This window comes from Streptosporangium jomthongense, from assembly GCF_042650425.1.
Lineage (GTDB): Bacteria > Actinomycetota > Actinomycetes > Streptosporangiales > Streptosporangiaceae > Streptosporangium.
This window is the reverse complement of the sequence record NZ_JBHSBC010000011.1, coordinates 1-55,435: the sequence shown is the minus strand read 5'-3', so window position 1 is coordinate 55,435 and position 55,435 is coordinate 1. Positions and strand designations below refer to the sequence as shown.

Sequence of the window (55,435 nt, the reverse complement as noted above, 5' to 3'; positions counted from 1 at the left end):
CGCTTTTGCATCTCCACCGACGCGAAGTATTGGACGTCATAGCCCGCCACCCGGCGAAGGTTCTGCACGAAGCGGTCGATCAGCTTGGAGAAGTGCAGCGCGTCCCGTGCCGCCTTCGCGTAGTCGTAGGTGGCTGGGTCGACCGGGACGCCGTCGTTGATCCGTCCGTAGGTGTCGAGGGTGAGCGTGAGTCGCACCCCTTGCATAAGCCGCCTGACGGCGCAAAAATGTTGCTGGGCCGGAAGGCGGCCTGTCCTGACATCTCTGCCCCAACCAGATGTCGACTAAGGACGAAGAAGCTTTGCTCCACCTTCCCGGAGTCCTTTTTATGCGCCTTAGCAGGCGCCGCGATCAGTTGTCGGATATTCAGGGGCGGGAATATCCGGGAACGGATTGATTATGCCTGCTAAAGGTTGTGTGACTCAAAATGCTCGGACCCGGCGGTTGTTCACGGGTGAGCCTGCTCAGCATGCCAGGGAGCAACTACTCTCTTCCAAAGAGCTAATTCCAGCGGCCACACATGCCCAAGCATCACTTGAGTCTCAAGTAATGCTTCATCTCGGTGTTGGCCGAGAATATTGGGCGCACCCCCTCGGTATTGCGTACGTACTTCCATTCAGGCGTCGCATCGTAGTGATGCTAGACGGTGCTAGTTCGGCATTCGGGTACCCACTAGAGATGAATCTGCACGCCGCGCAGCTACTTCTTCCCTACGCCGAGCCGGGAGTTCAGGTCAATGGTGTTCTAGGCCTTCGTGTTACTGCAGCCAATGGCAGAGATCTAAGTCTTACCGATATCGAAAACGGCGGCGAGGTAGTCATTCGGGGTGTTAAAGGAACTCGCTGGCACGAAATTCTTCCGAAGCTGCGGGACGAATACCGAAGGTCCAAAGTCATTCCGCTCTGGAATCTGGACGGATGGTCTCAGCATGAACTAGATCACAAAAGCAGCCACAGAACGCTCGTTAACTATGGCGCAAGGATATCTTGGCTGGGGTCGGGGTTACTCCGAAGAGCTGCATTGTGGCACACCGTCAGCACTGCCTACACTACGAGCTCGTGGACCGGTGATGGAGATTGGATTTTTGAGCTCGATTCTTATTATGAGATCGGAAACGATCACAACCGCTTTCTGGACCTTCTCGCCGACCCGCAGTGGGGGATCAACTTAAAGATACAGAGACATTATTGCGAGTGCGTATCTCCGTGGTCCAATAGCATGTATCACATGAAAGCCTGCTATTACTACCTAGTCAATAGAGATGAGTCAATTCCTGGGCGGCTCCAATTACGGTTCCGAACACTGGGGCCAGCCTATGAGGTCCACGATAAGGACCTATTTATAAAGGCGGGGGCTGAACCTTCGTGGATCGATCGCGTTCACCCTGATTCGGGAGGGGGAGATGGAGGGCGTAACGCCTACGCACACCCCATTCGGCAGGAAGTCAAATGAGCTGGGATTCGGTGGCGCTGGCAATCCTCGGTGCCACTAGTCTCGCGACTCTTTTGCTATCACAAATTCGAGATATTCTTATCAAGGCGGGTGAAGCTATCCAAGCGTGGCGCCAATTGAAAGGCTTAGCGGCACGAGGAAATGAGTGCGTAACTGACAGTGATGCGGGACCAAGTGCGCCCCCTGTCATCAATCCCGGCGAGGAGAAGGGAGATTGACGAACATATTTCGAGTCCATGTATTTGATCATTTGCGTCTATCTTGACTTGGCCATCGACTGTCGCTTCCTCTAGTTCTATACCTCATCATCAGAAAGCTCTACCGTAACTTCTTCGGGCCAGCGCCAGCCAAGTCGAACTCTACGATTCCATGTTCTTCTTCTGCTGCTCCAAGGAATTGCAATCACGCCGATAAAAATCGCTAGAACTGCCAGATAGACCATCCAGGTGCCGTTAGCGCCCTGCGCTGCGATTTCTTTCAACGGCGCAGCAATTCTGCCTACCCTGTTGGATGTGTCGATGTTCGCAACAACTTTTAAGCCGTCATCAACATTCGGGAGCGCGATGATTGCCGCTGCGACTAATGCAGCCGCTGCGGTCACGTTAGCCCGCCGAGAGGCCCTTTTGGCTTGAATTGCCGCCAATACATCGCGTTTCATTTCCAGATTGGTCAGCGTTCGCTGATAGAGACTTGGAACACCCAGACTTGAGTCGACGTGCTCAGCGATCTCTCTGGCGGTCCCATACGTTAGAACTTCGACGCCATGTCGAAGTTCCGCGAATTCCTCGACCTGACTGTCTAGGTGACGCGAACTGCGCATGCTTCCACGGATAGCGCGGTCAAGGCGTTTAGCTTGTTGGTAGCCTGCCAAAGAATAGCTAATAGCGGTGAGGTCGTGAAGGTTAGCCACATGAGAATATTCGACCTCGTCGGCGCTACCGACGAAGCTCCAGTTTATTCTGACGGCACTAGCGAAAGATGCATAGAGAGACGACGATACTGTTTCGAATAGATCCTCGGGTAGGAACTTCTGCATCCCGCGCTCTGATATATTTTCGTGCCATCCAACTCGTGCGGCCAGGCCAGCCAGTTCTTTTTTGTGGTGAACCATCCAGTCGTCCCGGCTCCGGCAACGGCATTCAAGGCTCTCTATGCACATCAGGGTATAGCAGAACCATGTTGCATCGTTTCGAATCCTGCACGAATAGCGGATAGCTGCGTCATAAATATTGAATATATCGGAGAGCGTGGTGGTTTCTGTGCTAGAAAGCGTCCACCACTTTGATCCTCCTTCAATATCGGAGGCGACGGTTCCGGACAAGTCATTTAGAGACCCGCTGATGCTACGAACGTAGGGTTTAAGGATTTCCTCGCATAACCTGGACTGGGGGATGATTACTCCCTTTGCCGAGGTTGCATTGAACCGGCTTGCCATGGAAGACGATTCAAAGGCAATTGAGAAGCATAGTTGAGCAATGCCCGAATGGTAGAGAACTAGGTCTACATCGATCCACGACTTAGAGTTGCCGAATGGCGTCCCATCCGTTTGGCCAGATATATTTCCTTGAAATGGCTTGAGCTGAAGTCTAATGAAGGGATTATCTTGCATATAACCAGGTGCGAACATCTTCCGATCGATGGCATGGTCTAGTCCGCGATACATCAACTTCTTGCGCATGCTGTCGTCGATGATGTCCACAGCTTCGCGTAGATCCGCATTTAATTTTTCTGTGAAACTATCCTCTCTGATGCTCTCCTCAGGTTCTATTTTCGCTACCGGAATTTTGTGGCGCAGAAGTCTACTAGCGTAATAGCTAACTGCAAGTCTGGCTACAGATCGACCGAGTGATGGCGATCGTATTGACTCTTTTATTATTGCAGGCCAACTTCCTCTATGAATCGCTGCATTGAAATCCGACACCTTTAGTGCTTTGTGCTTATTGTGGAGTAATTGCTTAAATTTCGGTGTTACTATTACCTGTGGACTTGCCGCAGTGATGGCCGACTCCGCAATTCCAAGACGTAGCAGTTTTGCCGCAACTTGTTCGTACTTCCGGGAGGCGCCCAAGTCGAATGTGAAGACGTAGTAGACCCCAGTGGGGCCGATCATGGCCTGATGGGCAGGCTGCTTGAAGGTGAATCTCCCGAAACGCATAAAAGCAAGATAGCGGGAGCCGCAGCTAAGCACAGGTTCACCTTGAACTTCAGGTGTGGGAGCCCTGACCTCGGTGTCGAGTCTTATGAGGGTGTCGAGCGCTAGAGGGAGACTGCCGAATTGTTCTTGTAAGGATCAAGCGGCGGCGCGCCGCGCCGCCGTAACCGGCCCTCTGCCGCCCGCCGTCCGGGCGTGCGGCGTGGGCGCCGGTCCCGAACGGCAGCGCCCCGGGCCGTCCACCGACCGTCGCAACCTCAGTTGCCGAGCGATCTCGCCGACTCCAGCGACGCACCGCCGCCCACAAGGGTGAAGCCGCCGGCCTAACTGCTGGGTCCTTCCCATATGTAGAGCGAGACCGTTCGAATGCTGCCCTCACGATCGCCTGACTTCGGTTGGCCATCGCTAATGGCTGGGGGCGATCGGTGGGCTGTGGTTTCGTTCCTCAGCCACAGCCCACCGAAGATGCCGGACCGCATGTCACGTGGATGCTGTACTACCACGAGCACGCCTTGCTCTGTATGCGGCCTGCCTGCACCGATTGGAACAGAACCTTCTTGGCCGTCCACCAACTGGACTGGTGTTGTGAGAGGCAAAACGACGCTCACCGCAATGACTGCACCAGACGATTTCAATTGGCTCTGGATCCGCGACTTGCAGCTCTAGGACACTCCCTGGCAGGCGACGTGCATCAATGAAGTCGACCTCGGAGTCATCGTCCATCACGCGTAGTTGCGACCTGCGCGCAGGGTGCTCGAGCTTTCTGACTGCTCGATTAATCGTGCGCCACATTTCGGCGGGGTGCATGGCATACATGTCCGCGATCTGGCCGACTGTCAGCGGACTGCCGACGACGAGGCCGAAAGCCAGGCAAATCAGTTCCCGTTCTCTGTCGGTCAGCGTGTAGAGGACGGCTGCGAGAATGTCGCCCTCGTCTATAGCCAGCCGCGGAACTGGGTCGTTGAGCGGGCGTCGCCTTGTCACTCCCTGCCCCCTGTCGGGTCGACCGTGGGTGAGTCCTGCGTGGCCACCATGGGAGGGTCGGCCTGGCTTCCGTAAGTGCGTGTGAGGGGCCGTGTGAGGTTGGCGAGTACCTGCATGAGCCCTGGGGCGAGCCTAGGGATGTCACGCGCCTCGGTCTTGTTGATGGCTGCCTTCGCGATCGAGTAGAGCAGGACTGCGATCACGAGGACTGTGGCTAGCCATGCGCCAGCTATCAGCACTGGCCAGGGAATAGCTTGGACCGCTGACGAGCGTGGTGGCATTTTACCTCCAGAGACGACAAAGGCGGCCCCGCTATGCGAGGCCGCCTTCGTGGAACCGACTAAATGACAAAAGCCCTTGAATCCAGACTGGACTCAAGGGCTCACGTAAGTTGGGCACACTTTTCCCCAACAAGAGCCGAGTGTAACAGGGGGGCCACCTCCCGGCAATCTGACTATCCATGCAGGTCAGAGCATTCCGAATGAGAGAGCGCTTTTGCTGAGGAGGTTTCGTAACGAGGTGCGCGTAGTAAGCGAGGCGGATAGCTGGCTTGCGGTCGGCGTGCCCGTTGCGTGCCCGATGAGCCAGGGAACAACGGGTAACTGGGGCTACCCACGGGTAGCGCAATCATGTACTTGAGCTGGGTCTTTGCAGCTAGCTCAAGATCGGCAAGCCTATTTGCAAGCAGGATGTCAGGAGTTCGAATCTCCTAGGCTCCACTCGCTTTCATGTCTCTGACCGGCCTGAACGGCTCGTCTTTCTCCCGGGGAAATGATCTTTGCTCCCTGGGCGGTTGGGGAGATCGTTTCCCACGGCCCGAGACGGGATCCCGTACTCCTTGCCGGCTCGTCGAGTTCGCATGTCGTCGTCGGTAGAGCGACCTGGCTCGGACACCACGGTTGGAGTCGGTGTCACGGAGTGGACCATCGCCATCGTCCACGGCGAGATCCTTCATGTGGGCGCTCGATGGACGGGGGATGTGCCACCGGACGAGGCCGGCGTCTGAGGCCGTTCGACCCGCGACAGGCGGTCGCGGTCCGCGCCGCCGAGCGCTCATGATGGCCGGACAGGCTGCGTTGCGCGCGGACCAGGTGGAGGGCCGTGACGACGGACGAATTCGGTGCTCGCCGTACGGGGGTGGGACCCTTCGCTCCTGGAGGTCGCGTGGACAGGCGTGCCGGCGCCACCCCGGGAATCGCCGACCATGATCGAACCCTTACCCGTACGGTCTCCTACAGCCCCGGGTGGAAGCCCGGAGAGCCCAGCTGTTCGAACCAACTCGGTGGCTCGGGCGCGGTGAACGCTTTGGTCATCGCGTCCAGCCAGGCGGCGAACGTGGGGAAGTCCGGGGTGGAGTTGGCCGGGTCCTCCCAGTCCCCGCCCTCAACGTAGCGGGCACGCCCTTCCTGGTCGTCGTAGTGGTGGTGGTAGACCGGGTACTCGCCGTCCGCGTCCGGCTGGGTGACATCGAAGCACCAGACCGCCTCGTTGTCCGCGTCGGCGAGGGCGAAGCCGACCAGGTGGTTGGTGGACAGCCACCGGCCGTCGCCGCGGTCCACATGCTCGGGCATGTGCACGAGATCGGAGTTCAGCTCGACGACGGCATCGTCACCGACGACGACGAACTCGATGTACCGGTCGGATGAGGCGTCCCAGCGCTTACAGGAAAAGGTGTTGTGCTCGGCGAGGAAAGCCCGGTAGCTGGGCGGAGCCGTCCATTCGATGGTTCCGAAATGGGGCTTCAGCCCTGTCTCGCGGTCGCGGACGGCTTCGGTGGAGGCGGGCTCCGACGCCGTGATGACGACCGTTCCGGATTCGGCGGCGCGGTGAAGGATTGCCAGACTCTCGGCTATCGACATCGTGGTCCTTGGTCGGTTGTTCGTACGGCTACGCGGGTGTGGCCCGATAACAGCTTCTGGTCGCACCAATCCGTGTGGCCTCAAGGGATGCTCGTCCTCATGAGGTTGCTCCCGGTTATGTGAAAACGGCAAGGTCTCCGGCCGTGCGACTCTTCGACGGTGTGTCGGCGTTCAACTCGCAGAGTCGGGGCCACACCGCCGTACGCACCAGGACCACAAGACGCGCCTCGCGTGACGATATACCCTCACTCCGTACCTACGGCGCATATGACGCATATGGCGAGGAGCGACTTTGTCACCCGACGAAGCAGTCGAGGCCCCTTTGTCTGGAGTCTCCAGTGGAGAGATCTATCTCTGGGTCGGCTACGAGGCCGTCCGCACGGTGATCCTCCTGGGCGTCCTGCTGCTTTCCGCCCTCCTGGTCACTGCCGTGGTCGTTGCTGTTCTTTACCACCTGCCGCGCCGCCTTCCGGGCCTCCGCCGGAGGCCTCGGCTCCGGGATGATCGTCAATCGCAAGGGCTGACTTCCTGGTGGTTGGTGTAGAGGCCTGATCGTCCCGGCTTCTGCGGTTCAAGGCCGTCTGTGACCGTTGACATCCAACGGATCGAGGAACGCCTACCGGTTGACACACACGCGAAGGCGTCCTTGTTGCCCTCCGGGGGGATGAGGCAGAAGTACGAAGGCCCCGGCAGGGACCGCCAGGCGAGGACGTCGACCACCGCTCACGAGCCTGCCGTCGTCGGACGGCCGCGTGATCACACCATTCGGAGGGATGTGATCACATTTTCCTCGGTTGCCACTCTCGTCCGGAAATTCAGGTGTGACGCGTCACGGGAATCGGTAGCGTTGCATGCAGTTCATCGGGCCTGGAGACGGTGCGGGTCGAAGGACATCGGTTATCTCTTCAAATCAGATGCCGCCGGTGTCCGCCCTCATATCCGTGCCTCCTCTCGGCCCGATGAGCTGGTCAGGTCTGGTGCCGGCACGGGTCGAAGCTCGTCGGTTATCCACTGTTAATGGGGCGGTTGCGGGTTCGAGTCCCGTCGTGGGTTTCGGCTCACGTAGCTCAATCGGTAGAGCACCAAAAAGGCCGGTGGGCGTCCCCATATCCGTGACGGCTCCAGACCTGATCGTTCATCGGTCCGCCGGTGGCGTGGGTCGAATCTCGATCGGTTATCGCTCTGTAAAAGCGGAGACCCGGGTTCGAATCCCGGCGCCGCCTTCGGGTGGTGTGGTGCAGCGGCCCAGCACGTTCAACGGCCGGTCGGTCTCTCCACATCCGCGCCGCAGGAAGGGCTGATGAACGGGGGAGAGCGGGTCGAATCCAGTCGGTTATCACATGGTGAATTCAGGTTCGAGTCCTGTCGGGTCAGCTCGCCTGACCCATCGCCCAGCTTGGTAGGGCACAGCCGGTCGGAGATCCCACATCCGCTCTCCCCTTTTCGCATATCCGCCTCTGGGCGGGTCGAACGGAAGGAAACGCCCATGGCTCCCCGTGATCCCCTCGCCGCGGTGTCGACGGTCGCGACCCCGCAGTCTCAGCCGATCCCCGGCCGCAGCGACCAGGTGCCCAACGCCGCGGGCGGCTACGTGTTCGCCAAGGATCTGTGGACCCGCCTGGAGGACTTCCTCATCCTCGGCACGACGGGCGGCACCTACTACGTGGGTGAGGACAAGCTGACGGCGGAGAACGCCGGCGTGTTGTTCCAGGCGATCGCCGAGGACGGACCGCGCGTTGTGCGGCTGCTCACGGACATTTCAACGGCTCGCCCGCCGCGCGCTCCGAAGCCGCGCCCGGCGCTGTTCGCGCTCGCTGCCTGCTACGCCCGGGGGGACGCCGACACGCGCCGGGCGGCGAAGTCGGCACTTGCGAAGGTCGCCCGGACGACGGACCATCTGGCGCAGTTCTTCGGCTACTACAAGAACCTTGGCGGGAAGCCGACCTCACGCGGTACGGCGCCGCGGGTGGGCCGGTCGCTTCGGACGGCGCTCGGCTCCTGGTTCCTGCGGGATGACCCGGACCACGTGGCGTTCAAGGCGGTGAAGGCGCGGCAGCGTAAGACGCCACAGGGTGAGGCGTTCGACCTGCGGGACGTGCTGCGGATCGCCCACCCTGCCGCTGACTCCGAGCAGCGGAAGGCCTTGTTCGGGTGGATCGCCGGAAACGTCACCGATGACGAGGCGCGTGACGAGCTGCCGGCGGTCGACCGGTTCCTCACCGCGAAGGCCGTCACCACAGTCGACCAGGCCGTCCGGGTCGTGACGGAGGCGCGGGTGCCGTGGGAGTTCCTCCCCGACGCGATGCTGCGCGAGCCCGCCGTGTGGGAGGTGCTCATCGACACCGTCGGCATGACCGCCCTCATCCGCAACCTGGCCCGCATGACCCGGATCGGCGCGCTCAAGCCCCTCGGCGACGCCACCGGCCGGGCGGTCGCCCGGCTCACCGACCGTGACGCGATCCTCAAGGCGCGCATCCACCCGATGGACGCCTGGCTCGCACTCCGCGTCTACAACTCGGGACAGGCGCAGCCGAACCCGCGCGCCGACCGGCAGGTGTGGCAGCCGGTGCCGGCGGTCTCCGACGCGTTGGAGGAGACGTACGAGCTCGCCTTCGGCGCCGTCGAACCCTCGGGGAAGCGACTGCTGGTCGCCGTCGACTCGTCCGGATCGATGAGCTGGGGCGGCGGGGTGCGGGTCGGCGGGTCGCCGGTCGGCTCGCCGTACGAGGTCGGTTGCGCCATGGCTGTCATGCTCGCCCGCATCGAGCACGGTGACGTCCACGTCATCGACGTCGACACCGATGTCCACCCCTCCAAGGTGACGCCGCGCACGAACCTCCGGGAGATCTCCACCTGGAGCCCCTCGGGCGGCGGCACCGACCTGTCGCTCCCGTTCGTCTGGGCGCGGCGTGAGCGGTTCCACGCCGATGGCATCGTGGTCTTCACCGACAACGAGACGTGGGCCGGTCGGACTCACCCGTCGCAGGCGCTGCGCGCCTACCGAGACAGCGTCAACCCGCGGGCCCGGGTCGTGGTCGCGGCGATGACCGCTGCCGGCTACTCGATCGGTGAGCCGGACGACGAAGGCGTGTTGAACATGGCGGGTGTGGACGCGTCGCTCCCACTGGTCATCAACGGCTTCGTGCGCGCGTAGAGCCGGACCGGAGCCCCGGCCCACCGACCAAGGAGGGCCGGGGCCTCCGGTCGGTCCATGTCGCGCCAGAAGAGGTCAGCCCGTCGTTTCAAGCTCCGGTGCGGCATTCCGTCCGATGAATGAGGACGCGATCGTCCGACATCCGTATGTGATTCACGGGTGGCACGATCTTCATCGCCTGCTTTAGCCGAAGGAGCGTTATGAAGCGTCTCAGCGTCGTCGTCGCGCTTGGTGTGTTCGCGGCTTTACTCACCGATACCGGAACCGCTCTTGCCGCGCCGCCTGTAGAGCCGGTCCAAGCTCTCAGGAAGCAGTTCGTGGCCGGACGGGGCGTCTTGGTGTCCGAGACGAGCCGGACGACCGTCAAGGCGTCGAAGGAGACCTACACCAGCCGAACCACCGGCACGATCGCGTTCGGGAAGCCCGGAGTGGTCGGTTACGACCTCACCGAGAAGGTGAAGATCACCCCAAAGAACAGGGCCACTCTCAGCGCCGACGAACTGGAAACCATGAGGACCCCCCTCCGCGCGGTCAATGTGGGGCGCTACACCTATGTCCAGGGTTTCGAGTGGGGGCCGATGCCCGAAGGAACGAGTTGGATCAGGTTCGGCAAGAGCGCGACCTGGCAGTGGTACGGCCAGCGCGGCGAACAACGCGTTGACGTCCTCAGCCCCGCGAGGCTGAAGTTCGTGATCTCGAAAGCCACCTCCTTCCACTCGGGTGAGTATCGCGGCACCCTCAGAACCGAGGATCTGTACGCCGAGCGGGGCCCCATGAACCCGGAAAAGCTGAAGATCTCGTTCAGACTGTTCGTCGACAGGAACGGACTTCCCGTCCGCCTGGTCACGCGGTACACGGAAACCGAACAGGAATTCAGGCCCAAGGGAAAGACGGTCACGAGAACGTACGACAGCGTGGTGGACACCCGGTACCACCGCTGGAACGCGAAGGTGAAGGTCGTCGCCCCTCCGGAGGCCGAGGTCGTGGACTTCGGTGACCTGCCGATAAACCAGTCGCGCTGGGGCGAGGAGTCGCTGAAACTCAACTCTGCGGGACCGCTTGAGAAGTGCGCCAACCTCGTTCCCTGCCGGCTCCCGTTCAGGATCCCCAACTGAACGGAACACGTGTCCCACCGTTCCCACGATCCATATCGTGCCGAAACGGCGGGGTGTGGGCTCGTGCGCTTTTCGGCTAGTCCTTCTGGCGACCCGCGCGGTACTCGCGGATCGCCAGAACGACCGAAAGGACAAGAATCACGACCACGGGGGCGGATCGTGCGAGCAGATCCCAGCCCCTCTCACCGTCGGAAACGAACAGTGCGATATAAGTCGGCAGCGCGATCACGCCGACCAGGACGACCTTCCACCAGATCATTCCCTTGAGTCTTTTCATGAGAGTGTTCGCTCCGGCTCCTCTGGTCAGGCGAGAATCATGAAAGGTCGTTTTCTGGTTCGTTCTCCGAACCTGCTCCGACGAACTCCCCTCCGGCTGTCGTCGTTTCCGTTTTGTGGTCGACCTTTCTTTGACGATAACTCCGGATGCGCTCCGGCGGCGTGGTGATGCTGTGCGGACCGCGCAGAAAACCGATGAAACGGTATTTCGCGGAAGCGCCGCGACCAGGACGCCGTCTGTGAACGTCACTGTCGGAGCAGTTTCCGGCCACAGCCTCGAAATATGACCGGAGAGTCGGCTCCGAACCGAGAACCCCGGGCCGTCGGTGCCCCGTGAACGCCGGGACACAATGTCTCCGTCGCTGTCGCGGTCGCCGCCGAGTACGGTGTGCGGGTCGGTGAGCCGGTGGTGTTGAAGGACTCTTTCAGCGTTCGGGTGCACCTTCGTCCGGCGCCGATCGTGGCCCGTGTGCCCACAGTCACCACGCTCGGCAGGCCGCGACCGGCCGGGCGCCGGCGGATCTGCACACGGCTCTTCGCGACCATCCTGGAGAACTGCCGTATCTCGGGCCGGCGCTTGAGGAGACCGTCCTCCTTCTCGACCTGCTGGACTCGCGGGATCACCCGGACCGGGGGACGTACGCCGAGCTGCGCGAGGAGCTCGGTCTGCTGCGCGCCGAATCACACCGCCGGCCAGGTCCTGTCCAGGCCGTTCACGGAGACGCGCACGCGGGGAACCTCCCGCCACCCCTGACGGGCCGCGCTGGATCGACTTCGAGGAGGCCTGTCTCGGTCCGGTGGGCTGGGACCTCGCATGCATGCTCGGCCCGGGGCGGTTCCCGGGGCGGCGGGCCGTACGGACGATCCGGGGCTTGGGCCGTTCCTGCGGGCTCGGCGGTTGCAGGCCGCGCTCTGGATGCTTGCCAAGACGCTGAGCTTCCCCGAGGAGACGCCCCGGGCGCTGGCGGCCCTCGACGACTGGCACAGGAACAGGGTCTAGATCCAGTCTTCTTCCCAGGCGTGGCGGCAGCGTGTCGGCCGTCTCGAAAATTGATCTATTCAGCTGACGCGTCACAATATTGACGGTTGGGGGAGGGGAGTTTTTGTGATGCCGCGGTGCGTCCGGTGAATATGTTCTTGCTGGCCGGATTAAGCGCTTATTTCTGACTCTTCAGCCAGCCATGCTGAACGAGCTGATCGTAGGCTCGACAAATATGGGCAGGGGTGAAAAGTTCTTGCTTTCGCTTGTTCCAGGCTTGCACTCCTATGATGACGTCATCGACCATAAGGATAGAATTTTTGTTGGATTCGGTGGCGATCCAATGAACTGTGGCTAGAAGTTCAAGACCGTACGGTGATGCGAAGCCAAATATAAGATTTTCGATTTCATAAAACCCCTCCCGGAGGCCAGGGGCATTTTCGTCGATCCATTTCTTCGCTTCCACTGCTGCATCAGGGTTCAGCTGAATTGGGTGCAACTTCAGGACTTGTTCAGAGCGGTCGCCATAACCTCGAAGGTAGTGCCCTTCGATCCTCTGAAGAACGTGGTTGAGATTCTCGGCGTAGGGGCCGTATCGTCCTTGCTCAAACTTGAGCCTTAGATTTTCTCCCCATGCTTGAAGTAGATAGGTAAGCTTCTGGATTTCCAGAAGTGAAACGCCTTCGGGGGCGACAAAATTTTCTGCTCGAACTATTCCCATATAGCGATTCATGAGTTCCAGTAGTGCGGCTCGACCGCGAGTCATGCTCGGAAATGAAGTCGCTACCCGCATCTCGGTGGGTACTGGTGCTCCTGCGGGGAGAAAAAGCTGGACTTCAACACCCTCTAGAGGTGATAGCGCTCCAATAATAATTGGACGAACAGAGTCCCACGCCAGGCCGCCGTTGCCGCATCCCAAAGCCGGAACAGCGATGGAGGAAATCTCGTACTCCCTGATGACCCGCACTAGGTCATTCAAGCCGTGTTCGATATCATTGATATTTGATCTAGAGCGCCAGTGATCTTTTGTGGGGAAGTTTATAATATAGCGAGGATTGTCAAGCCTTCCATTGTCATGGACAAACATCCGTCCAAGCCGAACCTCGCCATCGGCGCATGCAGACTTATAGGCGCGATAGTTCTGTGGAAATGCTTGTTTGAACTGCAGGGCGACGCCTTTTCCCATCACGCCAACCGTGTTAACCGTGTTGACCGCAGCCTCGACGTCGGCATCGAGTATGTTTCCTCGAACCTCTTTAATCATTGCGGCCCCCACGTGCTGCATATCTCTGGCTTCGCCAGTCGAATTCTAGTAATACCAATTACTTCGAGTGTCTACATAAATTGACTCGTTTCGCTTTTGGAATATTTCCTTCACCTCTTTTTCGATTTCCTTGGTTTTGGTTGCTATGCCAAGAAGGCAGTTTCGGGGAACTTGTCTATGGACCAAGAACTCTGCCATTCGCCTGCGCATTCTGTCGGGATCCTCGGCTGTGTTTTTCCAGATCATGGATCCCATTAGTGGCCAGTCCACGGCCTGTTTTAGATTTTCGAGATCATTGAAATATTCCGTGATCCCGCTTGCGCAGTTACCATCCGTAAAGACCCAGTCTAGCTGTTCGGATACTATCCGGTCAACCGAGGAAACGAGGTAAATTAGCGGCTCTTGCCCTTCTCTGTACTGTTCCACTCCTCCCTTGTTGATTACGTACAACATTGGTGAGCGTGGTGCGAAGTAGAAGGGAACATAGTCTGCAGGGCATCCGCCAGGTGGGAGCGTCACCTTCATTGATCGACGTTGTTTCTTCACGTGAAGATCTCCCACTTCCACGGTGAGCTTTTGCCCTGCTTGGACGAGGGAGTCGGAGAGCAAGGCCCCCTCTTTGAGGATTCTAGGAAGGTTTTTTACGTGAGTGAAGTGGTATATGCGCCGATCGTGATACATTTCGTTATGAGCCATTCGGTCGGTTGTGTTGGGCCCATCATGGTTGGTCGGCGCCGATTTGGCGCAGTCGATTAGCTTCGAAGTGCTTTAGTGTAACGATACTCACTGATCTTCTGCTCGTGATGCTCGGAGATCAAGTGGGCGTGTGATTGTTGCGGTATGTCCAGATCGTGCAGTGCGGGCAGCGGGGCGGCGGGCTGACTGTTGCCCAACGAGGTTGTGAACAGGCATGGCTGCGCGCGGCTGTATCGATTTCGCGATCATGGTTCAGAGGCCTGGCTGTATGCTGTACGTCTGGCAGGTGGTGGCACGTGTGGGCGGCTCACTTGGAGCCTCCGGCCTCCGTGAGGTCTCTCAAGGGTCGCGGGGCTGAAGCAGTCAGGCGTCGATGAGCGTGGTGAGGGCAGGGGAGGCGCGGTCACCCGGGGATGCTCCAGGTCGCGGGCCAGTATCCGAGCTGTGAGCGTTGTGCGGCCCAGCTCTTGGACGGTCACTTCGGAACATCAGTTCTCCCGGTTGCAGCGGTGTTTGCGGTGCACGGTCTGCTTGGTGACGCTCAGGCGGATCACGATGTCCTGCCAGGACCAGTCGGCCCATCGTGCCTCGACCACACGTTCGGCCTCCAACTACTCGACGAACTGGCGAAGGCAGACCACGGCACGCAGGCTGACATCGGGGTTGGCGCCGTGCAGCGCGCGTTTGAGATCGGCCTCCGGGTGCTTGACCAATCCATACGGATCACAGCGGTACGGCGAAGGCGGCGACGAGGACGGCGCAGCCGAGGAGGGCGGCTGCCCATCTCCATCTGGCCGGTACGGAAGGCCTGCCGGCCAGCGTCAGTACGGCCAGGCCGAGCACCCCGACGATCACCCGGGGCAGGACCGCCCTGCCGGACAGCGCCGCCTGAAGGACGAAGCCGTGCGCCGTCACGAGCATGAGAGAGATCAGCACCCATCCGGGTACGACGTTCCGCTGAACGCCTCCCAGCATGTCGACCAGCCAGGCCACGAGGCTGACGACGATCGAGACGATGGGAAGCGTCAGGAGCGCCTCCAGCCTCGACACGTACCGATCCGCCTCGCCGATCGCATTCCAATGGACAGGGACCACCGCGTCGGCCGGTACCTGGCTGAAGGCCCACACCGACAGCGCCGTCGTCAGCAGCGGTCCGCAGGTGAGTAATGCGAGCTTCCACAATATGGAGCGAGAGCCATGTGATTCATCCACGCCGAACCCGCTTCTCCTGGGCTGTTGTTACTTTTCTGTGACGACGAGGAGGATTGTCCGGAAGGCTGGTCATTCCTGGTCGTGGAGACCATCTCAAAAAGGTCGTAGGCCCCAGGTAAAGCATTTCCGGTGATGAGACGGCTCCACGGAGACCACGGCGCACGGGCCACCGTGACCTCGGCCCTTCGGCGCAGAAGCGATCCGCCGCACGATACAGAGATCACGATCGGCGGCCCCGGGGCGAACCCGATCTGACCACCGGCTCCGGACCGGCAGAACCGGCTCAGGACCGGGCCGGAACAGGCTTCGGACCGGCCGGAAAAGCAGAGGTGTTTCCGAGTTCGTCTCGGCCATACTGCTCCGATGCGACATCTCGCCTACCCCAAGATCCCCGCCGCCGACCGGGCCGGTGGGGGCACCGCCGGAGGTCCGTGGGTGGCCACCGAGAAGGTCCACGGGGCCCAGATGGTGATCGCCCATGACGGCGAGGGCCTGTCGGTGGGCAAGCGCAAGGCGTGGTTGCGTGACGACGAGCCGTTCTTCGGCTGGCAGCTCCTGCGCGCCGCCTTCGCCGGGGCCGTTGAGGCCGCCCTGGCCCGCGGTGGTTCGGCGGTGCGTCTCTACGGCGAGCTGTACGGCGGCCACTACCCCCACCCCGGCGTCTCCCCGGTGCCGGGCGCGTCCCCCGTCCAGACGGGCGTCTGGTACAGCCCCGGGATTCGCTTCGCCCTTTTCGACGTGTTGCGTCACGAGGGGCCGGACGACCCCGGGACCTTCCTGCCCTACGCGGACATCGCCTCGATCGCCGCCGACACCGGTCTCGACGTCGTGCCGCTTCTCGCCAGGGGGAGCCTGACGGACCTCGACGGTCTGCCCCGCCGTTTCCCCACCCGTGTGCCGCGGATGCTCGGTCTGCCCGAGGTGCCGGACAACACGGCCGAGGGAATCGTCCTGCGGCCCGACACCCCCCTGCCTCCCGCGCGCCGTCCCGCCCGCAAACTGAAGATCGAGGAGTTCGACGAACGGCGCTTCGACCAGAGCCGTCCCTGGGACCCGCAGGTGATGCTCTCCCCGGAGGAGCTACACCGGATCGCCCTGGAGATGGTCAACGGGCCACGGCTGGCCGGGGCACGGTCCAAAACGGGGCCGTCCTCCCTCGACGAACTCCTGGACGAGGTGGTCCTCGACGTCATGGTGGACCTGTCCGACGCCTTTCCCGCGACCACGGCGGCCCTCGACGACCGCGCGGAGGCCGCGTTGCAGGCCCACGTCCGCAGGGCCGCCGAGGCTCTGGCCGGGGGCTGACGGGCCGTCGGCCGGCCCGGGGACAGGGGAGTTCGGAACGGACCTGTCCATGGTTTCGTACGGCCGGCGGCGCGGCGCGTCCACGTGCCGTTCCGTCTCGGAGACACACGGATTGCCCTCTGTATCATATACGATCTTCTATGTTATGTTGGCCCGGTGTCCACCACCGACTCCACCACGGCAACCGCGCGCGCGGCGAGGGTCGTCACCGTCACCGGTGACCTCGCGCCGGACGCCCTCGGCGCGGTCATGCCCCACGAACATCTGCTGAGCGACTTCAGCGACGGGACCGAACCGCAGGAACCGCTCACCATGGAACTGCTCGGAGAGGTCAGTCTGGGCCTCCCCAACAGGGACAACCTGCTTCTCGGCGACGAGGCGCTGGCCGTCCGCGAGGCCACCGCGTTCAAGCAGGCCGGGGGCGGCACGCTGGTGGACGTCACCACCCCCGACCTCGGGCGTGACCCGGCCGCGCTGCGCCGTATCGCCGAGGCGACCGGCCTGGCCGTCGTCATGGGCGCGGGACGATACCGCCCCACCGGTTCCGGCGACGTCGACGGGCTCACCGAGGAGATCGTCAGGGACATCACCGAGGGCGTGGACGGCGTGCGCGCGGGCGTCATCGGCGAACTCGGCGCACTCGACCCCGACGAGCCCGCGGGACGCGCGATCCTCGTCGCGGCGGCGCGGGCCTCCGCGGCCACCGGTGCCGCGATCACGCTCGACCGCTCCGCCGACCCCGCGACCCAGCGGCGGGTGCTCGACCTGCTCGCCGAGGAGGGCGCGGACCTCACGCGCGTCGTCGTCGGGCACTGCGACCCGCTCTCCCCGCGCCCCGACGAGCTCGAACCGCTCCTCGAACGCGGGGTGTTCGTGCAGTTCGACCAGCTCGGCAGGCTGCCGTCCGTGTTGAGCGTCTCCGACGACCAGGACGTGGCGACGGCCGTGGTCGAACTGGCGCGCAGGGGACACGCCGAGCGGGTCCTGCTGTCGCAGGACGTCTCGGCCAAGTCGCACCTCCTCGCCTACGGCGGCGGCGGGTACGGCTTCATCCTGCAGCAGCTCGTCCACTACCTGCGGATGGTCGGCGCGGACGACGCCCTCATCGAGACCGTCACCGTGCGCAACCCGAGGCGACTTCTGACCATCACGACCCCGAAGGCAGACTCGTGAGCCGCTACCCCTTCGAGATCCCGAACATCGCGGGCAAGGCGCTGACCGTCACGGGCCCGGTCGACCCGTCGACGCTCGGGGAGACGCTCATGCACGAGCACGTCTTCGTCGACCTGCGGCGCCCGGCGCGCTTCCGCCGTCCCGGAGAGGACTCCCCGGAGGCCGCCGAGCCGCTCACCCTCGCCAACCTCGCCCGCACGCGTCACGGGTTCCCCAACGCCGACAGTGACGCGATGGGCGACTTCGACGAGATGCTGACGGAGGTGCTCGCCTTCGCCGACGTCGGGGGAGGCACCCTGGTCGAGGTCTCGCCCATCGGCGTCGGCCGCGACCCCGAGGGCCTCCTGCGGCTCTCCCGGGAGAGCGGGCTCAACGTCGTCATGGGCGGCGGCTGGTACACCCCGACCTTCCACCCGGAGAACATGGACGAGCTCACCGTCGACGACCTCACCGACATCATCGTGCGCGACGTCGTGCTCGGGGTCGGCGAGACCGGCGTCCGCTCGGGCATCATCGGCGAGGTCGGCGCCGACTCCGCGCCGCTGACCGAGAACGAGCTCAAGAGCGTGCGCGCGAGCGGCCGGGCGAGCAGGATCACCGGCGCCCCCATCACCTTCCACGTCGGGGGAGTCGGCGAGGAGAAGATCGCCGTGCTCGACATCCTCGACGAGGAGGGCGTCGCCCCGACGAACGTCGTCATGGGCCACTGCATGGAGGCGGTGACGAACCCCTCGCTCGCCGAGCGTCTCGTCGCCCGTGGCGCCTTCATCGAGCTGGACTTCCTGGCCTCGCCGGGAAGCCCGTGGGGACACCTCTTCCTGACCAGCGACCACAAGGTCGTCCGGGGCGTCGCGGACCTGATCGAACGGGGCTACGCGGACCAGATCGTGCTGGGTCACGACGTGTGCCAGAAGATCCAGCTCAGGAAGTACGGCGGCAAGGGGTACGACTACATCTCGCGCTACTTCCTGCCCGCGCTGCGTGAACTCGGCGTCGGCGACGAGGTCATCCACAAGATCATGGTGGAGAACCCCGCCCGCGCCCTCGCCTTCGCCGAACCCCGCTGAACCCGGCCGCCGAACCCGGTGGATCACCAGTACGGCCCGCATCCGATGACCGGACGCGGGCCGTACTCGGATAGCGTCGGTACATGCGGCTTCATGTGGGATGCGCGATGTGGACGAACACCTCATGGCAGGGGCGTTTCATCCCCCATCCCCTTCCGCAGAAGGAACGGCTGCACGCCTACGCGAGCCTGTGCAACGCGGTCGAGGGCAACACGACCTTCTACGCCACACCCGCGAGGAACACGGTCGAGCTGTGGGCGCAGCAGACCGACCCCGACTTCCGGTTCGTGCTCAAGCTGCCCAAACCGATCACCCACGAACGCCGGCTGAACGGCGCCGAGGAGGAGCTGAGGGCGTTCCTGGACGCGATCGAGCCGCTCGGCCCACGCGCGCACGCGCTGTGGATCCAGCTTCCCGGCTCGTTCTCCCCGGGTGACCTCGGCGTTCTCGCGGCCTTTCTCAACCGGCTTCCCCGATCCCACCGGTACGCCGTCGAGGTCAGGCACCGGGCGTTCTTCGAGGACGAGCGGTCCGCGCGGCTGCTGGAACAGGTCCTGTCGGGCGCCGGGGCCGAGTGGGTGCCGTTCGACACGGTCGTCCTCTTCCAGACGCCGCCGACGACCGACGCCGAGCGGGAGTCCTGGACGAAGAAACCGCGCATGCCGCGCCGTACGACCGCCCTCACGGGGAACCCGATCGTCCGCTACATCGGCCGGGACGACGCCGAACGCACCGCAGAGGGCTGGCGGCCCTGGGTGGACACGGTCGTGGCATGGCTGCGGGAGGGTCGTTCGCCGACCTTCTTCCTGCACACCCCCGACAACGCCGACGCCCCCGCGCTCGCCCGGCGCTTCCACGACGAGGTACGGTCCCACCTGCCCGCCCTGGCCCCGCTGCCGGAGCCCGTACCGGTCGAGCCGCTCACCCTGTTCTGAGGTCACAGAATCGGTTCGGTACCACTGGTCGAGTGGTTGTTCCAGGCCTGGTGTTCGGCTTCCCTGAGCTTCTCCTCCGCGGTCTGCTCGACCCGGGCCATGGCGATCCGCAGGATCGGCGGAGCCATCAGCGAGGTCACGATCGCCACGAGGATCACGATGGTGTAGGCCTCGACGCCGAGGATGCCCAGCCGCAGGCCGACCATGGCGACCACCACCTCGATCACGCCGCGGGCGTTGAGCCCGGCGCCGAGTGCGAGCGCCTCCCACCTGTTGAGCCTGCTCAGCCGCGCCCCGGCGTAGGCGCCGAGGAACTTGCCGACGATCGCGATGGTCAGTACGGCCAGGCCGCTGAGCAGCACCTCGGGCCTGGCCAGCGCGGTCAGGTCCATTCTGAGGCCCGCGGTGGCGAAGAAGATCGGCGCGAATCCGGAGAGCACGACCGTGCGCAGCGGGGCGAGTCTGGCCGGTTCGACCTTGCCCGCGCTACCGATGAGCATGCCGCAGACGAACGCGCCGATGACGGCTTCGAGCCCGAGCGCGTGGGTACCGGCCGAGGCGAGCAGGATGAGCACGGCCGCGGTGGCGACGGCCGGACCCGCCTCCTCCGACCTGGCGGTGAGCTGGAAGGCGTACCTGACCAGGGGGCGGCCGATCGTCAGCGCGAACACCACGATGACGGTCAGGTAGGCGAGCGAGGTCAGCACGGTTCCCGTCGAGGCCACGTTGACGGCCATCGCGCTGACGATCGACAGCATGAACCAGCCGAAGGCGTCGTCGATCATCCCGGCGGTCAGGGTGAGCTGCCCGATGTTGCGGTGCAGCAGCTTCATGTCCATGAGCGTCTTGGCGATGACCGGGATCGCGCTGACGCACATCGCCACACCGAGGAACAGCGCGAAGACCGTGATGTCCGTGCCCTCGGGCACCAGCGTCCTGGGCAGCAGGAACCCGGCGCCGATGCCGAGGCCGAGGGGGACGACGAGCCCGCCGACGCTGACTCCTGCGGCCGTGACGCCACGGCGGCGGACCAGCTTCATGTCCATGTGGATGCCGGTGAGGCCGACCAGCAGCAGCACGCCGATCTGGCCCACGGCGTCGAGCAGGTGGAACTGCTCGGGGTCGGCGGGGAACAGCCAGGTCTGCAGGCCGGGCGCGACGTGCGCCAGGAAGGAGGGGCCGAGGACCACGCCGACGAACAGTTCGCCGACGACGGCGGGCATCCCGAACCGGGTGGCCAGCCGCCCGAGAACCAGCGCCAGCAGGAGTAACAGGCTGACCTGGAGCAGGAAGACGAGCAGATTGTGCGCGGCGATGGGCGCTATGGGAGCACCTAAGGCAGAAGGCATCATTACCCCTAGAGAGAGTAGGAATCTAGGAAGGTCTCCCCGTTAAGCACCCGAAACCCACTTCTGGACAGATCACAAACCAGTCGCGAGAACGCTCACGACGGATGAACGAGGCGGCTCTCGTAGGCGAAGACCACGGCCTGGACCCGGTCGCGCAGCTCCAGTTTCAGCAGGATGCGGCCCAGGTGGGTCTTCACGGTCGCCTCGGCGAGGTGCAGTTCGGCGGCGATCTCGGTGTTCGACAGACCGCGCGCCACCTCGACGAGCACCTCCCGCTCACGCGCGGTGAGCCGTTCCAGCCGTTCGTCGGACACGGGACGCTCCCCGTGGGGAAGCCGGTGGGCGAAGGTCTCCAGCAGCCGCCGGGTGATCCTGGGGGAGACCACGGCGTCGCCCGCCGCGACGTTGCGGATGGCCGTGAGCAACTCCTCGGGCAGGGCGTTCTTCAGCAGGAAGCCGGAGGCTCCGGCCCGCAGCCCGGCGAAGGCGTACTCGTCGAGGTCGAAGGTGGTCAGGATGAGCACCTTCGACGACGGTGAGACACGCGTGATCCGGCCGGTCGCCTCGATGCCGTCCATCCCGGGCATCCGGACGTCCATCAGCACCACGTCGGGACGCAGTGTCCTGGCGAGCCGTACGGCCTCGGCGCCGTCGGCCGCCTCCCCGACGGCCTCCATGTCCGGCTGGGCGTCCAGGACCATGGTGAAGGCCATCCGCAGCAGCGACTCGTCATCGGCCAGCAACACCCGGATCGTCACACCGCCCCCTTACCGGCCGCCACACCCGGACCAGGCCCGGCGGCACCCGGCGTTTCCGGGCCCCCGGTCTCACCCGCCCCGTCCAAACCGGGCCCGGCCGTCCTCGCCATGCCCAGGCCCCCGGTCACGCCCGCCGTGTTCACGCCCGCCGTGGTCAGGGTGAGCCTGGTCGCGACCCGCCAACCGCCGCCGTCACGGGGACCGGCCTCCAGGGTCCCGCCGTACGCGGCGGCGCGTTCGCGCATGCCCACCAGGCCGTGTCCGTCCGACGTGCCGGGGGCCCGCGCCGCCGGGCCGTCGTCCACGACCTCGACGGTGACGGCGTCGCCCGAGCACCGCACCCGTACGGCGGCGCGTGTCCCGGAGGGGGTGTGCTTGAACGTGTTGGTCAGCGCCTCCTGGACCAGCCGGTAGACCGTGAGCTGCGCGGCGGCGGGAACCGCCGAGACGTCCCCCTCAAGGGAGAGACGGACGGACAGTCCCGCGGCGCGCGTCCGGGCGGCGAGCGGTTCGAGCTCGGCCAGGCCGGGAGCCGGATGCCGGCTCGCGTCCGGTTCGTCGGCCCGCAGCACGCCCAGGGAGCGCCGCATGTCGGTCAGCGCCTGCCGTCCGGTGCCGGAGATCTGCCGCATGGCGACCTCGGCCCGCTCGGGTGAGTACCGCTGGGCGAAGACGGCGGCGTCGGCCAGCGCGACCATCACCGACAGGTTGTGGGTGACGATGTCGTGCATCTCCCTGGCGATGCGTCCGCGCTCCTCGGCCACCGCGAGCCGTTCCCGCTGGTCCCGTTCGTGTTCGAGCCGTACGGCGCGCTCCTGCCTGATGCGGGTGTTCACGCCGGTGACGGCGACGGCCACGACCACGGCGGTCAGGAAGGCGGCCGAGTTGAGGAACCTGTCGGCGGGCGCGGCCCAGCGGGCGGCGGCCAGCAGGACTCCCGCTTCGAGGACGACCCCGGCGGCGAGCGTGTACCGCCAGGCCGAACGGGCGGCGACCGTGTAGAGGGCGACCAGCAACGCCACGTCGGTCAGCGTCTGGACGTCGGCGAACCACTGCACGAGCGCCGCCCCGGCCACCACGCAGAACACCGTGAACGGTGCGTGCCGCCGCCACACCAGCGGCGCCGTCAACGCCACCTGGAGGACCAACGGCCCCGGGGAGCCGTAGACACGGTCGTTGAGGACCACGCACCCCAGGAGGATCACGGCCGCCAGCACCCCGTCACGCCGGTGGACTCCGAACATTGGGGCATTCCTCCTGAACAGCCGCGTCGCGTGACACATGTTAGGTTCCGCGACCCGGTGAACACGTGCCCCCTGGGGATGACGATGACGCGGAGGATCTGCGACCCCAGGAGGACACCCTCCGCAAAGAACCATCCCCCGGCAGGCGAAAGCCCAGGTCACGAGGGTTGTCAAGACCAGACCCCGGACTGACGCGCCGCCGCGGCCCGCCCGCCTAGCCTCGTGCCCCGCATGACGAAGCGAGAGGAGAGTCCGATGCGCGGACGAGGGATGGCGGCGGTGCTGGCCGGGACGGCCCTGGCCACCGTTCTGACCGGTACGGCGACGGCCGACGACGGTCTGGCCAGGTTCCAGAACCAGCGGATCGACTGGCACCGCTGCCAGAACGGTCCCGACGACGAGGCGGGCAAGGAACTGGACGCGGCCAAGGCCCAGTGCGCCGAGGTCACGGTGCCGCTCGACTACGGCCGTCCCGACGGGCGGACCATCAAGGTCGCGATGTCCCGGTTGAAGGCGACCGACCCCGCGCACCGGCGCGGCACGCTGCTCTACAACCCCGGCGGCCCCGGCGTCCCGGTGACCTACCTCGCGCTCATGGTGAAGAACGCCGCGCCCGAGGTCGCCGCCCGCTACGACCTGATCGGGATGGACCCCCGCTTCGTCGGGCGCAGCACCCCGCTGAACTGCGGCTGGCCCAGCCCCATCGTCGGCTCCGCCGGGCCCGACCGGCGTTCCTTCGACCGGACCACGGCGCTGGCCAGGGACCTGGCCTCCCGCTGCGCCGCCCACCGGGACGTGCTGCCGTACGTCTCGACCAGGGACACCGCCAGGGACATGGACGTGATCCGCGCCGCCCTCGGTGAGCGGAAGCTGTCCTACCTCGGCTCGTCGTACGGCACCTACCTGGGCGCCGTCTACCTCCAGCTGTTCCCCGGCCGTGCCGACCGGGTCGTCCTCGACAGCGCGCTCGACGTCGACCGTTACGGCCCCGACCTGGCCCGGTACCAGGGCCCGGCCCTCGCCGGGGTCATGCGGGACTGGGCGGCCTGGACGGCCCGTCACCACGACCGCTACCGGCTGGGCCGTACGGCGGGCGAGGTGCTGGCCGTCGTCGACCGGATCAACCGGGCGACCGGCCGGGGCCCGCTGAAGGTCGGCCGGTTCCAGATGGACAGCCGTGTGCTGCCCATGATCATGTTCAACGTCACCGGAGGAGACAGCGACGAGGCCTACGGCAGCTTCGCCGCCGACGTCAAGGTGCTCGGCGACGCGGCCAGGGGGGTCGAGGTCACCCCGACCCCGGTCCTTGAGCAGGTGCTGACCGGCTTCTCCGGGCCGGACGTGGACGGGGCGTCGGCCGTACAGAACGCGATCTTCTGCGCGGACCGGGCGGCCTCCCGCGACCCCGAGACCTACTACCGCGACATCCAGGCCCACCGGGCAGAGGAGCCCCTGTTCGGGCCGCTCATCCGCAACCTCACCCCCTGCACGTTCTGGCCCGTGGCGCCCGCGGAGCCGCCGACCCGGGTCCGCAACGACGTGCCGGTCCTGATGGTCGGCGCGACGGGCGACCCGGGAGCCCCGTACCAGGGCCAGCGGGCCACCCACCGGGCCCTGACCGGATCACGCCTGGTCACCCTGCGCGGTGCCTTCCGGCACACCGTCTACGCGGGCCTGTTCTCCCCGAAGAACGACTGCGTGGACCGGATCGTCAACCGCTATCTGGTGGACGGCGTCATGCCCGCGACCGACACCACCTGCACGGAGACCTGACCTCACAACACCCGCCTGGCGCCGGGTAGCGCGCGCACCAGCCAGGCCACCCCCCAGCACAGCGGCAACGAGACGGCGGCGGCCACGACGAACTTGACGATCGCCGGAGCGTGCAGCCAGGCCAGCGCGTAGCCGACCGCGACGAGCACGACCGGATGGATGAAATAGACCGTGTAGGCGTGCTCGGAGAGGAACCTGCCACCCTCCCCCTGCCGGTTGTACCGGTTCCTGAACAGCACGATCAGCCCGACGATGATCGAGACGGCGAACGTCGACTCCCACAGGGAGTTGAACGCCTGGTGGAGCACACCCTCGGTCGTCATGCTCAGCGGCAGCACGACCAGCGTCACCCCGGTCGCGGCGAGAAAGCCGATCCGTCCCGCCTTGGCGGGCAGCGTCTCGAACCAGCCACGCCGGTAGGCCAGCACTCCGACGACGAACATCGAGGCGTACTGCGGCAGGTGGGAGGGCGTCGGCAGCCCGATCACGATCCAGTAGGTCCCGACGGGCACCAGGAACCGCCACAGGAACGTGGCCACCGCCAGCCCGAGCGCGAACAGCACGATCGCCCGCGCGGTCAGCTCGGTGCGCCGGGGCTCGACGGCCTGCTTCGACGCTCCGGCCCGCCTCGACCACAGCGTGTACACGATGCCGAAGACCAGCAGCACCTCCACGAACCACATCGGGCCCGCGTCCCACGAGCCGAGGTAGAACAACCAGTACGGAATGCCGTCCGGGTAGAAGCCGGCGACCAGCAGGGGCCGTAGCAGCAGGAGGAACACCAGCAGGGGGATGCCGAGCCGCTTCAACCGGTCACGGACGAAAGCCCCGCCGCCCTTGCGGTCGTGGGAGGCGGGCGTGAAGAAGCCGGAGATGAGAAAGAAGAACCCCATGAAGAACGCCTGGTTGAACATCACCAGGATGTCGAGCGCGACGCCGCTGGCGTCCTTGGCCTCCTCGAAGTAGTACCAAGCGGGGATGTGGCCGTAGGTGATCGCGACATGGTGGAGGACCACCAGGACCGTGAGCACCACACGCAGGTTGTCGATGGCGAACAGTCTGGTTCTGGTCCTGGTCTCGGTCGTCACTTCGCCGCCGCCCTTTCGAAGAAGTCGGCCAACTCGCGCGCGTGCGCGTCGAGGTCGTGGTCAGGGGTGACCGCCCAGTAGGCGAACATGGCGTCGACGGCGGAGGAGTGCGTGATCGCCATGACGCGCAGGTCGAAGGCACGGAACTCGCCCGTGCTCTGTCCGAACCGGTAGATGTGCTCGATGCCCTGGTAGAGCTCCTCGTTGGTGTGCGCGCCGTACCGCGGCTTGCCCTCGGCGTCGCGCAGGTTGTGGAAGATCTCACCCAGCGCCAGGAGCTGGGTGCGGTGGTCGCGCATGTGCTCGGCCACGGACAGGATGTACGTGCGCAGCATCCCGACGGCGGTGTCCTGGCCCTCCAGCCTGGCGATGACCCGCTCGGCGATCTTCGTGTAGATCTGGGTGACGATCTCCTCCATCAGCTCGTCCTTGCCGGCGAAGTGGTAGGAGATCACCCCCTTGCTGATGCCCGCGTGCTTGGCGATGGCCGCCAGCGACGCCTTGGCGAAGCCGACCGAGGCGAGCACCTCGATCGCGGACGCGATGATCTGTGCTCGCCGCGCCTCCTCGATGAACGACATTTGTCGATCCGGCTTGTTTTCTGGCCGCATGGTCAAAAAATAACACACCCGGCCAAGCTTCAAGCCATCTGGCCAACTACTACCTTGCGTGCGCTTTCGATCACCGAAAGTGGCAGGGCTGCCGTTCGCCGGGCCCTCGCCCGGGTGCCCTTCCGGGCGGTGAGGACAGGGGCTCGACGGGCAGGAGATGTACATCACACTCATTTGCGTCACATCCGGCCCGGCTGGTTGGTCAGAGAGGTGTAACCACCGCAACGACAAGGAGCGCACCATGGACGCTCGTTTGAATCCGCTCGACAACCCGGTCGCGGCGAAGTTCCTGAAGCACCTCATCGCGGCGAACACGGCGATCCACAACTCGGCGCTGCCCACCGCGACGCAGGAGCTGGTGAAGATCCGCGCCAGCCAGATCAACGGCTGTGGTTTCTGCACCGACATGCACACCAAGGACGCCGCGCACGCCGGAGAGACCCCGCTCCGTCTCAACCTGGTCGCGGTCTGGCGGGAGGCCACGGTCTTCACCGACGCCGAGCGCGCCGCCCTGGAACTGACCGAGCAGGGCACCCGCATCGCGGACGCGGCCGGTGGCGTTCCGGACGACGTCTGGGCGAACGCCGCCAAGCACTACGACGAGGAGCAGCTCGCCGCCCTGGTGGCTCTCATCGCCCTGATCAACGCCTTCAACCGGGTGAACGTGATCATCCAGCAGCCCGCGGGCGACTACCAGCCCGGCCAGTTCGGGTAACGAGGAGCGAACGCCCCGGGGCCCGCCGCCGGGTCCCGGGGCGTCGCACGCCGTACGGTCAGGCGGCCCCCCGCAACTGGGCGGTGGCGGAACGGGCCAGTTCGATGGAGACGCGGCAGAGCCGGTCCATCGGGAAGGAACCGTCGACCAGCAGCTGTAGCGTCTCGGCCTTCGTCCTGCCGTACCGGTCGGGATAGGAGCGGTAGACCACCTGTGTCAGGCATGCCCTCTCGTCGTCCGCCCACCTTTCGACGAAGGCGCGGTAGCCGTTGAGCCGGGTGGGCGCCCCGTCGGTGGAGTCCGGTTGCCGCCCCTGGTCGAAGTGCAGGTTCACCCGCAGATCACCGGTGGTACTGGACCATTTGCACGTCCAGTTGCCGTAGCCCACGTAGGGATTCGCCGCGTCGACGCCTGGGACGAACTCTCCCAGGGCGTCCAGGCTGAGAAGCGCGCAGGCGTCCTCGTTCGCCAGGGAGTCCTGGGGAAGAGAGCGGGGATACTTCTCCAGCTCTCCGGCGCCGAGTTTCTCGGCGGCGATCTCGGTCGCCGTGTCTGCGATGTCACACAGGGAGGCCCTGCCCTTCTCCCCGCGTTTGGCGGTTACCGACACGATCGTGTCGTTGTCCGCGGACAACGCCATCCTGCGTTCGCATTCCGTGCTCTGGGCGGGCTCCTTCATGACGATGACGTTCTTCATGGTTTCGGAGGACGTGGTCTGCTCAGGAAGTGGACCAGGATCGAATTCCACCTTGACATCCACTTCATCCTCTCCCGGTGGATATATCAGGACATCGCACCGGTCGAAATTTCCGTAAGCTGGATCAATTTCCGTTTTCCCGAACCGGCCCAGTCTCACGGCGTCGACCAGACGGCACGGATCGGCCGCGAGCGGAGACGGCAGACCTCCCGGCGGCTTCCCCGGAGGGCTCACCGTCGGGCTTCCTGTCGGATTCCCCGTCGGATGCACTGTCGGGCTTCCCGTCGGGCTTTTCCGTGGGGGTGGCGGCGTGGAAGACGCCCTGTTCCCCGGCTCGGACGGGGGGTCGATCGGGATGGGTGGCCAGGGGAGGGCGATGGCCAGCACGGTGAGCAGGAGCAGGCAGGTCTTAACGTTGATTGAGCTTTCAGTAATTAAGATGGAAAGTCTGCTTATAGGGGATTTGGTGGAGATGGGCCCAAGCAGGTTTGTGGGTGTTGGCTCGGCGATCAGTATGGTCAGCACCACGGCGATGATGGTCCACTGCAGGCTGAACATCCCATCGTCGAAGATTTTGTTGATCGCGACCGCGAGAGGCACACTCAACAACGCTTTCGCGGTCGGCGACATCGACCCCATTGACATACCGACATAATCGAAGCAATCGCCAGGTCGTTTCTCCGGAACGCCCAAACTTGCGTCCAGTGGAACGAGCCCGTACACCTTCACAAAATCGATAAACCCCTACAAATCGCAGACCGTGCGCGGTTTCTGTCGGACCCGCCTGCCAGGATTCCCGTATCCGACCCCCTACGGAGAGCAGGGCTCCCATGACGTACGGCTGGCTCGACGACGAGGCGTTCTGCGCGACGCACGTCCGCGGCCTCACCCCGCACGAGGCACTGGCCCGTCTCGGTGTCGAGGTGCTCGACGGCGACGACGAGGAAGGTGAGATCGACATGGGGCTCATCTGCGCCTACCCGGCCGAGGGCGGCACCATCCTCGGCGAGGCGATCGGCTACGCCGGGTCGTTGGGAGAGGTGCTGCGGCCCCTGTCAGCGGGGACGGTCGTGGCGAGCGTCTTCGTCAACGTGAACATGGTCGCGGGCTTCAACCACTACGCGGACGGCCGCGAGATCCTGTCCTTCGACCCGCTGTTCCCCCACGAGGTCGACGACCAGACGGCCTTCCTGGCCGACCGGATCGAGCTCGGGCTGGTCCACGGCAGGGCGACGGGCGGGCTCGCCGCGGCGCGAGCACTGGCCGAACGCGTCACCGGGGTGCGGCCGACGCCGTCCAGCCGCGTCGCGGTCGCCCACGGTTTCCTCGATTACTGAGCCGTCAGGCCTCCGGCCGCCGGACGGGTTGATAGCGGGCGAGGATGACATCCCCCATGGGCCGCACTTCGAGCAGTCGCATGCGGTTCCTCGCGTCGTAGGGGAACGACGCGGGGTTGACGAAGCGGGGGGCGGCGGCGTCGCCGACGAAGAAGGGCGCGGTGACGACGTGGAGCTCGTCCACGAGACCCGCCGCCAGAAACCGGGTGTGCACGGTGCCGCCGCCTTCGACCATGAGGCGCTCCACCCCTCGTTCGGCGAGGTCGGCGAGGACGGCTCGCAGGTCGAGGGGGTCACCGGCGTCGACGACCGAGGCGACCTCGGCGAGGGCGTCCCGCTGGACGGGAACGTCCGGGGTGGTGGCGTAGACGACCTTTGCGGTGTCGCCGGTGGTGAAGAGCCTCGCGGCCGGGTCGAGGGGCCGGTGCCCGGCGATGACGGCCTTGAGCGGAGACTCCGGTCGGCCGGCGGCGACACGGGCCTGACGGCGGTGCGCGGCGCGGACCATGAGCCGGGGGTCGTCGGCGCGGACGGTTCCGGCGCCGACGAGGATGGCGTCGCAGGTGGCGCGTACGGCGTCCACCCGGTCGAAGTCCTCGTCGTTGGACAGCAGCAGCCGTTCCGAGGTCGCGTCGTCGATGTAACCGTCAAGCGAGACGGCGACGGAGGACAGGACGAACGGCCTGGTCATGTGGTGCTCCCCGGAACGTTCCCGACGACGGCGCGAAGGCGGAGCCTTCATCCGAACCGGCGAACTCCACACCTGTACGGCGCCGCGTCCCACGCTACCCTCCGGCGGAGCTCCGCCTCACCCTCCCTGCGGAAGCCCCGGCGTCGTGGCGGCGTCGCAACGCCTTCACCCGGCTTCGAACCCTCGTGTGGAGGGTCCCAGCGCCGTGGTGGTGTCGACTGATCCTTCCCCGGCCCCGCTCTCCCAGGGAAGCCCCAGCGACCGATCCTTCACCCGGCTTCGAACTTCCGCGGACGACCCTGGTGCCGTGGCGGTGTCGATCAACGTTCTCACGAACCTCCACGGGCGGCCCCGGTGGCGTGGTGGCGCCGACCGACCAGCCCTCACCTGGTTTCGACCCCTGGCACGGAAACCCCCCGCGTCGTGGCGGTGCCCACCCCGCACCTCGTCCGAACCCCCGTGTGGGACGGTCGATCGTTGTCCGGAGCCTGCCATTCTGTCTTGATGCGTGCATCTCGATGTGATCTGTTGCGTTGGCAGTTCGACCTGACCTGGTCGTTGTTCGACTACCACCTGGAACGACTACGACCCGATGACTTCCTGTGGGAACCCGCCCCCCTTTGCTGGACCGTACGCCGTGACGCCACGGGAGCATGGGTGCCCGACTGGGCGGAGACCGAGCCCGACCCCATCCCCGTTCCCACCATCGGCTGGGTGAGCTGGCATATCGGCTGGTGGTGGGGTGTGACCATCGACCACGCCCAGGGACGCGCGCCTCGGGACAGGACCGAGGTCACCTGGCCGGGTGACGGAACGAGCGCCGTCGGGTGGCTGCGTGGCCTCCGCACCACCTGGCTGACCGTCCTGGACGGCCTCACCGACGCCGACCTGGACGCCCCGGCCCCCTTCCCCTGGCCGCAGGACTCCGAGCACACCGTCGCCCACATGATCGCCTGGGTCAACTCCGAGCTGATGAAGAACGCCAGCGAGATAGGCCAGCTTCGCATGGTACGGGCCGCGTCCTCGAAGTAGATCGTTCTCAGCCCAAGGCCGGTCCGCTCGGGCCGGTGGTCGTTCTCGGCCAAGGCCCCGCGACCGGTTCGGGGAGCAGGCTTCCGGGTCGGCGAACCCGGCGCTCTCGCGCCGACCACTCGTAGGACGGCCGTGCCGATGCCGGTGTCGGCCCGTCCACCGGTCACGCCATGGCCCGGGCGGTCCGACCGACATGATCTCCTCGGTGGTGGAGAACCTCGCGTGCACACCTCGACGCGTGACTCCAGGACTCCGTCCCTGACACGACGGCACCGCGACAGACCCATGAGGTCGCGTGGACCCCGGCGGAAGGGCCGCCCGACGAGGGCGCTGTCATCCCGAATGCCATCCCAACAGAACCTCACCAGCAAAAATGGCTAAATACCTGATTTGTTAATCCGTGGTGGTGTTTATGGCGTTCGCCTATTCTGGCGAGGTGATCGAGCTGAGTTCACGAGAGAGAAAGCAGCCCCCACCTCCCCGAATCGTGTGGGAGAGCCTGACCAATCCGCGGGGTCCCGGCCCCAGGCAGTGGCTCGAACTGCAGTGGGACGAGATCGAGCCCCGGGTGCTCCGGTCGGTCGAGCCCGAGCTGGTGGTCTGGTCGTCGCTGTGGCCGAACAGGCCGAACGACGAGATCCGGTTCGACCTGCGGCCGTATGGCATGGAGACCTCGCTGCGCTGGACGTTGCTCACCTCCGCGGAGCCCCCGCCGCCCGAGGCGGTCAGCCACATGCGTTACCGCCTCAACTTCCTGATCAACGCCCAGCTCCGCTTCACCTACGGACAATAGGGATGTCACTCAACGGGACGGACGCCTACCGGGGCCTTGAGCTTCCCCCGCTGGTCGCCAGGGCGGTCGAACTGGCGGACCGGCAGGGCTTTCCCTTCTCCTGCCGCCCCGAGCAGGGGCGCCTGCTGCGGGTGCTCGCGGGCGGGGCCTCCTCCATCGCGGAGACGGGCACCGGATGCGGGGTCGGGCTGGCCTGGCTCGTCACCGGGGCGCCGTCGGGAGCCACGATCGTCAGCGTGGAACGCGATCCCGGCCGGGCGCGGGTGACGGCGGAGCTGTTCGCGGACCTGCCGGACGTCACGGTGGTCCACGGCGACTGGACCGAGATCCACGGCCGCGCGCCGTACGACCTGCTGGTCCTGGACGGGGGCGGGGCGGGCAAGAACGGGGCGGCGGCCGACCCGGCGCGGCTGCTCACCCCCGGCGGGACGCTCGTGGTCGACGACTTCACCCCGGCCAGGCGGTGGCCGATCCTGCACGAGGGCGAGCCCGACCTGGTCCGGCTGCACTGGCTGGAACACCCGCTGCTGGACGCCGTCGAACTGCGCCTGGCCGCCGACCTGGCCGCGATCGTCGCGGTCAGGACGCTACGCCCGTCACCGGTCCAGCCGCTCCCTGAGCGATGAGCGGACCGCCGGCCACTCCTCGGCGATGATCGAGTAGTAGGCGGTGTCCCGGACGGTGCCGTCCACGGCCCTGGCGTGCGCGCGCCGTACCCCCTCGAACCGGCCGCCGAGACGCTCGATCGCCCTCTTGGACCGCTCGTTGCGGGCGTCGGTCTTCAGGGTGACCCGCAGGACCTTCCACACCTCGAAGGCGTGGCCGAGCATGAGGAGCTTGGCCTCGGTGTTGCTCCCCGTCCGCTGGGCGGAGGCGGCCAGCCAGGTGCTGCCGATCTCGGCCACGCTGGGAACCCCCTCCGCACTGGGGACCGTACGGCCCGGCGGCCAGGACGGGGGCCAGGACCAGTAGTCGAGGTCGAGGAAGCGGGAGGTGCCGATCACCCGCCCCGAGGAGAGAGACCGGATCGCGAAGGGAAGCGCCCAACCGGTCAGCTGGTCGTCGAGGGCCGACCGGACGTAGGCGCTCATCGACGCCTCGTCCTGTGGCACCCGGGTGAAGTCGTAGGTCTCGCGGGACTCGGTCGCGGCGGCGACGAGACCGCCGACGTGCTCAACGGTGAGCGGTTCCAGACATACGCGTTCACCCCGCAGGGTCACAGTCTCCGGCACATGATCCATCTTAGGCAACAGGTGTCGTACGGCCTGGCTCAGGGTTTTTCGGGACAGGTCGGGAATTCACCGGAAACCCTTTACCGAAGGCCATTGACAGGTCGAAACTCAGAGCCGCGCACCCCCTGGTTGGTATTCTCTGGGCGACATTCCTCCAAGAAAGGCACCGCCTCCCGTGCCATTCGTTCCCCGCCCTTGCGATTCTTGGGGGCATCGGTCAGGATCTTGCCCGGTGCCACGCGAGGGTGAGTGATTCACGTGAAACGTCTGTCCCTGCTCGCCGCCCTCGTCGCGGCCGGGACCTTCGTCCCCGGTACGGCCAACGCCGTCGGACCGGTCGAGCCGATGCCCGGCGAACCTCAGGAGATCCGGGGGATCGACGTCAGCAACTGGACGGGCCAGGTCGACTGGCCGTCCGTCCTCGGAGGAGGCGGCCTCTTCGCCTTCGTCTACGCCTCCGAGGGCACGAACTTCCGCAACCCCCTGTTCGCCGCGCAGGAGAGCGGGGCGGCCGGGGCGGGGCTGTTCCGGGGGGCCTACCATTTCGCCCAGCCGCACGAGTCGGGCGGCGCCGAGCAGGCGGACTTCTTCGTCGACAACGGCGGTGGCTGGAACGCCGACGGCCGGACCCTGCCGGGCGTGCTCGACATCGAGGACAATCCCTACACCAACCGGAACGGCCTGGATCACTGCTACGGCCTGGACCGGCCACGAATGGTCGCCTGGCTGAAGGACTTCACCACGCGTTACCGGGAGCGGACCGGGCGGGACGCGATCATCTACACCACCACCGACTGGTGGCGGAACTGCACGGGGGACTCCTCGGCCTTCGGCCGTAACCCGCTCTGGCTCGCCCGATGGGGAGCCGAACCGGGGCCGCTGCCCGCGGGCTGGCTGCGTCAGACCTTCTGGCAGTTCGCGGACAAGGGAGTGCTTCCCGGCGGGCAGAACGTCTTCAACGGCAACATGACGGAGCTGAGCATGCTCGCCCAGCCCCCGGCCGAACTGGCCGCCGCGGGCAGGCCGGTCGGCAGGTACGGCTACGGCATCACGGTCCTCAACACCGGACCGATCCCGGCGACCAGGGTCTCCGTGGTCGGCAGGACCTTCGGCGGCCGGCGGATCATCGGGGCGAGCCCCGGCTGTGACTTCAGCGGCAGGGCGGTGCGGTGCACGATCGACGAGTTGCAGCCGCAGGGTACGACGGAGCTGAAATTCGCCACCGAGCCCATTGGGCCCGGCGACCCTGCCAAAACTCCCAAGCCCCCCAGGTCCACCAAACCCGCGAAATCCACCAAACCTGGTGAGCCCGTCAAGAACATCAGGTCCGATAAACACCCTAAGAACGATGAATCCGCTGAATCCTCTGGGCTGATCAGCCCGGAGAGGCCCATGCGGATCGGCCAGGAGGACCACGAAGCTCTCCACGACGATCTCGGCGCGCGGGGCGCGACCACCGCCGACGCCGTGAGGCCCGACGTCCCGGAGATCGAGGAGCCGGAGGAAGGGATGAAGGTCACCATCGGCACGGTGATGGTGACCATCGACTCCGACCGCGAGTGAACTTCAGGAGGGTCCGGCCGCGAGTGGTTCCCAGGAGGGATCGTGAGGCATGCCTCCATAGTGCATACTGCAATAAAGGAGCATGCACTATGGAGGTGTGATGGCCCGCGGCCCCGACCTGGTCGGCCTGACCGTGCTCGCCCTGCTCTCGGTGCGGCCGGGTCATCCGTACGAACTGCACCGGATGATCCTGGACACGCACAAGGACTACGTGACCGGGCTGCCACGCAGCCTCTACCACGCGATCGACCGGCTGGCCGGGGAGGAGCTGATCGTCCCGGCCGAGACCAGCAGACAGGGCCGCAGGCCGGAGCGGACGGTCTACCGGCTCACCGAGGAGGGCAGGGCGGAGCTGACCACCAGGCTCAGACGGCTGCTTGAGGAGCCGGGGCCGGACACCCGCACCCTCAACGCCGCGCTCTCCCTCATCGGGGGGCTGTCCGCGCGGGAGGCGGAGCGTGCGTTGCTGACCCGCGCCGCCGCCCTGGAGAGCGCGGTCTTCGCCTGTGACGCGTACCTGAGGAACCTGAGGGAGAGCGGGCTGCCCCCGGTGCTGACGCTGGAGCTCGAATGCGAGCGCGCCCTGCGCGGCGCCGAACTCGACTGGGTGCGCGGTGTCCTGGAGCGGCTCGCGTCGGGAGAACTCGCCTGGCCGGACCACACCGGCCCCGGCACGGCAGGAGGAACGCATGAGCAGGGCTCCACTGTGTGAGGTCGCCGGGGTGGTCGAGGCACCGCCGGACCGGGTCGGGCGGCTGATCCTGACGGTCGGGCCGGGTCCCGTCGGCCGGGACAACGCCTGGCTGTACGCCTCCAACGAAGGCACGGTCGAGCCCTACGGCGGCGCGGCCGGGTCCTATGGAGGCACGGCCGAGGGCGGCCCACGGCGGTTCATCCTGAGGGCACCGGCCCACACGATGACCATCGAGGTGACCGGCGCCACCCTGGCCGTCCAGGGCGGCTGGTGGTACCGGGGGGAACACACCGTCGAGCCGCATCCAGAGGGCACACTCCTCATCCATCGCGTCTTCAACGTCGCGGAACGGGGTCGCTGGGCCGTACCGCTGGCCAACCGGTTCTTCGCCGGCCTCGGTGACAGGACGAGGAACGGCTTCGCGGAGGGACTGCGCCGCCTCGGCCTCGAACTCGGCTGCGGGACACGCCTGCTCTGAGCCGTACGGCGAGACACGCCTGCCCCAGGTTGTACGGCGAGACACGCCTTCCAGGTCATGCGAAAGGCCGAAAAATCAGTCGTGCTGGAAATGGGGCGATCGTATGCTCCCCGGCATGACCTTCACGTGGACCCCGCTGACCGGCGACGACGTGGACCGGTGGGCGGAACTGCTCACGGCGGTCGAGGCCGAAGACAGAACCGGGGACAACTACAGCCGGAGTGACCTTCTGCAGGATCTCGCCCTGGCCGATCCCGCCGAGGGCACCTGTGGAGTGTGGGACGGCGACAGACTGGTGGCCTTCGGCGTCGTCTACGCCGGGTCCGTCGCCGAGCCCGGCCACATCATGCGGACGTGGGGCGCGGTGCACCCGGCCTACCGGCGCCGTGGCCTCGGCGGGAGGCTGATGAACTGGACTCTCCAGGTGGGCCGCAGGGTCCACGAGGGGCTCTTCCCGGGCAGGCCGCTCTCGCTGCACGTCTACGTGCACGACGGCAACGAGGGGGCCGGAGCCGTGGCGCGGGCGGCGGGCATGCTGCCGGTCCGGACGTTCCACGTGATGACCCGTGACCTGGCCGCTCCTCTGTCGGAGAGCCACCTGCCGGAAGGGCTGAAGATCGTCCCCTATGGTGACGATCTTGAGGAGGCCGCCCGCGAGGTGCGCAACGCGGCCTTCGCCGACCACTGGGGCAGCACCCCGCACACGGCGGAGAGTTGGCGCGAGAAGCTCATCGGGCTGGAGGCGTTCAGCGGAAAGGACTCCTTCGTCGTCCAGGAGGAGTCGGGCAGGAGCGTCGGGATACTGCTCACCTTCTACTACGCGGCCGACACCGAGGTCACCGGAGTCCGCGAGGCCTGGGTCCAGACCGTCGCGACCCTGGAGGACTGGCGGGGCAGAGGGGTGGCCGGCGCGCTGCTCGCCCACGCCCTGGCCCACTTCCGCTCCGAGGGGTACGGCAAGGCCGCCCTCTCCGTGGACACCGGAAACGCGACCGGAGCGCCCGGTGTCTACCTTCGGGCCGGGTTCGAGGTCTCACGCGGCGCGACGGCCTACGTCGCCGACCTGTGAGACCCCTGACATGAGGACGGCCCGCGCCAGGTCGGCGCGGGCCACCCTCATGCAACGGGTCAGGACAGTTTCCTGGACGCCTGGTCCGCCTTGCGCTCGGCCTTGTCGCCAAGCTTGCCCGCCTTCGCCTCGACCTTCGAGGCGGCCTCGTCCGTCAGGTCGGAGACCTTCTCCGAGGTCGCACGGGCCTTGTCCGTCGCCCACCGGGAGGCTCCGGCGGCGTTCTCCTTCATCGCGTCGGTCCACTGTTCGGAGTTCTTGCGATACAGCGCGAAACCGACCGCGCCGACCGCGAGGCCGGTGAACAGCAGGAGCATCGGCCACTTCCTGGACCTGACAGGTGGCCGGGGATCGACCCTGCTCGCCGCCTGGGACAGCAGGGCGCTGACCTTGGGCGCTATCTGTTCCTCGAACGAGTGGGCCGCGGCGTCCAACTTCGGCGCCGCCCACTCCCTGGCCACGTAGATCTTGTCACCGGCGCTGCCACGCGCGTAGGCGGCCGCGTCGCGAGCGTGACCGGCGGCGTCCCGGGCCTGGCTGGCCATCGGACCGACCTTCTCGGATGCGAGGTCGCCGACACGGTTGACCTGAGCCTTCATCTGATGCAGCCGACTGTCCGGAATCACGATCGTATGACGCTTTCCAAAAAGTGTAAGAGGCACGTTAACCTCCCCAGTTGTCTGGGCCCCGTTGCGTCCCCTTCCCGCTCGAAGGCGGATCAATCATCGCTGGTCGTGGGAGGATGCTGAGTGGATCGGCTGTCGCCGAGGCCACTGATAGATCACCTGAACGCCATGAAACTGCATATCGCAGAGGTCCTGACCACCGACATGAAGGGGGAGCCCGATCGTGGCTGAGAATCTGATCGCGACCCTGAAGACCAATCGCGGCACGGTGAAGATCCAGCTCTTCCCGAACCACGCGCCCAAGACGGTGCGTAACTTCGTCGAGCTGGCGGAGGGCACCCGCGAGTGGGTGCATCCGGAGACGGGGGAGAAGCAGCAGAACACCAAGCTCTACGACGGCACGATCTTCCACCGGGTCATCGATGGTTTCATGATCCAGGGCGGTGACCCGCTGGGTGAGGGCATCGGCGGCCCGGGTTACAAGTTCGACGACGAGATCCACCCGGACCTGTACTTCAACCGTCCCTACCTGTTCGCCATGGCGAACGCAGGCATCGTCGCAGGCCGTGGCACCAACGGCTCGCAGTTCTTCATCACCGTGGTCCCCACGTCGCACCTGAACGGCAGGCACACCATCTTCGGTGAGGTCGTCGAGGGCAAGGACGTCGTGGACGCCATCGCCAAGACCAAGACCGACGGCCGCGACCGGCCCGTCGAGCCGGTCGTCCTGGAGTCGGTCACCATCGACCGCGTCCAGGGCTGAGGCTCCTGGCGGCCTCCCCGGACCGGTTCTCACTGTGACGACCGTGACCGGGGAGGCCGCTGTGGCCTTACAGGGGACTTTTCCCTGGTGCGTGTGCTCAGGATCATGAATAGGCTGGCAGTCTGTGGATGACAGCACGGTCGAAGGGGCCATCGAGACGCCATGACCACACCGCCACCACCCAGCGAGCCGGAGACGGCAGCCGTTCCCACGTGTTACCGGCACCCGGGCCGCGAGACCTACGTCCGCTGCCAGCGCTGTGACCGGTCCATCTGCCCCGACTGCATGCGCGAGGCCTCGGTCGGCTTCCAGTGCCCCGAGTGCGTCGCGGAAGGCAACAAGACCGTACGGCAGGCGCAGACGGCCTTCGGCGGCAGGGCGGTCACGACCCCCAGGGCCACCTGGACACTGCTCGTCCTCAACGTCCTGGCCTACGTCGCCGAGACCCTCGCCCCCGGCCCGGTGATCTACGGCTTCCAGATGGACGCGGGCGCCGTCTACCACGGAGAGTGGTGGCGCCTGCTCACCGGGGCGTTCCTGCACGCGCCCCTGGCCAACGGCTCGTTCGCGATCACCCACATCCTCTTCAACATGTGGGCGCTCTACGTCATCGGTCCCGAGCTCGAACGGCGCCTCGGCTCACTGCGCTTCCTGGCGCTCTATCTGCTGTCCGCGCTCGGCGGGGCGGTGGCCGTCTACCTGTTCGGCATCGCCGCGGTCGGCGCCTCCGGTGCGATCTACGGCATGTTCGGCGCGCTGTTCGTGGTCTCCAGGCGGCTGGGCTACAACGCCCGCGGTGTGCTCCTGCTGATCGTCGCCAACGCGGTGATCACCTTCGCGGTCCCCGGCATCAGCTGGCAGGGGCACCTGGGCGGTCTGATCACCGGCACCGTGGTCGGCGTCATCCTCGCCTACGCCCCGCAGCGCAACCGGAACGTGGTCCAGTGGGGCGGGTGCGCCGTGGTGCTCCTCGCGCTGGCCGCGGTGGTCATGACGCTGCCGCCGTACATCTACCAGCTGCAGCTCGGTTTCCCCGGCTGATCGCTCGATCCACACCCTGATGCTTCCCCAGGGTGTGGATAAACGCTGTGGAAAAAACTAACGCCAGCGGGTGGAGAGAACCACACCGAAGATGATGAAGGCGAACCCGATCAGCAGGTTCCAGTTCTGCAGGAGGATGATGCCGGGCGCGCGGGGCGCGACGTAGTAGACGGCGATCCACAGGACCCCGATGATCCAGGAGGCCACCATGACCGGCGCCAACCAGCGCGGGCTCATCTTGACCTGCTGGGAGGTCTGCGGAGGCGTGTAAACCGCCTTCTTACGGGTCTTGGGCTTGGGCACTGAGGCTCTCCTGCGTCAACCCTGCGCGGTCGGATCATGCGCAGGCCGTGTCAACTAGCGTAGTCGCTGGTGGCGAAGACCCGAGTAAGAATAGTCGGGACACCCATGTCATGGCGATCCCATAGCGTGCCATAACCGCGCAAACCTTGGTTCAACGCCGTGATTTCCTCCGGTTGTGATGGATTCGCCGTCATTACCGTGAGCCCGTGAGAGCCATACTGCGGGTTTCCGGAGAAGTGAGCATGACCGCCGGGGTGGTCGTGTTGTTCTTCTGCGCGTACCTGCTGTGGGGGACGGGGTCCTACACGGCGCGGCGGCAGGCGGAACTGCGCGAGGGCTTCCGCGCCGGCCTTCCCGCGCTCACGGCCCTGCCCGGGGCCCCGTCTGCGGTCTCGCCCGCGACCGGGGTCAGCCCCGTCCAGGAGCGGCTGCCCGCCTGGTTCAGGAAGGGGGACGCGCTGGCGCTGCTCAGGATTCCCCGGTTCGGCGCGGACTACGAGTACGCCGTCGTCGAGGGCGTCGGCTGGGACCAGCTGCGGACGGGGCCGGGGCACTACCCGGGCACCGCCCTACCCGGCGAAGTAGGAAATTTCGTGCTTTCTGGGCATCGAACCACTTATGCGGCGCCGTTCAACAGGCTCGGGGAACTGCGCCGGGGTGACGAGATCGTGGTGGAGACCCGGCAGGCCGGCTACACCTACCGGGTCACCGGCGAGCGCGTCGTCGACCCGGGACAGGTGGACGTCATCGCCCCCGTCCCCGGCGTGCCGGGCCGCAGACCGACCAAGGCCGTGATCACGCTGTCCACCTGCCACCCGGAGTACTCCGCCGCCCAGCGGCTCATCGTCTCCGGCGAACTCGTCCGGCGCGAGGACCGCCGGGGATAGGACGACCGACATGTACGGCAGGCTCTGGCGTTCGCTTCCCGGCCCCCTCGCGGTCAGGGCGCTCACCCTCGTGGTGCTCGTGGCGGCGACGGCCGCCCTGCTGTGGTTCGTCGTCTTCCCCTGGGTCGAACCCCGCCTGCTCCTCGACCCCGCCCTCCCGGACCGCTGAGCCGTACGGCACGGACCTGCCATGCGAGGGGCCGTACGAGGGCCGAGGAAAGGCCGGAGAAAACTCCGGCGAACCCGTGTAACGCTCACGATGCCCTGAACGACTAACCAGTGAGCCCTTCCGCCATCGCCCCCGAGTGGCGGAAGGGCTCTTCTCCTTTCCTGAGACCGGAGACGCCAACGGTTTCCGGAGCCGGGAACGCCTTCCGGAGTCGGGAACGAACGAGGACCCCCGCCAGACGGCGGAGGTCCTCAGGGAAAACCCAGGTCAGAGGCTCAGCTCAGGTCTCCGTCGCCGGAGTTGTCGAAGATCGAGCCGTCGTCGGTCTCCGTCGGCTCAGGGTCCGGCTGCTGGTCGTCGGTGGGCTGCTCTTCGGGATAGTCGGTGGTCGGCTGCTCGGTCGGCTGCGGGGGCTGCCCGCTGGAGACGAGCAGCGTGATCGTGGTGCCGGGGTTCAGCTTGGTGCCCGCCTGGGGAGCCTGGCTGAGGACGGTGCCCTCCGGCAGGTCGCTCGGCTGCTCGACCACCTTGGTCTTGAAGCCCGCGTCCTTGAGCATCCGGGTGGCGTCCTCGACCGTGAGGTTGGCCACGCCCGGCACCTCGACGGCCTCCTTGGGCACGTAGATCCGGACCGTGCTCTCCTTGGCCGCCTTCTCACCGGCCGCGGGGTCGGACTGGAACACCTTGCCCTGCGGGCGGCTGGACACCTTGCTCTGCACGCTGACCTTGAAGCCCTTGTTCTCAAGGGCCGAGGTCGCCTCCTCGACGGTCATGTTGAGCACGTCGGGCACCTCGACCTTCTCGATGCCCTTGGAGACCTTCAGGGTGACCACGGTGTTCTTGTCGACCTCGGTGGTCGCGGCCGGGTCGGTGTCGATGACCGTGTCCTTCGGCAGCTTGTCGTCGAAGGTCTCCTCGATCTTCACCTGCAGCCCGAGGTCGGTCAGCGTCTTCTTCGCCGCGGCGACGGTCTGTGTGGCCAGCTCGGGGATCTTCACCTTCGTCGCCGCGGTGTTGCCGCCCGGCGCGCTCAGGAACATGTAGCCGACGCCGATGAAGGCACCGATGATCAACAACGGGACCAGGATCCACGCCGCCGTCTTGACCGCGGTGTTGCCGCTCTGCTGGCGGCGACGGCCGCGCTCCGGCCTGCCGCCGTCCTGCTGGCCGTACTCGTAGGGGGGGACCGCGGTGGTGCGCTGGGTCGAGGGGCCCTCGGGCATCGGGGCCTGCTGCTGCATGGTGCGGGTGGCCCCACCGTAGCCGCCTGCGGCCATGGCCGTCGTCTGGGCGTCGGTCGGCATGCCCGACATGGCCCGCTGGATGTCGGCCCGCATCTCCGCCGCGCTCTGGTAGCGCTGCGCCGGGTCCTTGGCCATCGACTTCAGCACGATGGCGTCGGCCCACGCGGGGATTTCGGGGTCGATCTGCGAGGGCGGGATCGGGTCCTCGCGCACGTGCTGGTAGGCGATCGCGACGGGGGAGTCACCGGTGAAGGGCGGCTGCCCGGTCAGCAGTTCGTACAGCACGCAGCCGGTCGAGTACAGGTCGCTGCGCGCGTCGACCCGCTCACCACGGGCCTGCTCCGGCGACAGGTACTGGGCGGTTCCGATGACCTGCGCGGTCTGCGTCATGGTCGCGGCCGAGTCGGCCATCGCGCGGGCGATGCCGAAGTCCATGACCTTGACGTCGCCGTTGCGGGTGATCATGATGTTCGCCGGCTTGATGTCCCGGTGGACGATCCCGCCACGGTGGCTGTAGTCGAGCGCCCGCAGGATGCCGTCGACCAGCTCGGCCGCGCGCTCCGGCATCAACCGCCGGTCGGCGCGCAGCAGGTCGCGCAGCGTGCGACCGTCGACGTACTCCATCACGATGTACGGCACCGGCGCGCCGTCCGTCACGTCCTCACCCGTGTCGTAGACCGCGACGATGGACGGGTGGTTCAGTGACGCGGCGGACTGCGCCTCGCGGCGGAAACGGGCCTGGAAGATGTGATCCCTGGCCAGGTCCGCGCGAAGGGTCTTGATGGCGACGATCCGATCCAGCCGGATGTCTCGTGCGCGGTAGACCTCGGCCATGCCGCCACGCCCGACGACGCCGTCAAGCTCGTAGCGATCGCCGAGGCGTCGGGGCTGAGTCATTTCCTGCACTGTCCCTTACCGTTCATCTTGGGTGCCGCTGGCCTCTTGGGCCACCGGTGTCCATCTTCGACCTGTTGCCACATCACGTCTCCCCGGTCGGCTCATTCGTTTCGCCGGTTGTGGGGCTACTGCTCGGGGTGGGGCTGGGAGTCGCCGGCGGGCTCGTGGTGGGCGTCGGGGTCGGGGTGGACGGACTGGGGCTGGGCGATGGTGACGTCGTCGGCCGGACGCTCGGAGAGGCCGATGTGCTTACCGTAGCCGAAGGCGTGGGCGTAGTCCTGACCGACTTTGTCGGAGCCACCGGCGGTCTCGTCCACGCGGGCTTCGTTTTGCGTGGCTTGACGGCAGGGGTCCTGGTCACCGAGGCGGTCGTCGGAATGACCGGTTCCGGTGGGCCGGTGTGGCCCGCGGGAACCGTCGCGTCCCTCACCACCAGGGTGCCGAGCCCGAAGGCGGCGGCGCATCCCGCGACCGCGGCGACGACCATCGTCGTGCGCCGCAGCGCCGTACGACGCCGGGAGACCCGGGTGATCTCCGGAGAGGACGGCTGGGCGGGCTGGGACGGCGGGGTCGCGGGCGTCGCGTCGGGCAGGGGCGGGGTGACCGGGGCTGCGGAGATCTCCCTCGGCCACTCGCCCGCGGGCTCGGGACGCCACCCGGCCGGATCGGTGAGCATGGCCAGGTCGGAGGAGTCGGAGACCGCGCCGGCCGTCACGACGCCGCGCAGCGTCGTCGCCCGCTGGACCAGTTCGCCGGCGCTCTCCGGGCGCAGCGTCGGGTCCTTCTCCAGACACGCCATCACCAGGTCGCGCACCACCAGCGGAACGCTCAGCGGCAGCGGCGGAGGGGTGGCGTTGATGTGCATGAGCGCGACCGCCACCTGGGTGTCCGCGACGAACGGCGGCCTGCCCGCCAGGCACTCGTAGGCCACCACGCCCAGCGAGTAGATGTCGGTCGCGAAGGTCAGCGGCGAGCCCGAGGCCTGTTCCGGGCTGAGGTACTGGGCGGTGCCGAGCACCGTGCCGGTCAGGGTCACCGGTGCGGCCTCAAGCGCCCTGGCGATGCCGAAGTCGGTGATCTTGATCACCCCGGCCCCGGTGACGAGCAGGTTGCCGGGCTTGATGTCGCGGTGGATGATGCCCGCGTTGTGCGCGGCCCGCAGCCCCTTGGCGGTCTGGTGGATCACGTCGAGGGTGACCTCGGTCCCCAGGGCGCCGTCGCGGGACAGGATGTTCGCCAGCGACTCGCCGGGCACCAGCTCCATGACGAGGTAGGCGACGTCCTCCGCCTCGCCGTAGTCGAAGACCTGCGCGATGGCCGGGTCGGCGAGCCGCGCCGCGAACCTGGCCTCCATCCTGAAGCGGTCACGGAAGGTCGAGTCGGAGGCCACGTGGCTGCGCAGCAGCTTGACCGCGACCTCCCGGCCGAGAAGTTCGTCCTTCGCCCGCCACACCTCGCCCATGCCGCCCGTAGCGATCCGCCCGAGCGGGCGGTATCGGCCTCCGAGCAGGGCGGTCATCTGCCCAGCACCGCTTCCATCACGCTCTTGGCGATCGGGGCGGCGGTGTGACCACCGGAGGCGTCGTCACCGGCGCTGCCCGACTCGACGATGAGCGCCAGGGCGACCTTGGGGTCCTCGGCGGGGGCGAAGGAGATGAACCACGCGTGCGGAGCCCTGCCCTTGACGGTCTCGGCGGTGCCGGTCTTGCCCGCGACGGAAACGCCGGGGATCTGCGCCGCGTTGGCGGTGCCGTTGCTGACGACGCTGACCATCATCTCCGTCAGCTTGTTCGCGTTCTCCTCGCTCATCGCGGTGGACAGCTTGTCGGGGTCGGCCGAGTCGATCTCGCCGCCCTCGGCGTCGGCGATCTTGTTGACGAGGTACGGCTTCATGACCACGCCGTCGTTGGCGATGCCCGCCGCGACCAGAGCCATCTGCAGCGGCGTCATCTGGTTGCTGCGCTGGCCGATCGAGGTCTGGGCCAGCGCGGCCAGGTCCTCCTCGGGGCCGATCCCGCTGCCCGCGACGTCCATCGGGATCTTCAGCGGCTCGCCGCCGATGCCGAACTTCTCGGCCTGCTCCTTCATCGCGTCGTAGCCCAGGCTCATCGCGATCTTGGCGAACGGGGTGTTGCAGGAGCGTTCGAGGGCGAAGGTCAGCGTCACCCGGCCAGAGCCGCACGCGGCGCCGCCGTAGTTGGGCAGGTCGGCACTGGTGTTGGGCAGGTCGAGCACCTGCGGGGCGTCCACCTGCGTCTGCGGGCCGACGCTGTCGTCGCTGTCCAGGTAGGCCGCCAGGGTGACCACCTTGAAGGTCGAGCCCGGCGGGTAGCTGCGCTCGATCGCCCGGTCGACCAGCGGCTTGTCCTCGTCCTTGTCGAGCTTGTTGTAGGCCTTGTTGACCGTGGCCTTGTCCGGGCCGACCAGCGTGTTGGGGTCGTAACTGGGGACCGAGACCATGGCGAGGATCGCGCCCGTCTTCGGCTCGATCGCGACCAGGGCGCCCTTCTTGCCGCTGGCGCTCAGCGCCCGGTAGGCCGCCTCCTGCGCCCTGGGGTTGATCGTCAGGTCGACGTTGGCGCCCTTGGTCCGCTCACCCGTGATCAGGTCGAGGCCGCGCCGGATCAGCAGGTCGGGGCTTGAGCCGTTGAGCAGCGGGTTCTCCGCGGCCTCCATGTCGCGCTCGCTCTCCGGGGCGAAGAACCCGGTGATGGGCGCGTAGATCTTGCCGCCGGGATAGCGCCGCTGGAAGCGGAACTGGTTGTCGCCGGTGTCCACGGACTCGGCGAGCACCTTGTCGCCCGCGGTGATCCGGCCCCGCTCGACCTCGTAACGGGCGTAGAAGTTGCGGACGTTGTGCGGGTCGGAGCGCAGCCCGTCGGCCCGTACGGCCTGCAGGTAGTTCACGTTGAGCATGAGCAGGCCGAACATCACCAGGCAGGCCACGGCAACGCGCTTGAGGGGAGCGTTCATCGCTGGAACACCTGCGTCATTCCTTCGTCCTGGATGGCCTGGGGCGGGGGCTTCCTGGCACTGTCCGACATGCGTACCAGCAACGCGATAAGGATCCAGTTAGCCAGCAGCGCCGAACCACCCTGGGACATGAAGGGGGTGACCAGGCCGGTCAGCGGGATCAGGTTGGTCACACCGCCGACGATGATGAAGACCTGCCAGGCCAGGATGAACGAAAGACCGCCGGCCAGCAGCTTGGAGAACGGGTCGCGGGCCACGATCGAGGTGCGCAGGCCGCGTTCGACGATCAACGCGTAGATCATCAGCAGCGCCATCAGGCCGGTCAGTCCGAGTTCCTCGCCGGTGGCGGGGAAGATGAAGTCGGAGAAGGCCAGCGGGATCTTGTAGGGGTACCCCTGGCCGAGTCCGGTGCCGACGATGCCGCCCTGCCCCATCGCGAACAGACCCTGAAGGAGCTGGAAGCTGCCGCCGGGCTTGTCGTACAGGGCGGGGTCGTAGGGGTGCAGGTAGACGGTGAAGCGGTCCTGCACGTGGCTGAAGAGCATCCCGGCCAGGATCGCGCCGCCGACGAAGAGCAGGATGCCGATCAGCACCCACGAGGTGCGCTGGGTCGCGATGTAGAGCATCGCGATGAACGTGCCGAAGATCAGCAGCGAGGATCCGAGGTCCTTCTGCATCACCAGTACGGCCAGGCTGAAACCCCAGGTGATGAGGACCGGGCCGAGGTCGCGGGCACGGGGCAGGTCGATGAACAGCAGCCGTCGCCCGGCCAGTGCCAGCACGTCGCGCTTGGCGACGAGGTAACCGGCGAAGAAGATGACCAGCGCGAGCTTGGCGAACTCGGCGGGCTGGAGACTGGCGCCGCCGACGCCGATCCAGATGCGGGCGCCGTTGATCTCCTTGCCGAGGAACGGGATGAGCGGGGAGACCAGCAGGAGCAGGCCCGCCGCTCCCGCGGTATAGGTCAGACGCTGCAGCGCGCGGTGGTCGCGCAGCACGATCAGCGTCACGGAGAACAGCACGACGCCGACGCCGGTCCACACGAGCTGGTTGGTCGCCGAGGCCCCCGGCATCTTCGCCTGCTCCATGCGGTAGATCATCACCAGGCCGAGCCCGTTGACCACGGTCACCAGCGGCAGGATCAGCGGGTCGGCCCAGGGGGCGAACTTCGCCAGCACGAGGTAGGCGGCCAGCATGAATCCGCCGAGGCCGAGGCCGTAGGTGAGCATGCCCGCGGGAACCCGGCCGTCGATGGCCAGGCCCACGTTGGCGTAGGCGCCCATCACGATCACGACCGCGAAGGCGAGCATCACCAACTGGGCCACTCGCCGTTTGGCGGGCAGGGGGACGAGCTCGACGCTTGGGGTGCTCATATATCTACTTTGTCGGGTCCGGGGTGGGAGTGCCGCTCGACTGGGGGGTCTGCTTGTCCTTCCCGGTCGCCTTCGGGGTGGGTTCGGGCTTCTGGGGGGGCGTCGAGGACTTCAGCTCCGCGATCTTCTTCAGGCCCGCCTCGACGCTGGGGACGGGGATGCCGTCGCGTACCTGGCCCTGCTGGAACGCGCCAAGGGTTGAGATCGACTCCGTGGTGCTCCGGGCGACGTCGAAGAGCTGGAAGGGGCCGAGGTTGGTTTTCACGCCTTGGAAAACCACGATCTCGTCACCTTTAGCTCCCACGAAATATTGATCTTCAAGCCATTGTGTCCCGAAATACCACCCTAGGCTGCCACCGACGAGGACGACGCCGCCCACCGAGGCCAGAAGCGGCCACAGGCGGCGGCGCCTGACCGGCCGCGCCGCCGCCCTGGCGACGGGTTCGTCGAACTCGTCGTCGGTGATGACCGGCTGCGGCATGGTGACGACGCCCGCGTGGCCCACGTGGCCGGCGGGGGCGTCCGACGGGGAGGGCTGCCTGATGGACCCGGCGGCACCGACGACGGCCGCGTCGACGGGCAGGGCGGTCCCCTCGTCGACGTCGAGCACGTCGGCGAGCACGCAGGTGATGTTGTCGGGACCACCTCCCCGGTTGGCCAGGTCGATGAGCGCGCGGACCGCAGCCTCGGGGTCGTCGATCGTGGACAGCGCCTGGTGCAGCGTCTCGGCGCTCACCACCCCGGACAGGCCGTCGGAGCACAGCAGGTAGCGGTCGCCGATCTGGGCCTCGCGCAGGGACAGGTCGGGCTCGACCTCGCCGCTGCCGTCGAGCGCCCGCAGCAGGATCGACCGCTGGGGATGGGTGGCGGCCTCCTCCTGGGTGATCCGGCCGTCGTCGACCAGTGACTGCACGAGAGTGTGGTCGTGGGTGATCTGGTACAGCTCGCCGGAGCGCAGCAGATAGGCGCGTGAGTCGCCGACGTGGACCAGTGCCACCCTCGTGCCCGACCACAGCATGGCGGTCAGTGTGGTGCCCATGCCCTTGAGGCTGGGGTCGCCGCCGACCATCTGGTGGAGTCTGCGATTGGCGTCCCTGACCGCCGCCTCGATGGCGCCGAGCAGGTCGACACCCTGGGTGTCCTCGTCGAGGGAGGACATCGCGGCGATGGCGACCGAGCTGGCCACCTCGCCGTGCGCGTGGCCGCCCATGCCGTCGGCGACGGCGAGCAGTCGGCCGCTTGCGTACGCCGAGTCCTCGTTGCCTTCACGCAGGAGGCCGACGTCCGAGCGGGCGGCGTAACGGAGTGCGATGGTCATTTGCGCAATTCGATGACGGTCTTACCGATGCGGATCGGAACACCGAGCGGCACCGGAGTCGGACGGGTGACTTTGGAGCGGTCGAGGTATGTTCCGTTGGTAGAACCGAGATCTTCCACGATCCACTGACCGTCCTGGGGGAAGAGCCGGGCGTGCCGGCTGGAGGCGTAGTCGTCGCTGACCACCAGGGTGGCGTCGGTCGCCCTGCCGATGGTGATCGGAGTCTCCGACAGGGTGATGGTCGTGCCCTGCAGGGGGCCGCCGGTGACGACCATCTGCCGGGGCTCCCCCTTCCTGGGCTTGGCGACGACGGGCTTGGCGGCCTTGGGGGCCTTGCGGGCGGGGATCGGCGCACCGGCGCGTGATCCGAACAAGTCTGTCCGGATCACACCTACCGCGGCGATCACGAAGAACCACAGCACCGCCAGGAACGCGAGGCGGATCAGTAGCAGCGTGAGCTCGGACATGAACCGTCTGTTTACCTTTAATCGCGCCGGAAAACCAGAGTCGTCCGCCCCAGCGTCACGCGAGTGCCGTTCTGGAGCTCGACCCGGCGCACCGGCTGGCCGTTGACGAAGGTGCCGTTCGTCGAGCCCAGATCGACGAGCACGACCTGCGGCCCCTCGACCCGGAGCTCGGCGTGGTGCCGGGAGACCCCGGGGTCGACCAGCCGAAGATCGCAGTCGGTGCCTCTGCCGAGCAGGGTCACCGGGGTCGTCAGGTCGAAGGAGCGCTGGCCCTGCGGGTCGTCCTGGGTGGAGACCAGCAGACGGGGGCGTCCGTTGAAGGCGTGGGGCCGGGCAGGAGGTACGTCGCTCACCGGCTGGCGGATCTCGTCCTGCTCGACCGTCGCCCCGCGGATCACCCCGGAGCGGATGCGGAACAGGCCGACGGCCAGGTCCTCGGCCGTCTCGAACCGGACCCGCACGGGGCCGACGAAGGAGTAGCCCTGTTCCTTGGCGTACTCCCTGGCGAGGTTGGCCAGTTCGTGGCTGATGCTGTCGGCGTAGACGTCGAGGCGCTCGCTGTCGGTCGTCGACAGCTCGACCACGAAGTCGTTCGGCACGAGGGTCCTGCCCTGCGCGACGATCGCCGCCCGTTCGTCCATCTCCCGCTGGACCGCGCTGGCCACCTCGACCGGCTGAAGGTCGGATTTGAACGCCCGCGCAAAGGCCCCCTCAACCAGACCTTCGAGCCTCCGCTCGAAGCGCTGAAGGACTCCCACCGGGTCCCTCCCTTCTTCCGTCTATGTAGGTCACGGCCGCCCGGGGCTGTTCCTCGCTCTCTCGCGCCCCTGCTGCTCCGCTCGCGTCTAGGAGGATCGTATCCGGGTTCGTGGGTATCGGCTGATCCGTGCTAATGTTTCAGCGCACCCAACAAGGGCGGGTGGCGGAACGGCAGACGCGCACGGTTCAGGTCCGTGTGTCCGAAAGGACGTGAGGGTTCAAATCCCTCCTCGCCCACTCGATCAAGACCCCGGTCGCGAAAGCGCCGGGGTCTTTTCGTTGCCTCTGGGGCGCTGTCGCGCATCGGGACCGTCCGAAGGGTGGCGGTTGCGGGCTGGTCGGTGATCAAACTAGTCGTTCGCTTCCTCGTGGAGAAGTCCCGGTCACTCGAATATGTAGCGCCCTGCCCTTTCTGGCCGCTTTCGACCTGCTTGCAGGCGTCCGTACGGCAAGGCTGATTACGCTGACAGAGAAACGGGCCGGTGGGAGGACGTCTCCCACCGGCCCGAGTGCTCCAAAGATCTACCGTGCGGCCAGCACCCGCATGTCCAGCAGCTCGCCGAGCAGGTCGGTGAGGCTGACCATGCCGGCCACCTTCTCCCCGTCGGTCACCAGGCCCACGTGGGCGTGGGCCTCCTGCAGGGCGGAGACCGCCTCGGGGATCGTGGTGTCCCGGCCGAGGAGCGGCACCGGGCGGGCCAGCTCCGCAGGGGAGGCCTCAGGGCGGACCAGGGCGTCCCTGACGTGCAGTACGCCCAGGACCTCGCCGGGCCGTTCCGAGGTCACCAGCAGGCGCAGGTGCCCGCTCTCCGCGGCGACCTCGCGAACCTGCTCGCCGGTGGCGTCCCCGGGGACGCACGCCACCCGTGCCAGGGGCAGCGCCAGCCGTTCGATGGGCTGCTGGTGCACCCGCAGGGCCCGGGTGAGCAGGTCGTGCTCGGCGCGGTCGAGCAGGCCCATCCGGCCCGACTCACCGACCAGCATCGCCAGCTGGACCGGGGTCCTGGTGGTGGCCAGCTCGTCCCTCGGGCGTACGCCGAACAGGCCGAGCACCCCGTTGGTCAGGCCGTTGAGCCCGGCCAGCACCGGGCGGACCACCCGCGTGAAGGCGCGGAACGGCAGGGCCAGGCCGATCGCCGCGATCTCGGGGTGGGTCAGCGCCCACGACTTGGGAGCCATCTCGCCGACCACCATGTGCAGGAAGGTGATCACCGCGAGCGCGATCACCAGCGAGATGGGCACCTGCAGCGACTCGGGCACGCCGATCGCCCCGAAGACCGGTTCGAGCAGGTGCTCGACGGCGGGCTCGGTCACCATGCCCAGGCCCAGGGAGCACAGCGTGATGCCCAGCTGCGCCCCGGCCAGCATCAGGGACAGCTCCCTGCCCCCTCGTACGGCGGCGCGGGCGGCCACGCGGGTCATCCTGCCGCCCCTGCCCGCGAGCTCCTCAAGACGGTGCCTGCGGGCCGAGATGACCGCGAACTCGGCGGCCACGAAGAAGGCGTTGCCGATCAGCAGCGCGACGCCGAGCAGTAGGGCCCCGGTGGTGCTCATCGGCCGTTCACCGCCTGCCTGCGCTCGTTGGGCCGGGGTACGGCCAAGGCGTGTTCCCCGCTTTCTGAGGAGTCCTCGGCTAAGTCGGCCCGCTCGGGAGCGGGGAAGGCCAGCCGTACCCACTCGGGGACCCTGCGGTGGACCGAGAGCACGGTGAGGGTGGCCTCGGCCTCCTGCTCGCCGTCGTCGTCGAGCGGGTCGCTCTCCAGGGCCAGGGTGACGGTGACCCGGTCGCCGGGCTCGGCCATCCTGCCAAGGGTGGCCAGGACCAGGCCCGCGACGGTGTCGTAGTCGTCGCTCTCGGGCAGCGAGAGCCTGGTCGCGCGCTCGATCTCGTCGAGTCTGAGCGTACCGGGCAGGTCCCAGGTGCCGTCGTCGTTGGCGACGACCCCCGCGGGCTCCGGGTCGTTCTCGTCGACCAGTTCGCCGACCAGTTCCTCGGCGAGGTCCTCGACGGTGACGACGCCCGCGAGCCCGCCGTACTCGTCGATGACGCAGGCCAGGTCGTCCATGGCGGCGCGCATGCGTTCGAGCACGACCGGCAGCGGCAGCGAGTCGGGGACCAGCAGGGCCGGGCGGGTGACGAGCTCGATCGGGCCGTCGGTCACGCGGGACCTCAGCAGCTCCCTGACGCCGGTGACCCCGGCGACCTCCTCGCCGTTGTCGTGGCGCAGCACCGGGTAGCGGGAGTGGCCGTGTTCGGCGACGGCGTCGAGCAGGTCGGAGATGGGGCGCTCGGCGCGCAGCAGCACCAGCCTGGGCCGCGGCACCATGACGTCCTCAGCGGTGCGGTCGCCGAACTCCAGCGCCCGTTCGAGCAGGTCGGAAAGGCGCGGCGGCAGGGCGCCGGAGGTCGCGGACTCGGAGATGATCCGTGACAGCTCCTCCGGGCTGGCGCCGTGCTCGACCTCCTCGATCGGCTCGACGCCGACCTTGCGCAGCAGGCCGGTCGCTGCGGAGTCGAACAGCCGGATCACCGGACCGGCGATCCTGAGGTAGACGAGCGTCGAGCGGGCGAGGAACTTGGCGACAGGCTCGGGCCGGGCGATACCGAGGTTCTTCGGGGCGAGTTCGCCGAAGACCATCTGGATGATCGTCGCCACGGCGACCGCCAGCGCGATCGCCACGCCGGGCACGGCGGCCGAGGGCACCCCGGCCCCTTCGAGAGGGGGGCGCAACACGGTCGCGATGGCCGGTTCCGAGATGAAGCCGACCAGCAGCGCGGTCACGGTGATGCCGAGCTGCGCGCCGGAGAGCATGAAGGACAGGCGTCCCGTCACCGTGAGCGCGCGTTCGGCCGCGGCGTCGCCGGCGTCGGCCTGCTCACGCAGAACGCCCCGGTCGGCGGCGACGAAGGCGAACTCCTGGGCGACGAAGTAACCGGTCGCGAGAGTGAGGAGCAGTACGGCCAGCAGGCCGAGAACCGTGTTCACCGGGTCCTTCCCCCGGCTGGGTCAGTGGTTCCCGTGCGTTCGCACGGGCAGGTACTCCACGGGTCCGAAGTGGACACGATCTTCCTTTCGAGCAGCGGTCGTCCTCTACGGTAACGATCCACGTGGGGGCCGATGTTTCCAGATCGGCCGACGATCCCATAGTTGGTTGATAACCACCCTTATATGTACTTATCCATAGCGAAAGCTTGGGCACACGCCTACGTGCGCCGGGAGCGCGACGTAGCGTCGATAATGACGGTCTCATCGTGACTTCGAGAGGTGGCGGGAATACGACGTGGGCGACTGGACCGAGGACGACGACCGCACCCGTGCCCTGCGGCCGCCGGCGCCGGGTCCCGCGTCGCCGCGAGCGGCGGGCCAGCCCGCCTATCCGGCGCAGGGTTCCCCCAGGAACGTTCCCGGCGAGGAGCCAAGGGCCACCTCCCGGGTGTACGGCAAGCCCAGACAGGGGTCGGGCAAGGTCAGGCCCCTGCAGCCCTCCTCAGGAGGCCCCGGCGAGCCGCCCTCGGGCTCGGGAGGCGCCCCCAGACGGTCGTGGCGGCCGAAGCGGCCGGGCAGGCTGGCCGTACAGATCCTGGTCGGGTTGCTCGTGGTGCTTCTGGTGGTCGCGATCGGCGGCTACTTCACGATCAACTCGCGGCTGAAGCGGGTGGACGCGCTCGGCGACTACGAGGGCCGTCCCGCCGACACCCCCGGCACCAACTGGCTGCTGGTCGGCTCCGACAGCCGCCAGGGCCTGACCAAGGCCCAGCGCAAGAAGTTCGCCACCGGTTCGGCCGTCGGGCGCAGGACCGACACGATGATGCTCCTGCACATCCCCGACACCGGTGACCGCCCGACCCTGGTCAGCCTTCCGCGTGACTCCTACGTGCCGATCGACGGCCACGGCCGGGGCAAGCTGAACTCGGCCTACGCCTTCGAGGGCGGCCAGAAACTGCTGCCCAAGACCGTCGAGCAGGTGACCGGCATCCGGATCGACCACTACATGGAGATCGGTTTCGGAGGCTTCGTCGGCATCGTGGACGCCATCGGCGGCGTCGAGATCGACGTCAAGCAGGACATCAAGGACCACAAGGCCGGGATCAACCTGAAGAAGGGCCGCCAGGTGCTGGACGGGGGGACCGCCCTCGGCTACGTCCGGACCCGCGCGACCGGCGCCATCCCCGACTTCGAGCGGACCCAGCGTCAGCGCCAGTTCTTCTCCGCCGTGGTGAAGAAGGCGGCCAGCCCCGGGGTGCTGCTCAACCCCTTCACCTCCATCCCGCTCGCCCTCAGCGCCGCGGACTCGGTCGAGGTCGGCGAGGAGACCGGCACCTTCGACCTGCTCTCCCTCGGCCTGGCGATGGGCGACAACCCGATCACGACCGTCGTCCCCGTCGGCTCCCTGCCGACCATCAACGGCCAGGCCGTCGTCCAGTGGGACCGGGCCAAGGCGCTGCGCATGTTCAAGGCCCTCGCCGAGGACAAGCCGGTCCCTCAGGACGTCCTGGGCAAGTGACTCACCCGGAGGCGGTCGTGGCGGCGACACTCGCCGCCACGACCGCGCCGACCACGGCGGCGTTGACGGCCGCGATGCTCCTGGCGACCGCGTCGGCGGCCCAACGGCCTTCGGTGATCTCCTTGATCCGCGCCTTGTCCGCACCGGGGAACGCCTTGCGGTCGATCTTCGCGGCGTGCAACACGGCGATCAGCACCGCGGAGCGCTCGTCCGGCTCGGCCCCGGTCAGCACGTCGCCGATCCGCTGCCTGATCTCCCGCTCGATCCGTGGGTCGCGCTCCGGGTAGCGCGTGCTGGGGAAGAGGCCCAGGACCTTGTGCCGCCGCTCGTCGAGCACGCCCCGCTCGGCCAGTCCGGACAGCAGCCGCTTGCGCACCCCGGAGGAGTACAGCTTGCGCACCCACCAGTCGGCCTTGCGCCGCCTGGTCTCGGCGGCGATCAGGGCCAGCGCCGCGTCGAGTTCCCGCTCGCCGAGCGGCGTGGGGTCCAGGACGGTGACCTTCTTGTCCGCGAGGTCGATGCGGCCGTTGACGGCCAGTTCCGCCAGGAGGGAACCCCCGAGGGCCGCGTCGAGCTCGATCGAGCTGGTCAGGAGTCTGCCCTCCGCCTCGTCGTAGGCGAGCAGCAGGATCTCCTCAGCGATGGTCGTCATGCCCGAAACCCTATGTCGCGTACGGTTCACCGACGCGGGGCCGTACCGGGTGGTGTGGGGTGATCTGGGACAATGCTTGGCTTATGAGCGTTTCCGAGGAACTGCACGTCATCGGCCGCCCTCTCGTGGACGTCCAGCTCGCCCATCCGACGGTGGTGGGGATCGGCAGGGGAGACCTGCCCGAGCCGGTGTTCCGGTCATGGCTCGAACAGGACTACCTGTTCCTGCTCGACTACGTGCGGGTCTTCTCCCGGCTGGCCTGGCAGGCCCCCGACGACCACCTGGGCGTCCTGGTCGACCTGGCCCACGCCACCCTCCACGAGGAGCTCGACCTGCACCGCTCGTTGTCGGCGGGCTTCGGCGCCGACCTGGGCGGGGTGCGGAAGGGGCCCGCCTGCTCGGCCTACACCGCGTTCCTGCTGGAGTCGGCCGCCGACTACGCCGACGGGCTGGCCGCGCTCTACCCCTGCATGTGGGGCTACTCGACACTCGGGCGGGCGCTGGTCGCCGAGGCCCCCGCCGAGTCCCGCTACCGGCCCTGGATCGACACCTACGCCGACCCCGGCTTCGCCGAACTCGCCGGGCGCGTCGCCACGATGATCGACGAGGCCGTCACCGACTCCGCCAGAGCGGCGCGGTTCTTCACCGAGGGCATGCGCCACGAGATCGCCTTCTGGGACGTGCCGTAGTTGTGTCCCTTTGCGCCGCCT

The 55,435-nt window shown here is 66.8% G+C and carries 53 protein-coding genes, 2 tRNA genes and 1 pseudogene (1 of these 56 cut by a window edge); 27 read left to right on the top strand and 29 right to left on the bottom strand.

The window, feature by feature from the left end; all coding sequences use genetic code 11:
* Positions 1 to 197, bottom strand: a pseudogene (locus tag ACFOYY_RS11665) (replication initiator); it reaches 769 nt to the left of the window's first position.
* A gap of 1,251 nt (positions 198 to 1,448) precedes the next feature.
* On the opposite strand from ACFOYY_RS11665, the gene ACFOYY_RS11660 reads away from it, so the two are divergent.
* On the top strand, positions 1,449 to 1,670 hold the full coding sequence (locus tag ACFOYY_RS11660; protein ID WP_386189773.1) for a hypothetical protein: 222 nt from the start codon (positions 1,449 to 1,451) through the stop codon (positions 1,668 to 1,670).
* A 77-nt stretch (positions 1,671 to 1,747) separates the two neighbouring features.
* On the opposite strand, the gene ACFOYY_RS11655 is transcribed toward ACFOYY_RS11660, so the two are convergent.
* The 3 genes from ACFOYY_RS11655 to ACFOYY_RS11645 all read right to left on the bottom strand — a co-directional run bounded on the left by ACFOYY_RS11655 (position 1,748) and on the right by ACFOYY_RS11645 (position 6,964).
* On the bottom strand, positions 1,748 to 3,640 hold the full coding sequence (locus tag ACFOYY_RS11655) for a hypothetical protein (RefSeq protein WP_386189772.1): 1,893 nt from the start codon (positions 3,638 to 3,640) through the stop codon (positions 1,748 to 1,750).
* A 2,180-nt stretch (positions 3,641 to 5,820) separates the two neighbouring features.
* Positions 5,821 to 6,447 carry a hypothetical protein gene (locus ACFOYY_RS11650; protein WP_352013547.1) on the bottom strand — a complete coding sequence of 209 codons (627 nt, stop codon included), beginning with the start codon at positions 6,445 to 6,447 and terminating at the stop codon, positions 5,821 to 5,823.
* A gap of 295 nt (positions 6,448 to 6,742) precedes the next feature.
* Positions 6,743 to 6,964, bottom strand: a complete 222-nt coding sequence (locus tag ACFOYY_RS11645) for a hypothetical protein (protein ID WP_386189771.1) — start codon at positions 6,962 to 6,964, stop codon at positions 6,743 to 6,745.
* A 631-nt stretch (positions 6,965 to 7,595) separates the two neighbouring features.
* On the opposite strand from ACFOYY_RS11645, the gene ACFOYY_RS11640 reads away from it, so the two are divergent.
* The 3 genes from ACFOYY_RS11640 (at position 7,596) to ACFOYY_RS11630 (ending at position 10,716) form a co-directional block, all read left to right on the top strand.
* Positions 7,596 to 7,670, top strand: a tRNA-OTHER gene (locus tag ACFOYY_RS11640).
* Positions 7,671 to 7,933: 263 nt separating this feature from the next.
* Positions 7,934 to 9,601, top strand: coding sequence for a TROVE domain-containing protein (locus ACFOYY_RS11635; protein WP_386189770.1), 1,668 nt, complete (start codon positions 7,934 to 7,936; stop codon positions 9,599 to 9,601).
* 200 nt (positions 9,602 to 9,801) lie between these two features.
* Positions 9,802 to 10,716 carry a hypothetical protein gene (locus tag ACFOYY_RS11630; protein ID WP_386189769.1) on the top strand — a complete coding sequence of 305 codons (915 nt, stop codon included), beginning with the start codon at positions 9,802 to 9,804 and terminating at the stop codon, positions 10,714 to 10,716.
* A gap of 76 nt (positions 10,717 to 10,792) precedes the next feature.
* Here the strand turns inward: ACFOYY_RS11630 and ACFOYY_RS11625 are convergent, their stop codons facing one another.
* Positions 10,793 to 10,975, bottom strand: a complete 183-nt coding sequence (locus ACFOYY_RS11625; protein WP_386189768.1) for a hypothetical protein — start codon at positions 10,973 to 10,975, stop codon at positions 10,793 to 10,795.
* Between the two features lie 831 nt (positions 10,976 to 11,806).
* Here ACFOYY_RS11625 and ACFOYY_RS11620 point away from each other — a divergent pair.
* Positions 11,807 to 11,992 carry a hypothetical protein gene (locus tag ACFOYY_RS11620; protein ID WP_386189767.1) on the top strand — a complete coding sequence of 62 codons (186 nt, stop codon included), beginning with the start codon at positions 11,807 to 11,809 and terminating at the stop codon, positions 11,990 to 11,992.
* Positions 11,993 to 12,149: 157 nt separating this feature from the next.
* On the opposite strand, the gene darG is transcribed toward ACFOYY_RS11620, so the two are convergent.
* From darG to ACFOYY_RS11600, 4 genes are all read right to left on the bottom strand, one after another.
* Complete coding sequence (darG, locus tag ACFOYY_RS11615) at positions 12,150 to 13,235, bottom strand: type II toxin-antitoxin system antitoxin DNA ADP-ribosyl glycohydrolase DarG (RefSeq protein ID WP_386189766.1); 1,086 nt, start codon at positions 13,233 to 13,235, stop codon at positions 12,150 to 12,152.
* A 45-nt stretch (positions 13,236 to 13,280) separates the two neighbouring features.
* Complete coding sequence (gene darT, locus ACFOYY_RS11610; RefSeq protein ID WP_386189783.1) at positions 13,281 to 13,916, bottom strand: type II toxin-antitoxin system toxin DNA ADP-ribosyl transferase DarT; 636 nt, start codon at positions 13,914 to 13,916, stop codon at positions 13,281 to 13,283.
* Positions 13,917 to 14,419: 503 nt separating this feature from the next.
* The gene (locus tag ACFOYY_RS11605; RefSeq protein WP_386189765.1) at positions 14,420 to 14,542 is read right to left on the bottom strand and encodes a hypothetical protein; all 123 of its coding nucleotides are present in this window, start codon (positions 14,540 to 14,542) and stop codon (positions 14,420 to 14,422) included.
* 112 nt (positions 14,543 to 14,654) lie between these two features.
* On the bottom strand, positions 14,655 to 15,143 hold the full coding sequence (locus tag ACFOYY_RS11600; protein ID WP_386189764.1) for a DUF1648 domain-containing protein: 489 nt from the start codon (positions 15,141 to 15,143) through the stop codon (positions 14,655 to 14,657).
* A 363-nt stretch (positions 15,144 to 15,506) separates the two neighbouring features.
* Between ACFOYY_RS11600 and ACFOYY_RS11595 the strand changes: the two genes are divergently transcribed.
* The 4 genes from ACFOYY_RS11595 (at position 15,507) to ACFOYY_RS11580 (ending at position 19,623) form a co-directional block, all read left to right on the top strand.
* Positions 15,507 to 16,448, top strand: a complete 942-nt coding sequence (locus tag ACFOYY_RS11595) for an RNA ligase family protein (RefSeq protein WP_386189762.1) — start codon at positions 15,507 to 15,509, stop codon at positions 16,446 to 16,448.
* A 156-nt stretch (positions 16,449 to 16,604) separates the two neighbouring features.
* A complete protein-coding gene (locus ACFOYY_RS11590) occupies positions 16,605 to 17,621 on the top strand; it encodes a phosphotriesterase family protein (RefSeq protein WP_386189760.1) in 1,017 nt (338 codons plus the stop codon).
* Positions 17,618 to 18,688, top strand: coding sequence for a phosphotriesterase family protein (locus ACFOYY_RS11585; protein WP_386189759.1), 1,071 nt, complete (start codon positions 17,618 to 17,620; stop codon positions 18,686 to 18,688). Before ACFOYY_RS11590 ends, ACFOYY_RS11585 begins: the two co-directional genes overlap by 4 nt.
* Before the next feature lie 83 nt (positions 18,689 to 18,771).
* Positions 18,772 to 19,623: a DUF72 domain-containing protein gene (locus tag ACFOYY_RS11580; protein ID WP_386189757.1), complete on the top strand. Its 852-nt coding sequence runs from the start codon at positions 18,772 to 18,774 to the stop codon at positions 19,621 to 19,623.
* A 2-nt stretch (positions 19,624 to 19,625) separates the two neighbouring features.
* On the opposite strand, the gene ACFOYY_RS11575 is transcribed toward ACFOYY_RS11580, so the two are convergent.
* The 3 genes from ACFOYY_RS11575 to ACFOYY_RS11565 form a co-directional block, all read right to left on the bottom strand.
* Entirely contained in the window at positions 19,626 to 20,972 is a 1,347-nt protein-coding gene (locus ACFOYY_RS11575) for a cation:proton antiporter (RefSeq protein ID WP_352013532.1), read from the bottom strand.
* 95 nt (positions 20,973 to 21,067) lie between these two features.
* Positions 21,068 to 21,730 carry a response regulator gene (locus ACFOYY_RS11570; protein ID WP_386189755.1) on the bottom strand — a complete coding sequence of 221 codons (663 nt, stop codon included), beginning with the start codon at positions 21,728 to 21,730 and terminating at the stop codon, positions 21,068 to 21,070.
* Positions 21,727 to 22,974: a sensor histidine kinase gene (locus ACFOYY_RS11565; protein WP_386189753.1), complete on the bottom strand. Its 1,248-nt coding sequence runs from the start codon at positions 22,972 to 22,974 to the stop codon at positions 21,727 to 21,729. The genes ACFOYY_RS11570 and ACFOYY_RS11565 overlap by 4 nt, the downstream gene beginning before the upstream one ends.
* A 255-nt stretch (positions 22,975 to 23,229) precedes the next feature.
* On the opposite strand from ACFOYY_RS11565, the gene ACFOYY_RS11560 reads away from it, so the two are divergent.
* Complete coding sequence (locus tag ACFOYY_RS11560; RefSeq protein ID WP_386189751.1) at positions 23,230 to 24,747, top strand: alpha/beta hydrolase; 1,518 nt, start codon at positions 23,230 to 23,232, stop codon at positions 24,745 to 24,747.
* Between the two features lie 2 nt (positions 24,748 to 24,749).
* Here the strand turns inward: ACFOYY_RS11560 and ACFOYY_RS11555 are convergent, their stop codons facing one another.
* Both ACFOYY_RS11555 and ACFOYY_RS11550 read right to left on the bottom strand, forming a co-directional pair.
* Positions 24,750 to 25,835 carry an acyltransferase family protein gene (locus tag ACFOYY_RS11555; RefSeq protein WP_386189750.1) on the bottom strand — a complete coding sequence of 362 codons (1,086 nt, stop codon included), beginning with the start codon at positions 25,833 to 25,835 and terminating at the stop codon, positions 24,750 to 24,752.
* Complete coding sequence (locus ACFOYY_RS11550; protein ID WP_386189749.1) at positions 25,832 to 26,446, bottom strand: TetR/AcrR family transcriptional regulator; 615 nt, start codon at positions 26,444 to 26,446, stop codon at positions 25,832 to 25,834. Before ACFOYY_RS11550 ends, ACFOYY_RS11555 begins: the two co-directional genes overlap by 4 nt.
* A gap of 241 nt (positions 26,447 to 26,687) precedes the next feature.
* On the opposite strand from ACFOYY_RS11550, the gene ACFOYY_RS11545 reads away from it, so the two are divergent.
* Positions 26,688 to 27,161, top strand: coding sequence for a carboxymuconolactone decarboxylase family protein (locus ACFOYY_RS11545; RefSeq protein ID WP_352013526.1), 474 nt, complete (start codon positions 26,688 to 26,690; stop codon positions 27,159 to 27,161).
* 58 nt (positions 27,162 to 27,219) lie between these two features.
* Here the strand turns inward: ACFOYY_RS11545 and ACFOYY_RS11540 are convergent, their stop codons facing one another.
* Positions 27,220 to 27,858 (bottom strand): hypothetical protein, encoded by a 639-nt coding sequence (locus tag ACFOYY_RS11540; protein ID WP_386189748.1) that lies wholly within the window; start codon positions 27,856 to 27,858, stop codon positions 27,220 to 27,222.
* A 310-nt stretch (positions 27,859 to 28,168) separates the two neighbouring features.
* Between ACFOYY_RS11540 and ACFOYY_RS11535 the strand changes: the two genes are divergently transcribed.
* Together ACFOYY_RS11535 and ACFOYY_RS11530 are read left to right on the top strand one after the other, a co-directional pair.
* On the top strand, positions 28,169 to 28,513 hold the full coding sequence (locus ACFOYY_RS11535; protein ID WP_386189746.1) for a hypothetical protein: 345 nt from the start codon (positions 28,169 to 28,171) through the stop codon (positions 28,511 to 28,513).
* A gap of 175 nt (positions 28,514 to 28,688) precedes the next feature.
* Entirely contained in the window at positions 28,689 to 29,195 is a 507-nt protein-coding gene (locus ACFOYY_RS11530) for a DUF6461 domain-containing protein (RefSeq protein WP_386189745.1), read from the top strand.
* Between the two features lie 4 nt (positions 29,196 to 29,199).
* Here the strand turns inward: ACFOYY_RS11530 and ACFOYY_RS11525 are convergent, their stop codons facing one another.
* Complete coding sequence (locus ACFOYY_RS11525; RefSeq protein ID WP_386189743.1) at positions 29,200 to 29,886, bottom strand: RibD family protein; 687 nt, start codon at positions 29,884 to 29,886, stop codon at positions 29,200 to 29,202.
* A 504-nt stretch (positions 29,887 to 30,390) separates the two neighbouring features.
* On the opposite strand from ACFOYY_RS11525, the gene ACFOYY_RS11520 reads away from it, so the two are divergent.
* The 3 genes from ACFOYY_RS11520 (at position 30,391) to ACFOYY_RS11510 (ending at position 32,337) form a co-directional block, all read left to right on the top strand.
* Positions 30,391 to 30,918: a DinB family protein gene (locus ACFOYY_RS11520; RefSeq protein WP_386189741.1), complete on the top strand. Its 528-nt coding sequence runs from the start codon at positions 30,391 to 30,393 to the stop codon at positions 30,916 to 30,918.
* Between the two features lie 436 nt (positions 30,919 to 31,354).
* Positions 31,355 to 31,711, top strand: coding sequence for a hypothetical protein (locus ACFOYY_RS11515; RefSeq protein WP_386189739.1), 357 nt, complete (start codon positions 31,355 to 31,357; stop codon positions 31,709 to 31,711).
* Between the two features lie 2 nt (positions 31,712 to 31,713).
* Positions 31,714 to 32,337 (top strand): O-methyltransferase, encoded by a 624-nt coding sequence (locus ACFOYY_RS11510; protein ID WP_362783757.1) that lies wholly within the window; start codon positions 31,714 to 31,716, stop codon positions 32,335 to 32,337.
* On the opposite strand, the gene ACFOYY_RS11505 is transcribed toward ACFOYY_RS11510, so the two are convergent.
* The gene (locus ACFOYY_RS11505) at positions 32,308 to 32,943 is read right to left on the bottom strand and encodes a GNAT family N-acetyltransferase (protein ID WP_352013519.1); all 636 of its coding nucleotides are present in this window, start codon (positions 32,941 to 32,943) and stop codon (positions 32,308 to 32,310) included. The two genes, ACFOYY_RS11510 and ACFOYY_RS11505, sit on opposite strands and share 30 nt — an antisense overlap.
* Positions 32,944 to 33,201: 258 nt before the next feature.
* Between ACFOYY_RS11505 and ACFOYY_RS11500 the strand changes: the two genes are divergently transcribed.
* From ACFOYY_RS11500 to ACFOYY_RS11485, 4 genes are all read left to right on the top strand, one after another.
* Positions 33,202 to 34,506: a lysozyme gene (locus tag ACFOYY_RS11500; RefSeq protein ID WP_386189738.1), complete on the top strand. Its 1,305-nt coding sequence runs from the start codon at positions 33,202 to 33,204 to the stop codon at positions 34,504 to 34,506.
* An 82-nt stretch (positions 34,507 to 34,588) separates the two neighbouring features.
* A complete protein-coding gene (locus ACFOYY_RS11495) occupies positions 34,589 to 35,218 on the top strand; it encodes a PadR family transcriptional regulator (RefSeq protein WP_352013517.1) in 630 nt (209 codons plus the stop codon).
* Positions 35,196 to 35,678, top strand: coding sequence for a hypothetical protein (locus ACFOYY_RS11490; protein WP_386189736.1), 483 nt, complete (start codon positions 35,196 to 35,198; stop codon positions 35,676 to 35,678). The genes ACFOYY_RS11495 and ACFOYY_RS11490 overlap by 23 nt, the downstream gene beginning before the upstream one ends.
* Positions 35,679 to 35,793: 115 nt before the next feature.
* Positions 35,794 to 36,747, top strand: a complete 954-nt coding sequence (locus ACFOYY_RS11485; RefSeq protein ID WP_386189735.1) for a GNAT family N-acetyltransferase — start codon at positions 35,794 to 35,796, stop codon at positions 36,745 to 36,747.
* A gap of 59 nt (positions 36,748 to 36,806) precedes the next feature.
* Here the strand turns inward: ACFOYY_RS11485 and ACFOYY_RS11480 are convergent, their stop codons facing one another.
* Complete coding sequence (locus ACFOYY_RS11480) at positions 36,807 to 37,346, bottom strand: hypothetical protein (RefSeq protein ID WP_386189734.1); 540 nt, start codon at positions 37,344 to 37,346, stop codon at positions 36,807 to 36,809.
* Positions 37,347 to 37,596: 250 nt separating this feature from the next.
* On the opposite strand from ACFOYY_RS11480, the gene ACFOYY_RS11475 reads away from it, so the two are divergent.
* Positions 37,597 to 38,136 (top strand): peptidylprolyl isomerase, encoded by a 540-nt coding sequence (locus ACFOYY_RS11475; RefSeq protein ID WP_362911052.1) that lies wholly within the window; start codon positions 37,597 to 37,599, stop codon positions 38,134 to 38,136.
* A 162-nt stretch (positions 38,137 to 38,298) separates the two neighbouring features.
* Entirely contained in the window at positions 38,299 to 39,177 is an 879-nt protein-coding gene (locus ACFOYY_RS11470; RefSeq protein WP_352013512.1) for a rhomboid family intramembrane serine protease, read from the top strand.
* Between the two features lie 57 nt (positions 39,178 to 39,234).
* On the opposite strand, the gene ACFOYY_RS11465 is transcribed toward ACFOYY_RS11470, so the two are convergent.
* Complete coding sequence (locus ACFOYY_RS11465) at positions 39,235 to 39,480, bottom strand: cell division protein CrgA (protein WP_352013511.1); 246 nt, start codon at positions 39,478 to 39,480, stop codon at positions 39,235 to 39,237.
* Between the two features lie 206 nt (positions 39,481 to 39,686).
* Here ACFOYY_RS11465 and ACFOYY_RS11460 point away from each other — a divergent pair, with 206 nt between their 5' ends.
* Both ACFOYY_RS11460 and ACFOYY_RS11455 read left to right on the top strand, forming a co-directional pair.
* Positions 39,687 to 40,367, top strand: coding sequence for a class E sortase (locus ACFOYY_RS11460; RefSeq protein WP_386189733.1), 681 nt, complete (start codon positions 39,687 to 39,689; stop codon positions 40,365 to 40,367).
* Positions 40,368 to 40,377: 10 nt separating this feature from the next.
* Complete coding sequence (locus ACFOYY_RS11455; protein WP_386189732.1) at positions 40,378 to 40,536, top strand: hypothetical protein; 159 nt, start codon at positions 40,378 to 40,380, stop codon at positions 40,534 to 40,536.
* A gap of 275 nt (positions 40,537 to 40,811) precedes the next feature.
* Here the strand turns inward: ACFOYY_RS11455 and pknB are convergent, their stop codons facing one another.
* The 7 genes from pknB to ACFOYY_RS11420 form a co-directional block, all read right to left on the bottom strand.
* On the bottom strand, positions 40,812 to 42,677 hold the full coding sequence (gene pknB / locus ACFOYY_RS11450; protein ID WP_352013508.1) for a Stk1 family PASTA domain-containing Ser/Thr kinase: 1,866 nt from the start codon (positions 42,675 to 42,677) through the stop codon (positions 40,812 to 40,814).
* 82 nt (positions 42,678 to 42,759) lie between these two features.
* Positions 42,760 to 44,196 (bottom strand): serine/threonine-protein kinase, encoded by a 1,437-nt coding sequence (locus tag ACFOYY_RS11445; protein WP_362783782.1) that lies wholly within the window; start codon positions 44,194 to 44,196, stop codon positions 42,760 to 42,762.
* Positions 44,193 to 45,650, bottom strand: coding sequence for a peptidoglycan D,D-transpeptidase FtsI family protein (locus ACFOYY_RS11440; RefSeq protein WP_362911056.1), 1,458 nt, complete (start codon positions 45,648 to 45,650; stop codon positions 44,193 to 44,195). Before ACFOYY_RS11440 ends, ACFOYY_RS11445 begins: the two co-directional genes overlap by 4 nt.
* Entirely contained in the window at positions 45,647 to 47,023 is a 1,377-nt protein-coding gene (locus ACFOYY_RS11435) for an FtsW/RodA/SpoVE family cell cycle protein (RefSeq protein ID WP_362783788.1), read from the bottom strand. Before ACFOYY_RS11435 ends, ACFOYY_RS11440 begins: the two co-directional genes overlap by 4 nt.
* A gap of 4 nt (positions 47,024 to 47,027) precedes the next feature.
* The gene (locus ACFOYY_RS11430) at positions 47,028 to 48,341 is read right to left on the bottom strand and encodes a Stp1/IreP family PP2C-type Ser/Thr phosphatase (protein ID WP_362911057.1); all 1,314 of its coding nucleotides are present in this window, start codon (positions 48,339 to 48,341) and stop codon (positions 47,028 to 47,030) included.
* Positions 48,338 to 48,808 (bottom strand): FHA domain-containing protein FhaB/FipA, encoded by a 471-nt coding sequence (locus ACFOYY_RS11425; protein ID WP_352013503.1) that lies wholly within the window; start codon positions 48,806 to 48,808, stop codon positions 48,338 to 48,340. Before ACFOYY_RS11425 ends, ACFOYY_RS11430 begins: the two co-directional genes overlap by 4 nt.
* A 17-nt stretch (positions 48,809 to 48,825) precedes the next feature.
* Positions 48,826 to 49,566 (bottom strand): DUF3662 and FHA domain-containing protein, encoded by a 741-nt coding sequence (locus tag ACFOYY_RS11420; protein ID WP_352013502.1) that lies wholly within the window; start codon positions 49,564 to 49,566, stop codon positions 48,826 to 48,828.
* Between the two features lie 155 nt (positions 49,567 to 49,721).
* Between ACFOYY_RS11420 and ACFOYY_RS11415 the strand changes: the two genes are divergently transcribed.
* A tRNA-Leu gene (locus ACFOYY_RS11415) sits at positions 49,722 to 49,804 on the top strand.
* A 285-nt stretch (positions 49,805 to 50,089) separates the two neighbouring features.
* Here ACFOYY_RS11415 and ACFOYY_RS11410 read toward each other — a convergent pair.
* Together ACFOYY_RS11410 and ACFOYY_RS11405 are read right to left on the bottom strand one after the other, a co-directional pair.
* Positions 50,090 to 51,121, bottom strand: coding sequence for a hemolysin family protein (locus ACFOYY_RS11410; RefSeq protein WP_352013501.1), 1,032 nt, complete (start codon positions 51,119 to 51,121; stop codon positions 50,090 to 50,092).
* The gene (locus tag ACFOYY_RS11405) at positions 51,118 to 52,554 is read right to left on the bottom strand and encodes a hemolysin family protein (RefSeq protein ID WP_362911059.1); all 1,437 of its coding nucleotides are present in this window, start codon (positions 52,552 to 52,554) and stop codon (positions 51,118 to 51,120) included. The genes ACFOYY_RS11410 and ACFOYY_RS11405 overlap by 4 nt, the downstream gene beginning before the upstream one ends.
* 295 nt (positions 52,555 to 52,849) lie before the next feature.
* Here ACFOYY_RS11405 and ACFOYY_RS11400 point away from each other — a divergent pair, with 295 nt between their 5' ends.
* The gene (locus ACFOYY_RS11400; RefSeq protein ID WP_362911060.1) at positions 52,850 to 54,073 is read left to right on the top strand and encodes an LCP family protein; all 1,224 of its coding nucleotides are present in this window, start codon (positions 52,850 to 52,852) and stop codon (positions 54,071 to 54,073) included.
* Position 54,074: 1 nt separating this feature from the next.
* Here the strand turns inward: ACFOYY_RS11400 and ACFOYY_RS11395 are convergent, their stop codons facing one another.
* Positions 54,075 to 54,725, bottom strand: a complete 651-nt coding sequence (locus ACFOYY_RS11395; RefSeq protein WP_386189729.1) for a GOLPH3/VPS74 family protein — start codon at positions 54,723 to 54,725, stop codon at positions 54,075 to 54,077.
* 83 nt (positions 54,726 to 54,808) lie between these two features.
* Between ACFOYY_RS11395 and ACFOYY_RS11390 the strand changes: the two genes are divergently transcribed.
* A complete protein-coding gene (locus ACFOYY_RS11390) occupies positions 54,809 to 55,414 on the top strand; it encodes a TenA family protein (protein WP_352014920.1) in 606 nt (201 codons plus the stop codon).
* Positions 55,415 to 55,435 lie beyond the last annotated feature (21 nt).

Excerpts from the sequence above, each read along its gene's own strand:
- ACFOYY_RS11660 (WP_386189773.1), top strand. The coding sequence starts at position 1,449 with ATGAGCTGGGATTCGGTGGCGCTGGCAATCCTCGGTGCCACTAGTCTC.
- ACFOYY_RS11650 (WP_352013547.1), bottom strand. The coding sequence starts at position 6,447 with ATGTCGATAGCCGAGAGTCTGGCAATCCTTCACCGCGCCGCCGAATCC.
- ACFOYY_RS11635 (WP_386189770.1), top strand. The coding sequence starts at position 7,934 with ATGGCTCCCCGTGATCCCCTCGCCGCGGTGTCGACGGTCGCGACCCCG.
- ACFOYY_RS11630 (WP_386189769.1), top strand. The coding sequence starts at position 9,802 with ATGAAGCGTCTCAGCGTCGTCGTCGCGCTTGGTGTGTTCGCGGCTTTA.
- ACFOYY_RS11625 (WP_386189768.1), bottom strand. The coding sequence starts at position 10,975 with ATGATCTGGTGGAAGGTCGTCCTGGTCGGCGTGATCGCGCTGCCGACT.
- ACFOYY_RS11620 (WP_386189767.1), top strand. The coding sequence starts at position 11,807 with ATGCATGCTCGGCCCGGGGCGGTTCCCGGGGCGGCGGGCCGTACGGAC.
- darG (WP_386189766.1), bottom strand. The coding sequence starts at position 13,235 with ATGATTAAAGAGGTTCGAGGAAACATACTCGATGCCGACGTCGAGGCT.
- darT (WP_386189783.1), bottom strand. The coding sequence starts at position 13,916 with ATGTATCACGATCGGCGCATATACCACTTCACTCACGTAAAAAACCTT.
- ACFOYY_RS11595 (WP_386189762.1), top strand. The coding sequence starts at position 15,507 with ATGCGACATCTCGCCTACCCCAAGATCCCCGCCGCCGACCGGGCCGGT.
- ACFOYY_RS11580 (WP_386189757.1), top strand. The coding sequence starts at position 18,772 with ATGCGGCTTCATGTGGGATGCGCGATGTGGACGAACACCTCATGGCAG.
- ACFOYY_RS11575 (WP_352013532.1), bottom strand. The coding sequence starts at position 20,972 with ATGCCTTCTGCCTTAGGTGCTCCCATAGCGCCCATCGCCGCGCACAAT.
- ACFOYY_RS11565 (WP_386189753.1), bottom strand. The coding sequence starts at position 22,974 with ATGTTCGGAGTCCACCGGCGTGACGGGGTGCTGGCGGCCGTGATCCTC.
- ACFOYY_RS11560 (WP_386189751.1), top strand. The coding sequence starts at position 23,230 with ATGCGCGGACGAGGGATGGCGGCGGTGCTGGCCGGGACGGCCCTGGCC.
- ACFOYY_RS11550 (WP_386189749.1), bottom strand. The coding sequence starts at position 26,446 with ATGCGGCCAGAAAACAAGCCGGATCGACAAATGTCGTTCATCGAGGAG.
- ACFOYY_RS11545 (WP_352013526.1), top strand. The coding sequence starts at position 26,688 with ATGGACGCTCGTTTGAATCCGCTCGACAACCCGGTCGCGGCGAAGTTC.
- ACFOYY_RS11540 (WP_386189748.1), bottom strand. The coding sequence starts at position 27,858 with ATGAAGAACGTCATCGTCATGAAGGAGCCCGCCCAGAGCACGGAATGC.
- ACFOYY_RS11530 (WP_386189745.1), top strand. The coding sequence starts at position 28,689 with ATGACGTACGGCTGGCTCGACGACGAGGCGTTCTGCGCGACGCACGTC.
- ACFOYY_RS11525 (WP_386189743.1), bottom strand. The coding sequence starts at position 29,886 with ATGACCAGGCCGTTCGTCCTGTCCTCCGTCGCCGTCTCGCTTGACGGT.
- ACFOYY_RS11520 (WP_386189741.1), top strand. The coding sequence starts at position 30,391 with ATGCGTGCATCTCGATGTGATCTGTTGCGTTGGCAGTTCGACCTGACC.
- ACFOYY_RS11510 (WP_362783757.1), top strand. The coding sequence starts at position 31,714 with ATGTCACTCAACGGGACGGACGCCTACCGGGGCCTTGAGCTTCCCCCG.
- ACFOYY_RS11495 (WP_352013517.1), top strand. The coding sequence starts at position 34,589 with ATGCACTATGGAGGTGTGATGGCCCGCGGCCCCGACCTGGTCGGCCTG.
- ACFOYY_RS11490 (WP_386189736.1), top strand. The coding sequence starts at position 35,196 with ATGAGCAGGGCTCCACTGTGTGAGGTCGCCGGGGTGGTCGAGGCACCG.
- ACFOYY_RS11485 (WP_386189735.1), top strand. The coding sequence starts at position 35,794 with ATGACCTTCACGTGGACCCCGCTGACCGGCGACGACGTGGACCGGTGG.
- ACFOYY_RS11480 (WP_386189734.1), bottom strand. The coding sequence starts at position 37,346 with ATGAAGGCTCAGGTCAACCGTGTCGGCGACCTCGCATCCGAGAAGGTC.
- ACFOYY_RS11470 (WP_352013512.1), top strand. The coding sequence starts at position 38,299 with ATGACCACACCGCCACCACCCAGCGAGCCGGAGACGGCAGCCGTTCCC.
- ACFOYY_RS11455 (WP_386189732.1), top strand. The coding sequence starts at position 40,378 with ATGTACGGCAGGCTCTGGCGTTCGCTTCCCGGCCCCCTCGCGGTCAGG.
- pknB (WP_352013508.1), bottom strand. The coding sequence starts at position 42,677 with ATGACTCAGCCCCGACGCCTCGGCGATCGCTACGAGCTTGACGGCGTC.
- ACFOYY_RS11445 (WP_362783782.1), bottom strand. The coding sequence starts at position 44,196 with ATGACCGCCCTGCTCGGAGGCCGATACCGCCCGCTCGGGCGGATCGCT.
- ACFOYY_RS11440 (WP_362911056.1), bottom strand. The coding sequence starts at position 45,650 with ATGAACGCTCCCCTCAAGCGCGTTGCCGTGGCCTGCCTGGTGATGTTC.
- ACFOYY_RS11435 (WP_362783788.1), bottom strand. The coding sequence starts at position 47,023 with ATGAGCACCCCAAGCGTCGAGCTCGTCCCCCTGCCCGCCAAACGGCGA.
- ACFOYY_RS11430 (WP_362911057.1), bottom strand. The coding sequence starts at position 48,341 with ATGACCATCGCACTCCGTTACGCCGCCCGCTCGGACGTCGGCCTCCTG.
- ACFOYY_RS11425 (WP_352013503.1), bottom strand. The coding sequence starts at position 48,808 with ATGTCCGAGCTCACGCTGCTACTGATCCGCCTCGCGTTCCTGGCGGTG.
- ACFOYY_RS11410 (WP_352013501.1), bottom strand. The coding sequence starts at position 51,121 with ATGAGCACCACCGGGGCCCTACTGCTCGGCGTCGCGCTGCTGATCGGC.
- ACFOYY_RS11395 (WP_386189729.1), bottom strand. The coding sequence starts at position 54,725 with ATGACGACCATCGCTGAGGAGATCCTGCTGCTCGCCTACGACGAGGCG.
- ACFOYY_RS11390 (WP_352014920.1), top strand. The coding sequence starts at position 54,809 with ATGAGCGTTTCCGAGGAACTGCACGTCATCGGCCGCCCTCTCGTGGAC.